General features: G+C 48.8%; 45 protein-coding genes (1 of these 45 running past the window's edge). 7 read left to right on the forward strand and 38 right to left on the reverse strand.

The window, feature by feature from the left end; genetic code table 11:
* The 24 genes from GIW82_RS08960 to rpsF form a co-directional block, all read right to left on the reverse strand.
* Positions 1-33: the beginning of a DUF1846 domain-containing protein gene (locus GIW82_RS08960; protein ID WP_154749486.1), read on the reverse strand. Its footprint begins 1,476 nt before the window's first position; only the first 33 of its 1,509 coding nucleotides appear in the window; the start codon lies at positions 31-33; its stop codon lies off the left edge, out of view.
* Between the two features lie 269 nt (positions 34-302).
* Entirely contained in the window at positions 303-2,558 is a 2,256-nt protein-coding gene (locus GIW82_RS08965; protein WP_154749487.1) for an ATP-binding cassette domain-containing protein, read from the reverse strand.
* 687 nt (positions 2,559-3,245) lie between these two features.
* Positions 3,246-3,851, reverse strand: a complete 606-nt coding sequence (locus GIW82_RS08970) for a response regulator transcription factor (protein WP_154749488.1) — start codon at positions 3,849-3,851, stop codon at positions 3,246-3,248.
* Positions 3,848-4,951: a sensor histidine kinase gene (locus GIW82_RS08975; RefSeq protein WP_195913993.1), complete on the reverse strand. Its 1,104-nt coding sequence runs from the start codon at positions 4,949-4,951 to the stop codon at positions 3,848-3,850. Before GIW82_RS08975 ends, GIW82_RS08970 begins: the two co-directional genes overlap by 4 nt.
* Before the next feature lie 11 nt (positions 4,952-4,962).
* Entirely contained in the window at positions 4,963-6,081 is a 1,119-nt protein-coding gene (locus tag GIW82_RS08980; RefSeq protein WP_154749490.1) for a DUF418 domain-containing protein, read from the reverse strand.
* A gap of 150 nt (positions 6,082-6,231) precedes the next feature.
* Complete coding sequence (locus GIW82_RS08985; RefSeq protein ID WP_154749491.1) at positions 6,232-7,653, reverse strand: polysaccharide deacetylase family protein; 1,422 nt, start codon at positions 7,651-7,653, stop codon at positions 6,232-6,234.
* 147 nt (positions 7,654-7,800) lie between these two features.
* Entirely contained in the window at positions 7,801-8,280 is a 480-nt protein-coding gene (gene rlmH / locus GIW82_RS08990; protein ID WP_370456151.1) for a 23S rRNA (pseudouridine(1915)-N(3))-methyltransferase RlmH, read from the reverse strand.
* A gap of 90 nt (positions 8,281-8,370) precedes the next feature.
* The gene (locus GIW82_RS08995) at positions 8,371-8,592 is read right to left on the reverse strand and encodes a CxxH/CxxC protein (RefSeq protein ID WP_370456181.1); all 222 of its coding nucleotides are present in this window, start codon (positions 8,590-8,592) and stop codon (positions 8,371-8,373) included.
* Positions 8,593-8,851: 259 nt separating this feature from the next.
* Entirely contained in the window at positions 8,852-9,355 is a 504-nt protein-coding gene (locus GIW82_RS09000) for a DinB family protein (protein ID WP_154749493.1), read from the reverse strand.
* Positions 9,356-9,420: 65 nt separating this feature from the next.
* On the reverse strand, positions 9,421-10,626 hold the full coding sequence (locus tag GIW82_RS09005) for a S1C family serine protease (protein ID WP_154749494.1): 1,206 nt from the start codon (positions 10,624-10,626) through the stop codon (positions 9,421-9,423).
* 118 nt (positions 10,627-10,744) lie between these two features.
* Positions 10,745-11,533 (reverse strand): MBL fold metallo-hydrolase, encoded by a 789-nt coding sequence (locus GIW82_RS09010; RefSeq protein ID WP_154749495.1) that lies wholly within the window; start codon positions 11,531-11,533, stop codon positions 10,745-10,747.
* Between the two features lie 12 nt (positions 11,534-11,545).
* Positions 11,546-12,352: a two-component system regulatory protein YycI gene (locus GIW82_RS09015; protein ID WP_154749496.1), complete on the reverse strand. Its 807-nt coding sequence runs from the start codon at positions 12,350-12,352 to the stop codon at positions 11,546-11,548.
* The gene (locus GIW82_RS09020) at positions 12,339-13,658 is read right to left on the reverse strand and encodes a YycH family regulatory protein (protein ID WP_154749497.1); all 1,320 of its coding nucleotides are present in this window, start codon (positions 13,656-13,658) and stop codon (positions 12,339-12,341) included. Before GIW82_RS09020 ends, GIW82_RS09015 begins: the two co-directional genes overlap by 14 nt.
* Positions 13,655-15,475 (reverse strand): cell wall metabolism sensor histidine kinase WalK, encoded by a 1,821-nt coding sequence (walK, locus tag GIW82_RS09025; RefSeq protein WP_154749498.1) that lies wholly within the window; start codon positions 15,473-15,475, stop codon positions 13,655-13,657. The genes GIW82_RS09020 and walK overlap by 4 nt, the downstream gene beginning before the upstream one ends.
* Before the next feature lie 5 nt (positions 15,476-15,480).
* Positions 15,481-16,188 (reverse strand): response regulator YycF, encoded by a 708-nt coding sequence (gene yycF / locus GIW82_RS09030; protein WP_154749499.1) that lies wholly within the window; start codon positions 16,186-16,188, stop codon positions 15,481-15,483.
* Positions 16,189-16,362: 174 nt separating this feature from the next.
* Positions 16,363-17,646 carry a M23 family metallopeptidase gene (locus tag GIW82_RS09035; protein WP_195913994.1) on the reverse strand — a complete coding sequence of 428 codons (1,284 nt, stop codon included), beginning with the start codon at positions 17,644-17,646 and terminating at the stop codon, positions 16,363-16,365.
* A 432-nt stretch (positions 17,647-18,078) separates the two neighbouring features.
* A complete protein-coding gene (locus GIW82_RS09040; protein WP_154749501.1) occupies positions 18,079-19,371 on the reverse strand; it encodes an adenylosuccinate synthase in 1,293 nt (430 codons plus the stop codon).
* Positions 19,372-19,492: 121 nt separating this feature from the next.
* Positions 19,493-20,848, reverse strand: coding sequence for a replicative DNA helicase (gene dnaB, locus GIW82_RS09045; RefSeq protein WP_154749502.1), 1,356 nt, complete (start codon positions 20,846-20,848; stop codon positions 19,493-19,495).
* A gap of 12 nt (positions 20,849-20,860) precedes the next feature.
* A complete protein-coding gene (gene rplI, locus GIW82_RS09050) occupies positions 20,861-21,310 on the reverse strand; it encodes a 50S ribosomal protein L9 (protein WP_154749503.1) in 450 nt (149 codons plus the stop codon).
* Complete coding sequence (locus tag GIW82_RS09055; RefSeq protein ID WP_154749504.1) at positions 21,307-23,283, reverse strand: DHH family phosphoesterase; 1,977 nt, start codon at positions 23,281-23,283, stop codon at positions 21,307-21,309. The genes rplI and GIW82_RS09055 overlap by 4 nt, the downstream gene beginning before the upstream one ends.
* A 13-nt stretch (positions 23,284-23,296) precedes the next feature.
* Positions 23,297-24,247, reverse strand: a complete 951-nt coding sequence (locus GIW82_RS09060; RefSeq protein WP_154749674.1) for a YybS family protein — start codon at positions 24,245-24,247, stop codon at positions 23,297-23,299.
* Positions 24,248-24,415: 168 nt separating this feature from the next.
* Positions 24,416-24,652 carry a 30S ribosomal protein S18 gene (gene rpsR / locus GIW82_RS09065; RefSeq protein WP_154749505.1) on the reverse strand — a complete coding sequence of 79 codons (237 nt, stop codon included), beginning with the start codon at positions 24,650-24,652 and terminating at the stop codon, positions 24,416-24,418.
* Positions 24,653-24,702: 50 nt separating this feature from the next.
* Positions 24,703-25,188 carry a single-stranded DNA-binding protein gene (gene ssb / locus GIW82_RS09070; RefSeq protein WP_154749506.1) on the reverse strand — a complete coding sequence of 162 codons (486 nt, stop codon included), beginning with the start codon at positions 25,186-25,188 and terminating at the stop codon, positions 24,703-24,705.
* Between the two features lie 45 nt (positions 25,189-25,233).
* Positions 25,234-25,521 (reverse strand): 30S ribosomal protein S6, encoded by a 288-nt coding sequence (gene rpsF / locus GIW82_RS09075; protein WP_154749675.1) that lies wholly within the window; start codon positions 25,519-25,521, stop codon positions 25,234-25,236.
* Between the two features lie 177 nt (positions 25,522-25,698).
* Between rpsF and GIW82_RS09080 the strand changes: the two genes are divergently transcribed.
* Entirely contained in the window at positions 25,699-26,262 is a 564-nt protein-coding gene (locus GIW82_RS09080) for a DUF3267 domain-containing protein (protein WP_154749507.1), read from the forward strand.
* Between the two features lie 197 nt (positions 26,263-26,459).
* Here the strand turns inward: GIW82_RS09080 and ychF are convergent, their stop codons facing one another.
* The 14 genes from ychF to rpmH form a co-directional block, all read right to left on the reverse strand.
* The gene (gene ychF / locus GIW82_RS09085; protein ID WP_154749508.1) at positions 26,460-27,560 is read right to left on the reverse strand and encodes a redox-regulated ATPase YchF; all 1,101 of its coding nucleotides are present in this window, start codon (positions 27,558-27,560) and stop codon (positions 26,460-26,462) included.
* Positions 27,561-27,640: 80 nt separating this feature from the next.
* Positions 27,641-27,841, reverse strand: coding sequence for a DUF951 domain-containing protein (locus GIW82_RS09090; protein ID WP_154749509.1), 201 nt, complete (start codon positions 27,839-27,841; stop codon positions 27,641-27,643).
* Between the two features lie 18 nt (positions 27,842-27,859).
* Positions 27,860-28,801 carry a mechanosensitive ion channel family protein gene (locus tag GIW82_RS09095; RefSeq protein WP_370456152.1) on the reverse strand — a complete coding sequence of 314 codons (942 nt, stop codon included), beginning with the start codon at positions 28,799-28,801 and terminating at the stop codon, positions 27,860-27,862.
* A gap of 12 nt (positions 28,802-28,813) precedes the next feature.
* The gene (locus tag GIW82_RS09100) at positions 28,814-29,527 is read right to left on the reverse strand and encodes a DUF554 domain-containing protein (RefSeq protein ID WP_154749510.1); all 714 of its coding nucleotides are present in this window, start codon (positions 29,525-29,527) and stop codon (positions 28,814-28,816) included.
* 452 nt (positions 29,528-29,979) lie between these two features.
* Positions 29,980-30,813, reverse strand: a complete 834-nt coding sequence (locus tag GIW82_RS09105) for a ParB/RepB/Spo0J family partition protein (protein ID WP_154749511.1) — start codon at positions 30,811-30,813, stop codon at positions 29,980-29,982.
* On the reverse strand, positions 30,806-31,567 hold the full coding sequence (locus GIW82_RS09110; RefSeq protein ID WP_154749512.1) for a ParA family protein: 762 nt from the start codon (positions 31,565-31,567) through the stop codon (positions 30,806-30,808). Before GIW82_RS09110 ends, GIW82_RS09105 begins: the two co-directional genes overlap by 8 nt.
* Before the next feature lie 193 nt (positions 31,568-31,760).
* Positions 31,761-32,630: a nucleoid occlusion protein gene (gene noc / locus GIW82_RS09115; RefSeq protein ID WP_370456154.1), complete on the reverse strand. Its 870-nt coding sequence runs from the start codon at positions 32,628-32,630 to the stop codon at positions 31,761-31,763.
* A 104-nt stretch (positions 32,631-32,734) separates the two neighbouring features.
* Positions 32,735-33,448, reverse strand: coding sequence for a 16S rRNA (guanine(527)-N(7))-methyltransferase RsmG (gene rsmG / locus GIW82_RS09120; protein WP_154749514.1), 714 nt, complete (start codon positions 33,446-33,448; stop codon positions 32,735-32,737).
* 92 nt (positions 33,449-33,540) lie between these two features.
* Positions 33,541-35,427, reverse strand: a complete 1,887-nt coding sequence (mnmG, locus tag GIW82_RS09125) for a tRNA uridine-5-carboxymethylaminomethyl(34) synthesis enzyme MnmG (protein WP_154749515.1) — start codon at positions 35,425-35,427, stop codon at positions 33,541-33,543.
* A gap of 23 nt (positions 35,428-35,450) precedes the next feature.
* Complete coding sequence (gene mnmE / locus GIW82_RS09130) at positions 35,451-36,836, reverse strand: tRNA uridine-5-carboxymethylaminomethyl(34) synthesis GTPase MnmE (RefSeq protein ID WP_154749516.1); 1,386 nt, start codon at positions 36,834-36,836, stop codon at positions 35,451-35,453.
* A 332-nt stretch (positions 36,837-37,168) separates the two neighbouring features.
* The gene (gene jag, locus GIW82_RS09135; protein WP_370456155.1) at positions 37,169-37,966 is read right to left on the reverse strand and encodes an RNA-binding cell elongation regulator Jag/EloR; all 798 of its coding nucleotides are present in this window, start codon (positions 37,964-37,966) and stop codon (positions 37,169-37,171) included.
* Positions 37,963-38,748: a membrane protein insertase YidC gene (gene yidC / locus GIW82_RS09140; RefSeq protein ID WP_154749517.1), complete on the reverse strand. Its 786-nt coding sequence runs from the start codon at positions 38,746-38,748 to the stop codon at positions 37,963-37,965. The genes jag and yidC overlap by 4 nt, the downstream gene beginning before the upstream one ends.
* A gap of 51 nt (positions 38,749-38,799) precedes the next feature.
* The gene (gene rnpA, locus GIW82_RS09145; protein WP_154749518.1) at positions 38,800-39,153 is read right to left on the reverse strand and encodes a ribonuclease P protein component; all 354 of its coding nucleotides are present in this window, start codon (positions 39,151-39,153) and stop codon (positions 38,800-38,802) included.
* 313 nt (positions 39,154-39,466) lie between these two features.
* Positions 39,467-39,604, reverse strand: a complete 138-nt coding sequence (gene rpmH / locus GIW82_RS09150) for a 50S ribosomal protein L34 (RefSeq protein ID WP_146497930.1) — start codon at positions 39,602-39,604, stop codon at positions 39,467-39,469.
* A 478-nt stretch (positions 39,605-40,082) separates the two neighbouring features.
* On the opposite strand from rpmH, the gene dnaA reads away from it, so the two are divergent.
* The 6 genes from dnaA to gyrA all read left to right on the forward strand — a co-directional run bounded on the left by dnaA (position 40,083) and on the right by gyrA (position 48,775).
* Positions 40,083-41,429, forward strand: a complete 1,347-nt coding sequence (dnaA, locus tag GIW82_RS09155) for a chromosomal replication initiator protein DnaA (RefSeq protein WP_154749519.1) — start codon at positions 40,083-40,085, stop codon at positions 41,427-41,429.
* A gap of 173 nt (positions 41,430-41,602) precedes the next feature.
* Positions 41,603-42,739 (forward strand): DNA polymerase III subunit beta, encoded by a 1,137-nt coding sequence (dnaN, locus tag GIW82_RS09160; protein ID WP_154749520.1) that lies wholly within the window; start codon positions 41,603-41,605, stop codon positions 42,737-42,739.
* 107 nt (positions 42,740-42,846) lie between these two features.
* Complete coding sequence (gene yaaA / locus GIW82_RS09165; RefSeq protein WP_154749521.1) at positions 42,847-43,089, forward strand: S4 domain-containing protein YaaA; 243 nt, start codon at positions 42,847-42,849, stop codon at positions 43,087-43,089.
* Positions 43,079-44,194, forward strand: coding sequence for a DNA replication/repair protein RecF (recF, locus tag GIW82_RS09170; RefSeq protein WP_154749522.1), 1,116 nt, complete (start codon positions 43,079-43,081; stop codon positions 44,192-44,194). Before yaaA ends, recF begins: the two co-directional genes overlap by 11 nt.
* A gap of 55 nt (positions 44,195-44,249) precedes the next feature.
* Positions 44,250-46,178, forward strand: coding sequence for a DNA topoisomerase (ATP-hydrolyzing) subunit B (gyrB, locus tag GIW82_RS09175; protein ID WP_154749523.1), 1,929 nt, complete (start codon positions 44,250-44,252; stop codon positions 46,176-46,178).
* A 29-nt stretch (positions 46,179-46,207) separates the two neighbouring features.
* Positions 46,208-48,775 (forward strand): DNA gyrase subunit A, encoded by a 2,568-nt coding sequence (gyrA, locus tag GIW82_RS09180; RefSeq protein WP_154749524.1) that lies wholly within the window; start codon positions 46,208-46,210, stop codon positions 48,773-48,775.
* Positions 48,776-49,207: the final 432 nt, after the last annotated feature.

The following is a 49,207-nucleotide window of genomic DNA, read 5'->3' on the forward strand; positions in this document are numbered from 1 at the left end:
ATATTTCTCCGAATCAAATCCAATTTTTTTCATTCAATTACCGTCCCGTCTTCTATACTTCAATCTCTCTCTTAACCTGATAGATAAAAGCACCTTAAGAGAAACTATCAATTATCATCCATCTTTACTCATTATAGAGCTTTTTTTAAAAAAGAAAAACCGGCCCAATTGGTTCATTGACCGGTTGTTCCCAAGAAGCATCGCTGACTTCCCATGGATGTGTTCAATTAAATGATGGAATTCAGAACAATGTGTTGGTCCATTCTTCATAATCCTGAAAGCCCCGCAAACCTGCTCCTTGCTCACTCCAACCACTTCGCTGTCGGTGTATCGGCATAGAGCATTTCCTTCGGTGTTCCTTCGAAAACGACTTCTCCGCCGTGTTTTCCTCCGCCCGGTCCAAGTTCAATGACCCAGTCACTTGCGGCAATAAAATCGAGGTTATGCTCAATAATCATGACCGAATTCCCCTGATCCACGAGGCGTTGGAACAAAGTTAACAGTTTGGCGTTGTCCTGGACGTGCAAACCGGATGACGGCTCGTCCAAAATATAGATCTGCCCTTCTTTTTGCAGATGGCTAGCCAATTTCAGGCGCTGCACTTCGCCGCCGCTCAATGAACTCGTCGTCTGTCCGAGAGTCAAATACTCAAGCCCCACATCTCTTAACGTATTGACACGGCTGATGATCTTCGGGCGATCAAAAAAGTCACCGGCTTCCTCAATCGTCAGCTGTAAAACCTTCACGATATTTTTTCTTTTGTACGTATACGAAAGAGCTTCATCCGAATACCTCGTCCCCCCGCACGCTTCACAAGTCACCGTTACCGGATCGGCAAAAGCAACATCCGGCTTTGTCACGCCTTTTCCGTCGCAAACCGGACAGGCGCCTGCCGAGTTGAAAGAGAACAATCCGGCAAGCTGTCCTGTTTCGCGGGCAAAAATCGCCCGGATGTCATCCATGATGCCCATATAGGTCGCAAGTGTCGAGCGGCTGGAGAGACCGATCGGCGACTGGCTCACCATGATCGCTTCAGGATATTTTTGTGGGAATGCTCCGAGCATTAACGAACTTTTTCCTGATCCCGACACGCCGCAAACAGACACGAGGACATTTTTCGGAATGGCCACTGCTATATTTTTCAGGTTATTCATCGACGCATGCCTGATGGAAAAAGATTCGGCGAATGGACGGGGATGCGGGTTGATCTCGCGTGTTTGCTGAAGGGCTGTTGCCGTTGACGAACGTTCCAACTCCCCTTGCTTCCCCTGAAAGATCACTTCCCCGCCGTGCACACCGGCACCCGGCCCCATTTCAATGATTTCATCGGCGATCTTCATGACCGATCGATCATGTTCGATCACGACGACCGTATTGTGCTGTTCCTTGATGCGCTTCAACATTTGAAGAAGCAGATCCACTTCCCCGGGATGCAGACTTGCGGTAGGTTCATCGAAAATATACGTCATATTGTTCAGGCTGCTGCCCAAATGACGCGCGATCTTCACACGCTGGGCTTCTCCCCCAGAGAGCGTCCCCATTTTCCGCGACAAACTTAAATAACTCAATCCGAGATCGATGAGCTGCCTGATCGAAGGAATGGCCTGGCCAGCAATGGTGGACCCGACCGAATCCTTTATTTTTTCAAGCTCTGCCATTAACTCCGTCAGCTCGAACGCCTCATAATCTGCAATATTGAAGCCGTTGATTCTGCATGCGAGCACCTGGGGATTCAGCCCGGAGCCCTGGCACGTCGGGCATGACGCACGGGAAGTCATCGCCAGGACCTCATCCAGAGAGGTTTGGGCAAGTTTTGAAACATCCCGGTTAATGTACAGCCGCGTAAACCTCGGCAATAATCCATCCCATTCATGGGGCTGTGGACCATTTTTCGTATGGAACGGTGCGAAGACCCGCTCGCCTTCGGGAGGACCATGAACGAACAATCGATAGTCTTCCTCCGAAAAGTCCTTCACCGGGATGTCCGGATCGAACAAGCCTCCCGTAATCATCCATCTGCCCTGCCAGCCGGACGGGGACAACGGTTTGAACTGAACCGCATAATCCCTCAATGATTTCTCCGCATCGATCAATTTATGGATGTCCGGGGCAACGATTTCCCCGAACCCATTGCACGTTGGACAATGCCTGAATGAACCGTTTCGCGAAAAGTCGGTTGCAGACGTGATCGGCGGGTCGCCGATACGTGAAAACAGCAGCCGGATCAACGGATCAATATCCATATACGTACCAACTGTCGAGCGGGAATTCCCACCGATCGGCCGTTGTTCGATCACGACGACCGGACTCAAATGCTTCATCAAGTCCGCTGGGGGGCGCTCGTACCGGGGCATTTGATTTCTGACATACATCGGATAATTCATCGTCATTTGCCGCCTGCTTTCCGCCGCAAGCGTATCAAAGACGACCGAGCTCTTCCCTGAACCCGAGACTCCTGCAAACACGGTGATTTGCTTTTTTTTAATGTTAAGATCAATATTTTTCAAGTTGTTTGCTTTAAGGCCGCGTAAAATGATTTCGTCCTCTGTGTTCGACATCCAATCATCCTTTCTCGTAGATCTCAGGCGCTGATTGCCTGCCAGCATATTGTCGTACTTCCCCGAGAGAGCATAAGCAGACATACAGGCTGTCCATTACAAAAAGAATTATGATCTTTGAGAAGCTTTGATAATCTGCGAAGAATTATATTTATATAAGTTGAACTTAAGATTCCGATATTCCGTAAAACAGCTCCGCGTCCAGTGCTTTTGCTCCTGCATCGCTTCGCTGCTTCGTCGCAGAAGAATCGGCTGAACTTCCTTCAGCCAATTCTTAGCTAACTTTGGCTCTTCGCCAAAGTGGATCTCGGCACTTCGCTTAGTCCACAGCAAAGCGATGCAACGGTTTTCATGCTTCGAAGCCAGTGAATCGATGCAGAAGCAGGAGCACATCTTTGCTCTTCTCCGCTGTTTTACTCCATATCTTTTCATAATTGTTGGGGATGAGTGATGTGTGGCACTACCGTGCTCTCTCTTTAGAAGAAAGAGCGGAAAGCGTCCGCCTGGAGCACTTTCTTCCACCTTTCTAAAAATCCAATTCTTTAGTTCAATTTATTATAGTTAAGTAAGGACTGCTGAACACCCTCCTCATGCTGCATTTGAAAATAATAAGCTGTAAGGAACGAGCGGTTTCTTCCATGACGGTCTGATTTACAAAGAATAAAGATGACGCACTTCTATCAAAAATCAAATCCACCCCTTCTCCACCGCCTTCTGCACAGCCTGCTGCCTCGTTTCGACCTCGAGTTTCTGGATGGATAACGACAGATAGTTGCGGATGGTGCCTTTGGTCAAAAATAAGCGCTTGCTGATTTCGTTCGTTGTGTAACCTTCCTTCACGAGCTTCAGCACATTGACCTCCCGCTCGTTCAGCGGGTTTTTTTCGTTCATGAACAAGGTTGCTGCAAGATCTTGGCTGATGACCCGTTCACTATTCATGATTTTGCGCACGGCCCCGATGACGTATTCGATCGGCTCATCTTTCAAAATATACGCTTCGATGTTCAGGTCCATCGCCTCCTGCAAATAACCGGCCCGGGCAAACGTCGTCATGATCATGATTTTGCACGGGAAATCGTGTGCGCGTATTTTCGCGGCCACGTCCAGCCCAGACAAGTGCGGCATCTCGATGTCCAGAATACAAACATCCGGCTGCTCCCGTTCAATCAAGGCCCACGCCTCCGCGCCATCTGCGGCCTCGCCGGCGATGATCAAATCCTCCTCAAGCTCCATGATGGAAACCAATGCCCCTCTCAGCAGCTGCTGATCCTCAGCAATACAAATCCTGATCATCTTTTATCCTCCTGTGTCGGGTTGAGTAGGATAGACAGGAGCACCGTCGTTCCTGCCGCAGTATCCTTCACTTCTGCATTCCCTTTTAATGACTGCATCCGCTCTTTCATCGTGAACAGCCCGTTGCCTTGCCGCTTGTCCGCTAATCCGACGCCATTATCGCTGATCGCCACTTCCACTTGGCCTTCTGTGTAGGACAGCACGATTTTGCATGCAGTGGCACGGCTATGCTTCACGACATTCGTCACCGCTTCCCGGACGCTGTAGGCAAGCATCGTTTCCTGCACGCTCGACAGCAGCACCCCCGTCAGCCGATTGTCCACTTTCGCATCAATACCGGCATGCTCGAGCAGCTGATTGCAACTCGAAAGTTCCTTCTGCAACGACAAAAAATTCATTTCCGAAATGATTTCACGTACTTGTTTATGCGCCGTTCGGACTGCCAGGATCACATCATTAAGCTCCTTCTGAATCCGCTCTTCCTCTTTTGGCACCAGCCGGGAGACGAGTTCGGTCTTCACTTTGATGACCGTCAAGGTGTGCCCTAACGTATCGTGCAAGTCCCGCGCAATGCGCTGGCGTTCCTGCTGCATCGCAATGTGAACCTCTGCATCATCCACCTCGCGCTGAAGCAGCTTCGTTTTCTCTATATAAAAACGCAGCCACGGCAGCAGCAAGATGAAGAGCATGATGGCCAGCGTGATCGCCTGTGCGTCCGAAAAGAGCACGTCCTGGAAGCGCCAGACCAGTGCGGTGAGAAGCAGGACGTTAACGAAGGTCGCAGTCCACAAAATTCGCCGGTTGACAGCCCGCCCCACAAGATCTGCGAAGGTGATCTGAAAGAGGACCCAGTGCGGCCCTCCCAAATAAGCCAAAAATACGGTCAACATCAATCCCGCGATGACAGCTGGAAGCAATGCGCCTTCCTGATGCCACAGCGCCGTGTAATACGCACCAAGATAAATTGCAATCAACACCAGCTTCAGCGCGAATGACGGCACCTGCTCCGTAATGATGACAGCATAACTGAACAGCAGGACGGTCAGGACGTCGACGATCAAATAATACCTTGCCTGGTTTTTCGGATACCATTCCAGCATGCGCCCCACTCCTACCTTTCCAGCTTCTGCAGCATTCCCTTCCGCAGCCATTCGACCGGACCGTATGGAAATTTCGCCAACCAGCCATTTGCGAATATAATTTGCGCTGCTACTATCATACAAAATACGCCTACAATTTCTATACTATTCAGTTTACCACCAAGCCCGAGACCCCACCCATAAAAAATCGCGGTGCCCGTCAAGTTTTGCAAAATATAGCAGCTCAGCGACATCCGCCCGGTCATCTCAAGCCACTTCCAGACCCGCCACGTGCTGTACGTCCGGACAACGAACGCGATCAGCCCGATATAACCGAAAGCAAGGACCGGCGCAAACAAATAACGGATCGGCAAGTCGAACGCACCGCCTGGTATGAAAATCAATGCATTCAATGGCAAGCCGAGTCCCAGCCCCCAAACGAGCAGCTTCCGCTGAATCGCGATTCCCTGTGCATCGAAGGAAAAAGCGCCGCTGCGCATCAGCTTGACTCCGACAATGAACAAACAGATGTTCAACGGAATGATAAAGATCGATTCCGTCCGGAAGAAAACAAAATTCATAAGACGGTTCCGGACTTGCTCAAGCCATGTACCTTCAGCATACAGCGCGATCAGCTGCGGTGAACTTGCGAGCGAAATCGCCGGCTCCAAAAGCATCGCCGCGAAAATCAGCGTAACCATGCCAACGTGCAATATCCCCGCAATCCATAACACCCGTGTCATCACTCGCTCTCCGCGCTTGATGATGGCCGCGATAATGGCCGCAGTGACGGCATAGCTCATCAGCACGTCGTATTCCATGACCAGTAAGTAGTGCAGGAAGCCCTCCATCATCAAAAAAAGGATGACCCATTTGTACATCCCGATCCACGGCTTGTTGCGGCGGATTGACTGCTGATACTTAATCTCCATCCCGACGCCGAACATGATCGTCAACATCCCGAGCAGCTTGCCGTTCACCATAAATAAGACAATCGTGCGGACGAAATCGTTCATGTTCGTCCAACTGCTGGCGCCTGCAGTCGTAATGTATAGAAGGTCCCCGAGATGCGCAAATATCCAAATATTCGTCCCAAGTGTCCCTAAAATCGCAATTCCTCTTAAAATATCGATCAACGCAATCCGCTTCATGTCGACGCCCTCCTTTTCTTACCTATATCGTAAGCTCAGGAGGCCCTGGAACATATCTACAGGCGTCAAGAAATGGTGATGACACGTGTCATTCAGTTGATCAAAAAAACCGGATGGAACACTCGAAATACAAGCGTCCCGTCCGGTTTTCTATTTTGTATTCAGTTCAGAAACAGTCACAAACTCATAACCTTCTTCATCCAAAGATTTCAAAATCAATTCCACTGCTGCAACGGTGGACTCATGAATATCGTGCATGAGAATTACAGACCCGTCTGTGACATTCTCTTCGACTATGCTTAAAACTTGATGGGGATCATGTGATTTCCAATCCAATGTGTCAATTGTCCATAAGGTCGGATCCATGTCGATAGCGTCCCGTACCTGATCATTTAGCGCACCATATGGAGGCCGGAAAGCAGTAGGCCGTTCCCCCGTTGCCTTCCGGATGGCCTCATTCGTTGTTTCGATTTCCTTTACGATTTCTTCTCTTCCAAGGGCAGGTAAACTCTTGTGGCTCCATGTATGATTTCCCAGTTCATGGCCTTTTTCGGCAATCTTTTTGGTAAGTTCAGGATAGAACTCGACCCTGTTGCCCAGCATAAAAAAGGTGGCTTTCGCATCATACGTATCCAACAACTGAAGAATCTCGATTGTGTTAGTGGGGTGCGGTCCATCATCGAATGTCAGAGCAACCTGCTTAGCACTTAACGGGGCGGTCCCCTCCGGACTGTCATCCGGATCACTTCCATCGCTCAGTGTCGGCTGTTCTGGTGATGCCGGTACTTGATCATCTTCGAGGCCCATTCTTTTTTTCCACTCATCTGTTATTAAATCCCGCATTTTTTCAAGTGGAATGGAGATTTCCGGTGATCCTGCAGCACCTGCTGTCACAACGTATTTATCGAATTTGAAGACTGCGGACTCGTCAGTGAGGAACATATTTGAAAACGCGTTGTTCTCATCTTCGATCCACTCCTCTAACTGATCTTTGAAAAAATACAAATTATATTCTGCAGATTGTTCAAACTCATTTAGCAATAATTGATAAATTTCATTCCTGTTCTGCTCATTATCGATTAAAATCTCTGCCTGCTGCAGGAATTCGTCATTATTTGTATTGGCCAAAAACACGCGCGAACTTTGGAGCCCATTTGCTCCCGAAACGAAACGTTCTTCATTGAAGACGATGGAATAAGTATCTTCGGCAAATTGATGGATATCAAACAAAATGTGCAGTGAAGCAGGAAGGTCCATGAGAATTTCCTTGTTTCGGCTTACTTCGCTCAGGAATTCCTTTTCGGATGCCGTTACATATTCAGTGATTTCTTCATTTAAAGTTGGCTCAGTGAATTCCGGGTAATGGATGGCCATATTGTGCGTCTTTTCCTCTGTTATTTCAGTGATGATGTCGACATTGGGGTACGCAGAACGTTCCATTTCGTTGCTGCTCTCTTCATTGTTATTTAGTGATTCCTCGGCCTCGCCTTTCGAAAGAAAGTTGGACATCAGAACGATGCCCACCACACCAAGAATCATCAGAATGGAAATAGTTAATTTTATGGGTCTCATAAAACTGCTCCTACTGGTTTTTTTGATTTAAACAAGATCAGCATCCCTGTCCACTGGATGCGTTATTGATCAGAATCACGGTTTATTTAGCAAACTCATCGCAATCCATTCACGAAGATAGATTGGTTCGTGAATGGATTGCGAATATTACTTATGATAAGGCTCATTCTTCATAATCCGGAACGCCCGGTAAACCTGCTCGACCAGCACCAACTTCATCAATTGATGCGGAAAAGTCAGCTTCGAAAACGACAGCTTTTCATTCGCTCGCTTCAGCACATCGTCGTGCAGACCAAGAGATCCGCCGATGACAAAGACGATTTTACTCTTGCCGTAAGTCATTAATGACTCCATGTCTTTTGCCAGCCCTTCGGACGTCTTCATCTTGCCGTCGATGGCCAGGGCGATCACGTAAGCATCCGGGGAAATCTTCGCCAGGATGCGGTCCCCTTCCTTCTTTTTGATGATTTCCATGTCAGCTTCGCTCAACTGCTCCGGTGCTTTCTCATCCGCCACCTCGATTTCGGCGAACTTAGCGTAGCTGCCGAGCCGTTTTGCATACTCGGCGATGCCTTCTTTTAAATATTTTTCCTTTAATTTGCCTACACTGATAATTGAGATATTCACAGCTTATCCTCTCTTTACAATTGTTTTACAAACAAGTTGTTCACAACTTCTATGCACATATCCACAAGCACTTCTATATCTTGTGTCTAATTATTTGTTTCCCACAAGATACATTGCGGGCTCTTCACAAAAATCACACTTTGTGGATAAGTTTTCATCATTTTCGATTTTCGTTAGGATAGGATAGCTTTCCGTTTTTGCAACATACTCGTCAAGTGCACGCTCCACGTGGGTTTGGCAACTTTTCATCTCCATGTTCATTCCCCTTTCTAATTTCCGAATATTCCCCTTAGTTATGCACATTTCGTTCATCTTATCCACAACTCATTGTAACAGAGTGATTAAATCCTTTCCAGACAGGCGTTGTTTCCAAGCACTTATGTGCACAGATTGAAAAAGGATCGAAAGTTATCCACACACTTTAAATGATCGAATTCCGAACAATTTTCAGTTTTATCTCAATAAACGTTACAAAATTTACAATACTATTACGAACTAATACAATATCTTTTCAAGACAAAGGAAAAGCTGTTCCGGAAAGGTGACGACCATTTGCCGGAACAGCTTCTATTCATACTTCAGGTGGCATCGAGCCACGCGTCAGCCAATCTTCCTTCGATGGACCATATAATCCTGGCACCATCAAGCCGGCTTGCCGCATCAACACCGTGATTTGTGCGCGGTGATGGATTTGGTGCGTGATGAGCACCCACAGCACATTGCCGATTGTCCAATCCTCTCCGTACATATCCCGCTCTTCAAACAATGTCGCATCGCTCCACTGTTCACGGATCGCTTTGACCATCGCTTCGTTCTCCCGCTGATACGCATCCGAGATTTCGGCAGCGGTGGACGGCACTTCTGAGCCGAGTGCCGCTCCGTCGAACTTCAGACCAGCATGTCCGGTCATTTCATCGAGCGTCGTGACGATATGCCATGCCAGGCGGCCAATCGACCGGTGTTCCGGTGTGATCGTCTGGTTCAGTGACTCATCCGTCAACGCATCGAAAATCAATTGAGTAGAGGCTGCTTCGTCTTGCCAAATATCAAGAAATGACTGTAAAGAATTGAACATAGAGATCATCCTTTCTTTCACTGCTTCTAACTTAATCTATTCGGAAAAATTCCTTTAATCCCTTCTTACATGGACGAACTATCGGTCAGCTCGAGCGTGAATTCCACAAGCTCTCCGTTCCGGTAAGCTTGCACAGTCAGCATGTCGCCGATCCGTTTTTCATTGTATAAGTGTTTCCGCAGTTCAATCAGATTCCCGACCGCTTCACCATCCATCGAGATGATGACGTCGTACCGCTGCATGCCTGCGCGGTCTGCCGCACTTCCTGGAATGACATCGTTCACGACGATGCCTTGTTCGACGTCATCCGGCAAGTGGAGCGTTTCCTGGCGGTATATTTGGGGCACTTGTGCCAGATCCAGTAACGTCACGCCCATTGAAGGCCGGATCATTTCACCTGTTTGTTCGATCGACTCGATGACCGGCAAGGCGGAATTGATCGGAATGGAAAATCCGATGCCTTCCACTGCGGATGTCGCGATCTTCATCGAATTGATGCCAATCACTTGGCCGCCAAGGTTGACGAGTGCACCACCGCTGTTGCCGGGGTTGATGGCAGCGTCCGTCTGCAGCACTTCCGCCTGCCAATCTTCGCTGCCATCACCGTCCAGGTCGACCGGTACGACGCGGTCCGTCCCAGAGACCACACCGGTCGTTACCGAGCCCGAGAACTCCAAGCCGAGCGGATTGCCGATCGCGATGACGGTTTCCCCTTGCTTCAGTGCGTCCGAATCGCCGAATTCAGCGACATCCGGAACTGTTGCACCATCCACTTGGATGACCGCCAGATCCGTCCAAATATCACTTCCAACGATGGTGGCTTCTGTTTTCGAGCCGTCCGCATACGTCACTTCCAGTCCGGAAGCTCCTTCGATCACATGATGATTCGTCACGATGTATGCGACGCCTCCGTCATTTTTATAGATGACGCCGGAGCCCGTCCCGACCGCTTGTGCCGTTCCCGGTGATTGCGACCAGAAGTCGTTGACCGTCTGCAAGTTCGTGATGCCGACGACTGCATCTCCTGCAGTCTCCACGGCCTCAGTCACACCGGTCGTGATGTCGAGTGAGACCACCTCGGTCGCCCCGCCCGTCTCCTCTACTTGCGAGTCACTCGTCCCGTCTGACCGGGTCTGTCCGTTCGGCAGCAGTTCCGGACGGCTGTAAAGCAGCAGCCATACAAGAAATGCCCCGATCACGATGCCGGCAAAACCGGCAAGAAAAACGCCGCCCCGCCGCTGCGGGGAATTCGGCGAATTGTAATAACCCATTACTTCACCTTCTCTCTCTTTGTCTATACCTATATTTTACTCATCCAAAACGGCACAGACAATGTTCCAAAGAAAATCGAGTCAAAAAAACGCCCCGCGCAAGACGCGGAGCGATTGTTCATACTGTAACGAGCGGTGTCGGGATTTCTGCATCCGTATCGAACAGATGGGTGTATTCCCCGACGATGATGCCCTTCGTCTGCAGCGTCTGTTCGACGCTCATCCGGGCAAGCTCTTTCATGTTGTTGTCTTTACTCAAGTGCGACAAGTAGATGCTCGTCGGCTTCTCTGCCATCACTTCACTCATCGCGACCGCGGCATCTTCATTCGATACGTGTCCCACATCGCTCAAGATCCGTCGTTTCACCGACCACGGATAACGTCCCATCTGCAGCATGCTGATGTCGTGGTTGCTTTCGAAGACGTAGGCATCCGATGCTTGGATGATGCCTTTCATCCGGTCGCTGACATAGCCTGTATCCGTGATGAGCGACAGTTTGCGGCCATTCTCATGGAACACATAGAACATCGGGTCCGCTGCGTCATGCGACACACCGAACGACTCGATATCCAAGCCCCCGAAGCTCTTGACCGCCTCCATGTCGAACTGGAAGCGCTGCTCGGTCGGAATCGCACCGACGAGGCCGTCCATCGCTATCCATGTCTTTTCATTGGCATAAATCGGCACTTTGTACTTGCGGGCAAGAATGCCAAGCCCTTTAATATGATCACTATGCTCATGCGTCACAAGAATACCGTCCAAGTTGGCGACGGACTTGCCGATGGAGGAAAACAACTGCTCCATCTTCCGTCCGCTCAGACCTGCATCCACAAGGAATGCATGCTCGTCATTTTCGATATAGATGGCATTGCCGCTTGAGCCGCTAGCCAAAACACTAAAACGCATAATCAAAACTCCTTAATCTGTGCTGTCTTCTTCCCTGTTCGGTTCGATTACACCGTCTTTCACTGCGTTGACGAAATACTGTCGCGTCTCCCCATCTTCAAGCGTCGCCTCGACACGCCATGTCGGTGTCAGCATCTGCGTACTCTCGGATACTTGCACGAAGATCGAATAGCCCAGTTCCATTTTTTCCACTACACTATTCGGCTGCAGCTGGCTCTGTTGATAAAGCGTATTGAGCACTTGCATCGGCTGGACGATGTCTTTCAGCTGCTCCGCAGGCTTGACGTTCTCATACATCGATTGCTCGTAATGCGTGATTTCCCCCGCATCGTTCCAATGGACGGTCAATTTCCCGTTGTCGCTGTAATAAACGGGGTGACCTTCGACTTGCTGAAAGAAAACCGCTTCCTGCTTATCTTCAGAGATGCTCCATAACGAGTAGGAGCCTCCTTCATGGACGACTTCTTCCGCAAAGTCCGTGAATGCTTCTTCCAGTTCCGCACCTTCAAGTGTGACAGGCGAATTGAACGTGACGGTCATATATTTATCTTCCCGGACCGTAACTTGGACGTTCTCCTGCGGTGCATCCTCCGGCGTGAATTGCTTCAGCTCCGCCTGGATATAAGGCAAGTCTTCCACTTCTTCCACGACTTCCTGATAGATGATATTATCCGCGCTGAGCTTCTCGTCGATCGACGAGTCTCCCAGCACTTCCACGTTTTTCGCTTCGCTGTAGCGGTCGAGGTAAAGCGTGTAGAGGACCACGTTCAGGATGGCGAAGACGATGATGAAAATGGTTTTCGTTTTACTCCAGTCCAAACGGTCCCCCTCCGATCTCTTCACCTGTCAGCTTGATCCAGATGCCATTAGACTGATAATACCATGCCGGCTGGAATTCCAGCAGCTGGTCTTTCCGGACAAGTTCATACGCTGCGATGATGTCGGTGATCTCCGTCAAGTCCCGGTCTTCCAGCCGCTTCATCGCGTTGACGACATCGAGTCCCGAAGGCATGTCCACAAGCTGTGTGCTGACTGTCGACTCGAGGACATAGACCGGTCGATCGTATTGGTAGATCTGCTCTTCTCCGTTGTCCGTTCCCCATGTGATATCGATCGATGTCGAGAGCATCGAGCCGAAGACCGGTCGGTTGTTCAGGAACAATTGATACGTGATCTCCTGGTTCAACGGGTTCATCCCAAAGTAGCGGTAGTCGTTCGTCCACCCTCCGTGTCCATTGACGAAATCGAGTGTGTTCAACAACAGCTCGGATGGCACCGACGGATCGGCACTTTCTGCCTGCGGCTGTACGTAACTGATGCTTTTCGTCTTATGGACGCGCATGATCGCTGCGGAATCATCCGTATACTCTTCATACATCGCCTCTCGTGTCGCCGAGACATTGTTCGGATTTTCGAACAATGCGTTGACGAAACGGTTCGGTGATACTTCATCAAGCAAATACGTATATTGCGTCATCTGTTTTTCCTCTGTCGGTACATAAATCGGGAGTTTCCCGATCGCTTCATTTATCGTATACGCATCGAAATCCATCGCTTCCACAAGCGTGCTCGCCTGGAACTCATCAAGGACCGAAGAGGTGATGAACGCTTTATAAATGCGTCCGGTCTCGCTGTTGATGAAATGCAGGACGAACTTATTACTCTCGATCGTTCCCCACTCGATGATCAGCCGGTCGAAGGAGGATTCCGGAATCGCGCTGTCCGTGATTTCCATCACCGTGTCATAGATCGAGAAAGGAACCCCGCCGTTATAATAAAGGACGACACGATTCGAGTCATGCAAGTAAGCAGACATCGTGGCGGATGAAGCTTCTTCTTCGGCCAATGCCAAGTCTTGCACTTTCCAGCCGTCGACCGATTGAAGAAGGCGATCAATGTCAGCACGCTCTGTCGTGCCGGTGACCGTATCGCTGTAATGAAACAACGCTTTATGCGGCCGCACAACCTCTTCGACACGACGGTTTTCACCGATCGCGACGTCGGTGGACGGCGGTTCGATCATTTCGAACGTCGGCTTGAACGTCCAGATGGTGAACGTCAGGACGACACTGAGCAGCACGAGCAATGCCAATGCGCCTGATTTGATATGCTCGATGTACTTCATTCCCACTCACCTCCGTCGGCCATTTCGTAAGGCAACGTGAAGTAGATGGTCGTGCCTCTCCCGTATTCACTCTCTGCCCAGATGGTCCCGCCATGTGCCTGCACCATCTCTTTGGAAATCGCAAGACCGAGACCTGTTCCACCCATTGCCCGTGAGCGTGCACGGTCGACACGGAAGAAACGGTCGAAAATGCGGTCCAGGTTCTCTTTCGGAATCCCCATCCCCTGGTCGCTAATGCAGATTAGGAGCAGTTCTTCCCGCGCTTCCCATTCAAAGCGGATCGTGCCGCCTTCCGGTGAATATTTCAGCGCATTCGAAATGATGTTATCGACGACTTGTGTCATCTTGTCCGCATCCATCTCGACGAAATACGTATCATCCGGGAAATTCCGCACGAACTGTACATTTTGCTTGCGCGACATTTCGAAGCGGTCGATGATGCGGTTGAAGAACTGGTTGAACTGGATGATCTCTTTATTGAGATCCGTCGCGTCCGAATCCATCTTCGAGAGCTTCAAGAGATCGTTGACAAGACGGATCATCCGCTCTGTCTCGGTCTGTGTGATGCTCAGGAAGTTCGGTGCAAGCTCCGGCTCCTGCCAAGCCCCTTCAGCAAGCGCTTCTAAATAGCTGCGCATCGTCGTCAAAGGCGTACGCAGTTCGTGTGAGACGTTCGCGACGAATTCCCGCCGCTCCATATCGATTTTCTCCTGCTCGGTATGGTCATGCAGGACGGCGATCAGCCCGTTTACGAAGCCGGTCTCTTTTTGGATGACCGAAAAGCTCGTGCGGAGTAACGTCGTCTGCTCATGCGTACTGAAATCGAGCGTCATCGACTCTTTCTCGTGGATCAAGTCTTCGAACGTATAATCCGATTCCAGTCCAAGGACCGAGACGATCGGCCGGTTGATGACCATATCATACGTAACGTCAAGGAGACGCAACGCCGTTTCGTTGATCAAGATGACCCGCCCGCGTCTGTCCGTGGATAGGACACCGTCCGTCATGTTCGACAGGACGGACGCCAGTTTGCGCCGCTCACTCTCGGTCGACTGCTGGGATTCCTGCAGACGGTTCGTCAAATGGTTGAACGCCCGCGCCAGCTGGCCGATCTCATCTTCCCCGTAAACGCGTACTTTACGCGAGAAGTTCCCTCTGGCCATCGCCTGTGCCTGCTTCCGCATATCCGAGATCGGCTTAGCGATCGTCTGTGCGACGAGCACCCCTAGTATCGCGGTAATGACAAGCGAGAGCGCCGTTCCACCGGCCAGGATGCCATTGATCTCATCCATCTGGTCGTAGACATTCTCGATTTCTGCTTCCACATACAGGGCACCTAGCACTTCACCGCCCGAAACGATCGGCTGGACCCGTACCCAGATCCTGTCTGTCTGTCCGTTGACGTACGTGTTCTCCAGCGCCGTCTGTCCCATGATCGAATCGCGTACTAAATTGAGCGTAGAGCGCTGGTTGACCAGCGACTGGTTCTCGATGGACGAAGATGCAAGGATCCGGAACCGTGAGTCGACGACGCGGATCTCATTGATGTCGTCCGACTTGAATCCATACAGCACGGAGCGCAAACTCTGCTCCAGTGATGCATCTTCATCGCCTCTGATCCGGATCATTTCTTCCCTGACACTGTACTCGACAATATTCATGCGATCTTCAATCGATCCATAGAAATTATCACTGAGCGTCTTCTCCAATTGCTGTGCAAAGTAAAGTCCGATGATTTGCATCGCCAGAAGAATCAGTAAAATATAGATCAAGACGAATTTCACATGAATCGATTTAAAAAAACTGACTTTTTGCATTGTCTTTACTCCTGTTCAGGATTGCGCAAATAATAACCAACGCCCCGTCGTGTCACGATCCATGCCGGGTGACTCGGGTTGTCTTCAATTTTCTCGCGGAGACGGCGGATCGTCACATCGACCGTCCGTACATCGCCGAAGTAGTCATAGCCCCAGACGGTCTGCAGCAAGTGCTCACGCGTCATGACCTGACCGATGTGCTTGCCGAGGTAATGGAGCAATTCGAACTCACGGTGTGTCAGTTCGATCGTCTCATCCCGCTTCAATACAAGGTATGCATCCGGTTGGATCGTCAAAGAGCCGATCTGGATGTCGTTCGAGTTGACCGTCTCTTCTTCCGCAGGCGCTGCATTGCGGCGGCGCAAGTTCGCTTTCACACGCGCAATCAATTCACGTGTCGAGAACGGCTTTGTTACGTAATCATCTGCACCAAGCTCAAGGCCGAGCACTTTGTCGATTTCCGAATCTTTTGCTGTCAGCATGATGATCGGGAAGTCGAATTTCTTCCGGATTTCGCGGCATACTTCCATGCCATCACGGTTCGGCAGCATAATATCGAGCAGCATCAAATCCGGTTGGATCTCTTCTGCAATCTTGATCGCTTCATCCCCGTCATATGCACAGACGACATTATAGCCTTCCTTCTTCAAGTTGAATTGTAAAATGTCTGCAATCGGTTTTTCATCGTCCACTACCAGGATCGTTTTGCTCATAATTGGTCCCCTCCGTCTTTCATCTATTCTTTCTTTTCCATGCTGCCGTTTTTCTTGTCTACCCTTTACTTTATCATTCTTTGGAGCGTTTAGCACCTTTGAGGAAAGGATGTTATTTCCCGGGAAATAGTTCTCCCAACAGAAAAAACCAGCCAAGTCGGCCGGTCTTCCCTCTTATTGACTAATATAATGGAGCGGATTTTTCAATACGCCATTTTTTGAGATTTCGAAATGAAGATGGATTCCTGTCGAACGGCCTGTTGTCCCCATAATGCCGAGCTTGCTTCCTTTTTGGACGACTTGCCCTGGCTGGACATCGATCGATGCGAGGTGTGCGTAAATCGTCTCATAGCCATTCTGGTGGTCGACGATGACACGGTTACCGAACGAGCCGTCAGCGCCCGCTGCACGGACGATTCCGTGATCTGCTGCTTTGATCGTAAAGTCGGACGGACGGGCGATATCGATGCCTTTATGCATCCGTCCCCAACGCATGCCTTGCTCGCTGGAAATGTATCCTCCGACTGCCGGCCAAGCGAAGACACCCGTCCCGACAGAAGGCAGGGGCTTCGTACCATTCAAGACGATCTCGTTGACCGCTTCCTGCGTCACGTCATTGCCGATTTCGGTACGTCCGGATTGCTTGCCGTTCGTCTCCGTAATGGCATACGTCAATTCCCGGTTGCCGTCTTTCCCTTGCTGGTTCACTTTCGATTCCCCGACATACAGGTCAGCGGAGGTTTGTGTGATCTTTTCATGTTTGATCGCCTTGTTGATCTTCCGCTGTTTCTTGACGATGACTTCCACTTGTTTTTCATCCAAGAGGTAATCGACCGCTTCGTCCACCGTCATGACTTTTTCCGGCGCAATGCGTTTTGTCAGACCGGACACTTTCGGAGCGATGTACAGCTCCAGAATGCGCGTTTCGCCCGGCTGTAGCTCAGGCAACTGCTCCATCTCGCGTTCTTTCTCCCAAACAGCCATCTCTTCTTCCGAAACGAATGTGGCTTTGATCCGGTGCAGCACTTCCTCGTAGTCTTCTTTATTGCTCAAATAAACCGTTTGTTCCTCGTCAAGCACGAGCGCGAAGGAGATTGCTTCAAGCTCCAAGTTCTCATCAAGTGCATCGATGATCGTTTGCTCTTCTTTTACTGTCGGCTCGAACACTTGCTCAGGCACGATTGTGAAGTCCTTGCTTGCACCGATCCGTAATTTTTCGAAATCTTGCTCTTTTGCTGCCACTTTTTCCTCAACGAGCGTTTGTACTGGTTCAGGGTTTGATACAGCTCCGAGGTACTCACCTGCGTTATAAACATGATAGATTGTCCCGAGACCATCCGCTTCGCTCTCTTTAGCGAAAACAGGGCTAGCCTGAATCACTGTAAATGATAAGACGAAAGCCACAGCGATTTTTATCGATTCAAACCCGCGATGCGGGATATGTGTATTCTTTTGCAACTTCTCATTTCCTCCTTGATTGGTCATTCTTACAGCGCTTCTTTTTCTCTCTATTTTGCTAGAAGCTGCTGTCTGCTCTTTTCCCGGTTATCAATGTATCATATTCTTCCTCCTCAACAACACCCATTTGATACTTGTAATAAAATTGCATTATTACTTCCTTTTATTCCTATTAAAAGGAAATTAATAGAAATAAATTACTTGAAAATCGCTTATTAGCTGTGATTCTTTCAAATTCTTCAAGACGACATCCCTTCCTCACACTGTTACATTTGTCATATAGACTAATAATAATCTATTTTAAATGTGTTCATTTTGTTACAATCACAAAAAATCACGATGAACTCGATATTTTTCTATGAAAATGGATGAAAAAAGACTATCCGGAAAGCCGATTACAGGCTTTTCGAATAGTCTTCCTTGATATGATTCTTAATTTTGTCTCCAAACGCTTGTGACGATGTTTGTCTGTGTGCGGTCTGGTCCGACCGAGAAGATCGAGATTTGGACGCCTGTCAATTGCGCAATTCGCTCCAAGTAATGGCGGGCATTCGCTGGAAGCTCATCAAGCGACTTGCAGCTTGTGATGTCTTCGCTCCAGCCTGGCATTTCTTCGTATACCGGCTCACAGTCTGCAAGCATGCGAAGGTTCGCTGGATATTCTGTAATCAGCTCACCTTTGTAACGATATGCTGTACAGATCTTAACCGTCTCAAGTCCGCTCAATACGTCGATCGAGTTGACTGTCAGGTCCGTCAATCCGCTGACGCGTCTCGCATGGCGGACAACAACACTGTCGAACCAACCGATGCGGCGTGGGCGACCAGTCGTCGTTCCGTATTCTTTTCCGACTTCACGGATACGATTGCCGACTGTATCGAACAATTCTGTCGGGAACGGGCCATCTCCGACACGTGACGTGTACGCTTTACATACACCGATGACGTGTGAGATTGCTGTCGGTCCGACACCAGCGCCGATTGTTACGCCCCCAGCAACTGGGTTCGATGATGTAACGAACGGGTAAGTTCCTTGGTCGATATCGAGCATGACACCTTGCGCTCCTTCGAACAAGACGCGGCGGCCTTCATCCAGTGCATCGTTCAACACCTTAGAAGTATCCGTCACATATTTCGCGATCTCCTGGCCGTACGCATAGTACTCTTCCAAAATCTCTTCGACGGAAAAACCTTCCGTATCGTAAAGCTTCTCGAACATCTCGTTTTTCTCGATCAAGTTTTGGCGAAGCTTCTCTTCGAATACCGTGCGGTCCAAGAGGTCAGCCATCCGGATACCGATGCGTGCTGCTTTATCCATGTAAGCGGGCCCGATCCCTTTACCTGTCGTACCGATCTTGTTGGCGCCACGACGCTCTTCTTGTACTTCATCTTGCTTGATGTGGTAAGGCAGAAGTACGTGTGCACGGTTGGAAATCCGTAGGTTGTCCGTAACGACACCGCGTTCCTGCAGACCTGTCAATTCTTTTACTAACGCTTTCGGGTCGACCACCATGCCATTCCCGATAACGGATGTTTTTTCTTTATAGAAGATTCCTGATGGGATTAAATGCAATTTATACGTTTCCCCACCGAATATGATTGTATGACCAGCATTGTTTCCGCCTTGGTAACGAGCGATCACTTCTGCGTGTTCTGACAAAAAGTCCGTGATCTTCCCTTTTCCTTCGTCTCCCCATTGCGTTCCTACTACTACGATTGATGTCATCGAAAGCACCTCCGTTGGGCTTATGCCCTATCTCAAACAGCATTCATTGTATCAAGGTTCCAGCAGTTCGTCAACAAAAATCCGAACATATACATCCATAAACCTATAAATCGTTCGCTTTTTAGAAAGAAGATGCGTCTTCATGCTGACTCCAGTCGATCGAAACGAACTTATTGTACTCTTTTACGAACGCCAATTTCACCGTTCCGGTCGGACCGTTCCGCTGCTTGGCAATAATGATTTCAATCATATTCTGGTCTTCCGTTTCTTTATCGTAGTAATCTTCCCGGTAGAGGAAGGATACGATGTCGGCATCTTGCTCAATACTTCCGGATTCCCGAAGGTCGGACATCATTGGCCGCTTATCTTGCCGCTGCTCAACGCCACGGGACAGCTGAGACAGTGCGATGACCGGCACTTCCAGTTCACGGGCAAGCCCTTTCAAAGAACGGGAAATATCAGATACTTCCTGCTGGCGGTTCTCGCCGGCGCGTCCCGGTCCTTGGATCAACTGAAGGTAATCGATCATAATCATGCCAAGTCCATGCTCTTGCTTGAGGCGGCGGCACTTCGCGCGGATGTCATTGACACGCACGCCTGGCGTATCGTCGATGAAGATGCCGGCATTCGACAAACTCCCCATCGCCATCGTCAGCTTGCGCCAGTCTTCCGCTTGCAGTGCCCCTGTCCGCAGTACCTGTGCATCGATATTGCCTTCCGCACAAAGCATCCGCATGACTAGCTGTTCGGCACCCATCTCGAGACTGAAAATCGCGACGTTCTCGTCTGTTTTCGTCGCCACGTTTTGTGCAACGTTGAGCGCGAATGCAGTCTTCCCGACTGAAGGACGTGCAGCGACGATGATGAGGTCGTTACGCTGGAATCCAGCTGTCACCTTGTCAAGATCTGTGAAACCTGTTGGGATGCCTGTAACATCCCCTTTACGCGTATGCAGCAATTCAATGTTATCGTATGTTTTGACGAGAACGTCCTTGATGTGGACAAAGTCACCGGCATTTTTCCGGTTCGAAATGTCGAGCATCTTCTTCTCTGCTTCCGCAAGCAGCGCTTCCACTTCGTCTTCACGGCTGAAGCCGTCTTCGACGATCGAGGTTGCTACACGAATCAGTCTGCGAAGTAAGGCTTTCTCTTCAACGATGCGGGCGTAGTGAAGAACGTTGGCTGCAGTCGGCACCGCGTTGGCAATTTCCGTCAAATACGACAAGCCGCCGACATCTTCCAGTTCCTTCTTAGCCGATAACTCTTCTGTTACAGTGACGACGTCGATCGCTTTGCCGTGATCGGCAAGAATGACCATCGTATCGAATATCTTCTGGTGGGCGATGCGGTAAAAATCTTCTGGAGACACAACTTCCGCAACTGATATAAGTGCTTGCGGCTCAAGGAAGATCGCACCGATCACCGATTGTTCTGCTTCGTGGTTATGCGGCGGGATACGGTCAATCGCTTCGCTCATGGACTTATCTCCTTATGCTTCTTCTGTCACGTGAACTTTCAGTACAGCCGTCACTTCATGGTGCAATTTCACTGGAATATTGGTATAGCCGAGTGCTTTGATCGCATCTTCCAATTCCATCTTCCGCTTATCCAGTTTGATGCCATGTGTCTTTTCAAGCTCTTTCGCTACTTGCTTCGTCGTAACGGAACCGAAAATACGGCCGCCTTCACCTGATTTCGCCGTCAGTTCTACTGTCAATTCCTCCAGTGTCGCTTTCAACTGCTTTGCTTCTTCAAGTTCCTGTGCAGCTTCTTTTTCCTCTTTTTTCTTCTGGCCGGAAAGCTGAGAAATCGCAGCTTGATCCGCTTCGATCGCCAAGTTGTTCTTCAGCAGGAAGTTGTGTGCATAGCCATCCGCTACATTTTTAATTTCGCCTTTTTTTCCTTTACCTTTAACGTCTTGTAAGAAAATCACTTTCATTCTTCGTTTCCTCCCTCATATTGATCCGTAATCACTTGCTGCAATTGTTCGAGAGCCTGATCTAGTGTGACACCATTCATTTGGGTAGCGGCGTTGGTCAAATGACCGCCTCCATCAAGCTGTTCCATGATCAATTGGACATTGACCTTGCCGAGGGAACGGGCACTGATCCCGATAACGCCTTCACTGCGCTCAGCGACGACAAATGATGCTTCCACATCTTTCATCGTCAAAAGGATATCTGCCGTCTGCGCGATCAGGACCGAGCTATAGATCCGGTCTTCTTCGCCGCGGGCAATTGCGACGCCAGGGACAGGGAATTCTACTGTCTCCACAAGTTTCGAACGCTCTACATACGTATCGAGATCTTCTTTCAGCAATTGCTGGACGAGTACCGTATCCGCTCCGTTCGAACGCAAATAGGAAGCCGCTTCGAACGTCCTGGCACCTGTACGGAGCGTAAAGCTCTTCGTATCGACGACGATGCCCGCAAGCATGGAAGTCGCTTCAAGTATTGATAATTTCTCGTGTTTCGGCTGATACTCGATCAACTCCGTGACAAGTTCAGCTGTCGATGATGCATACGGCTCCATATAGACGAGCATCGTATTGGTGATGAATTCCTCGCCGCGGCGATGGTGGTCGATCAAGACGACCCGGTCCATGCGCTGAAGCAGTCGTTCATCGATGACCATGGACGGCTTGTGCGTGTCGACGATGACCAGCAATGAATTATCGGTCATCGAAGCCATCGCCTCTTCCGGTGTTATAAACTGGCTGAACAGCTCAGGATCCCCTTGCAGTTCTTCCATCAAACGGCCGACACTGCGATCGTAAGCATCGAAATCGACGACGATCTTGCCGCTCACTTTATTCATTGCAGCCATTTTCGCGACACCGACCGCAGCTCCGATCGCATCCATATCCGGCATTTTATGCCCCATGACAAATACTTGATCACTGTCTTGGATCAAATCACGCAAAGCATGGGAGATGACGCGTGCACGTACGCGCGTGCGTTTCTCCACCGGGTTGGTCTTACCGCCGTAAAACTTCATCTTGCCACTCGGATGCTTGATGCCCACCTGGTCTCCTCCGCGTCCAAGGACGAGGTCGAGACTGGACTGGGCCATGCTGCCGAGCTCGATCAAAGACATCGCGCCTGCCCCGACACCGATGCTCAGCGTCAATGCGAGGTTGTCCTTCGCCTTGATCTCTCGGATATCATCCAAGATGGCGAATTTGCCTTGTTCCAACTCTGCCAAGATCGCTTCATTGAAAATCGCGATGAACCGGTCCGAAGACGTCCGCTTCACGAAGATGCCGTGATTCGCGGCCCAATCGTTGACGAGAGACGTGACCATACTATTGATGGCACTCCGTGATTGATCGTCCATCCCTTGCGTCAATTCATCGTAGTTGTCGATGAATAGCATACCGATGACGGTCCGGTCCGCTTCGTAAAGTGCTTCAATATCCAACTGTTCGGTGTTATCGAAGAAATACAGGAGCTTATCATCCGGCTGATAGGAAACTTTGTACTTGCGTCCATCCAGTAAGATGATCATTTCCGTGAGTTCCTCTGATTTGATCAATGTTTGGAAATCATCAGAGAGTGAAAAGAGCGCCTCCCCGATCAACGAATCCTGGCTGACTGCAGATGTGATATAAGGATTCGCCCATTCGATTTCGTAATTATCGCCGAGCAGTATGATCCCGATCGGCATCTCAAGAAGCGCTTCCTCCCCGACTTTCTTCATCCGGTAAGACAGCGTCTCGATATGCTTCTCCGTCATTTCGTAGTTTTTCTTTTCTGTCACCCATGTCCACGTAAATACACCTGCGTAAAGCAGAAGAAACACACCTGCCGCCACTTCCGACCATAACGAGATAAGGACGGTGGCAGTCGCGCCTAAAAGCGCTAACGTCAACAAAGGATACTTTAGCTTTCTGCTTCTAAAAAAAGCCGACATTCATTTCAGCTCCTCATTTTCCTTTGAACTCATGTGCCCGCTTCAACCAGCCCCGGATATTGAAGGCCAAATCGATGATACCGACGATCGTTGTGAACGATTGCAGCGGCACTGCCAGCACCGTCACAAGAACTGTGACCCATTTCGGCCATCCTTCTTGGTGGATATAGAAGTGATAGAACGAGATTCCTTGCAGGAAGAAAAGCATGTTCAATAATAGCGTGAGGTTCATCAGCGCCATGTAGAGCATCGTGCCCGGCTGCGGTTCGAACAGCAACGTAATGAGCATGATGATCAAAAAATACCATAAGACGCTCTTTGGCAACCGTAATTCCCGGAATGACGGGAACTTCGGAGATGCGACACCTAGCCGCTTCAAGAGCGGTAGCTGGACCGACAAGACACCCCAAGCGATGATAAAGCCCGCCATTACAAAGAGTGTAGGGAGCATCGTCTCCAAGGTGAAGAGCATTTGGCTGACGGTCGCATTGTATGCTTCCATGTCTGAGCCCATACGCTCTGCCCACACGCCTGCTTGTGCGTAGCTATCCTCTAGCTGCAATCTCATTTCCTCAATGGCGTTGATGCCGAGGAAAGCCACTGCTGCTACGTACTGCACCATGAGTGACGCAAGCAAGGACAAGCCTGCGCTAAGAAATAAATATAATTTGCTTTTCTTATAATAAAGCGACAATCCGATTGCAAGGCCGAACGGCAAATGGATGAGCGCTAGCGGCACTGCTAGGAAGCCGCCAAGCAACGCACTCAAAGCAAGAGAAACCAGTGCAAACACAAGGGAAGCTCTCCATCCGTACTTCGCACTGTACCAGGCTGCAGGCACCGCTAAAAACAGCGCGGTCAACAGACTGAAAATCGGCACATATACGGAAATGACCAGCATGACCGTAAACACGGCTGCCATCAATGCCCCATCGGTAAGACGCCGAACTTGCTGGTTCTGCATAGAAGTCAATTTTCCCTTCTTTTTGGTTATTTTCATCCTTGTAATTGTACCATGATTGCCTGCCATGAACAAAAATGCGGTCATCGGTGTAACACCATGTCCGGATAAAAAGAAAACTGCCTTTTCCCTGTCAGCAGACAGGGAAAAGGCAGTGGGATGTTCAATTAATTATCTTTCTTCCGCTACGAATGGAAGAAGTGCCATGATGCGTGCACGTTTGATAGCGATTGTCAGCTTACGCTGCCATTTAGCGCTAGTGCCTGTTACACGGCGTGGCAAGATTTTGCCTCGCTCAGAAATGAATTTCTTTAGCAAGTCCGTGTCTTTGTAGTCGATGTGCGTGATGTTGTTTGAAGTGAAATAACAAACCTTTTTACGCTTTTTACCTCCGCGACGTGGTGCCATAGTGGATTCCCTCCTTTATGAGTTGTTTTGGTTACGCTGGGTGGCGTCGATCAGAATGGCAAGTCGTCGTCCGATACGTCGATCGGTCCGCTTGTATTGCTCTTGAATGGATCGTCATCTACACGCGTATAGTTCTGCTGACTCGCAGGTGGTTGGTTCTGCTGATAAGAAGAAGGCTGCTGACTGTAATTGCGGTCAGAAGAGCCGGAGCCGGAATTGCGCGGTTCAAGGAACTGCACGCTGTCCGCCACCACTTCTGTCACATATACACGTTTGCCTTCATTGTTTTCATAATTGCGTGTCTGGATACGGCCTTCCACACCAGCCAAGCTTCCTTTTTTAAGGAAATTAGCTGTGTTTTCAGCTTGTTTACGCCATGTTACACAATTGATGAAATCCGCTTCCCGCTCCCCTTGAGCGTTCGCGAATGTACGGTTCACAGCAAGTGTGAAGTTACAGTTCGCTACACCATTCGGAGTATAGCGGAGTTCTGGATCTTTTGTTAGCCTGCCGACAAGCACTACTCGGTTAATCATCAGAATTCAACCTCCTTGAAGTCGTTGCTATCTGGTAGCCTACGCTTATTCGCCTTGGCGTACAGCGATGTGGCGGATAATGTTTTCGTTAATGTTCGCAAGACGGGTAAATTCGTTGATCGCTTCAGTCGTTGCATTGACTTTGACGATCTGGTAGAAGCCTTCACGCAAATCATTGATTTCGTAAGCTAGACGGCGTTTACCCCATTCTTTCGACTCGATGATTTCAGCACCGTTCGATGTCAGGATTTCGCTGAAACGCTCAACTAGAGCTTTCTTCGCTTCTTCCTCGATCGCAGGCTGAACGATATACATTAATTCGTATTCTCTCATCATTTGTCACCTCCTTATGGACTTTGGCCCTGCTGATTCCAGCGGGCAAGGAGCAAGCAATTCATAAAGTATTACTCACATCACCCTATTGTATCACCAATTCATCCGTGATGCAACTACCATTCGGATAGCTTTTGTCGTTATACTTTTAAGTGAAATCTACAAGGAGGGAAATCCATGAAAGCCGACCGTCTGATCGAACTTGACCTCGACGCGCTTACGCCAAAGATGCTTCAAGTGAACCTTTTTCTGCTTGTCGCTTTTGCGGCAGCCTATCATTTTTTCGTGTCACCGCTCGCCTATTCCTTCTCCTGGATCGGCATCCTATACTTCATCGCCGGCTACATCATCCTGATCGCCATCCACGAATTCTTCCACCTCTTCGGATTCGTGGTCTTCGGCAAGGTCCCAATCCGCTCCCTCCGCTTCGGCGTCAATCTCGCGCTCGGCATCGCCTATGCGACGACCGAACGACCGCTGCGGAATAGAGCAATCCGGAAGGCGCTATTGCTGCCGTTTTGGATGACTGCTGCACTTCCGACCGTTCTCGGCGTTTGGCTGCAGGATCAGGTCCTCGTCCTTCTCGGCGCGATGCTCGCTGCTGGGGCTTACGGAGATTTCGTTATGTGGCAGGCACTCCGAAAAGAGCCGGATGCCGTATGGGTTCTCGATGACCCGGAGCTTCCACGTCTGCATCTGTTCGACGAGCTTCCTGGAAAGTACAAGGAAGGCGGCCCGTAACCAGCGTTCGACGGCGGTTATGTGGTGTCTAGCTATATGTTTTGTTCGTCGGTGTTTAACTTGGACTCATCGCCGGTTAACTTGCGTTCAGATGCATTTAACTTGGATTCGCTCAAAAACCGGATGAGTCCACAAAAAAGGGCTGACCCTGAAAGTCATGTTCCATGACCTTTTAGGGGCAGCCCTTTTTCCTATTATTATACGTTGAAACGGAAGAGCATAACATCGCCATCTTTGACAAGGTACTCTTTTCCTTCTTGACGAACTTTCCCTGCTTCTTTTGCAGCGGTCATCGATCCCATTTCCACAAGATCTTCATAAGCGACTGTTTCAGCACGGATGAATCCACGTTCGAAGTCCGAGTGGATGATACCCGCACATTGCGGAGCTTTCATCCCTTTTTTGAATGTCCAAGCACGGACTTCTTGTACCCCTGCAGTGAAGTAAGTTGCAAGGCCAAGCAAGCTGTAAGATGCACGGATCAATTGATCGAGACCGGATTCCTCGATGCCAAGCTCTTCAAGGAACATTTCTTTCTCTTCGTCATCCAGCTCAGCCATTTCTTCTTCGATCTTCGCACAAACAACGATAACATCTGCATTGTCTTGTTTCGCAAAGTCACGGACGCGCTGAACGTATTCGTTGTTGTCCGCTTCTGCGATTTCATCTTCTGCTACGTTCGCCACGTACAGCATCGGCTTCAACGTCAGCAAGTTCAAGTTTTTCGCAATTGCTAGCTCGTCGTCCGTAAAGTCGATTGAACGTGCCAATTTGCCGTTTTCGAATGCTTCACGCAATTTCTGTAGCACAGGCTCTTCTGCGATTGCTTCTTTGTCTTTTTGTTTGACCAGTTTGGCAGCGCGAGCGATGCGCTTCTCGATACTCTCCATGTCTGCAAGCACCAGCTCCAAGTTGATCACTTCGATATCCGAGATCGGATCGACCGTTCCTGATACGTGCGTGATGTTCTCGTCTGCGAAACAACGGACGACTTGGCAAATTGCATCCACTTCACGAATGTGTGAAAGGAATTTGTTCCCAAGTCCTTCCCCTTTACTCGCACCTTGGACGATTCCAGCGATATCCGTAAATTCGAAAGCAGTTGGAATGGTTTTCTTCGGTACAACCAATTCCGTCAATTTGTTCAAACGTGCATCAGGAACTTCTACGATCCCGACGTTTGGATCTATCGTACAAAACGGGTAGTTTGCCGCTTCGGCACCCGCTTTTGTAATAGCATTGAATAATGTGGACTTTCCTACGTTCGGCAGTCCGACAATCCCAGCAGTTAATGCCATAGGATTCACGACCTTTCTTTTCGATGAAACTTATTTTTCAACTCTTCTATTATAGAAATGAAAGGGTTGATTGTCCATTCTCACTCAGTGTCGGCTTTTTTGAGCACTTTTTTCATCTTTTTTGCGAAATCTGCACGTGGCATCATGACGCTATGCTGACAGCCTTCACATTTGATCCGGATATCCGCTCCCATGCGGATGATCTTCCAAGAATTCGCTCCACATGGATGCCCTTTCTTCATCTCGACGGTATCATGCAAGTCGAATTGTTTCGTTTCCATCTGCACTATCTCCTCTTCCTATTTCTTCATATTCGGCGAATCCGGCTCAGCTGGTGAGCGCTGTACCATGACCATCCGCGGATAAGGGATTTCGACTCCTCGTTTGTCAAGAAATTCCTTCAGGTCTCGGCGAATACCGCGAGCCACTGCGAAATGTTGCATCGGTAATGTTTCTGCCGTGATTCTGACGACTATTTCGGTCGTCGTCATCGTCTGTACGCCGAGCAGATCCGGCGGGCTGATAATCTGTTCGTATCGTTCCTGCAACGTTTCCAGGAACTCACGGATCAATTCTTCAACATTGGCGATATCCGATTCATATGAAATATTCACATCCACGACTGCAATCGAGTTGTGAATCGAGAAATTCACTACTTCTGTCACATTGCCGTTCGGAAAAATGAATAATTCCCCTGTCCATGCTTTGACTTTTGTTGTCCGGAGCCCGATTTCTTCGACCGTCCCTTCAGCCTGATTGATGCGGACGTAATCCCCTACCGAAAACTGGTCTTCGAAAATAATGAAGAATCCGGTGATGATATCACGCACAAGGTTTTGGGCACCGAACCCGACAGCTAAACCAAGCACACCGGCCCCGGCGATAATCCCGGTAATATTAATATTGAACGCTGAAAGGACCGCTACAATCGCCATAAACCAGATCACATATGCAACAATGTTTTCGAGCAGCTTTTGTAAAGTCTGCTGTCTTCTCCCGTGCCCTTTCGTCTTGAACGGGCCCTTTACACGTACCGTGAATGTTCGGCGGATGAGAGCTTTCGCGATGCGTACAAGCAGCCAAGCCACTAATACGATTGCTATCACTTCCAACGCAAGTTGGCCAAGGTTGATCCATGTTTCTTGATTTAAAAGGGTTTCCTGTACTTCTTCCAAATCCGGAGGGGTCATTTCTTTCTCCGGTGTTTCCGTTGTATCCGGAGTTTGCGGAGTTACTGCCATCCTATCACCTTCTTAATACAAATTGAATTTATAAATCGCTGCGACAACAAAAGCAACAACGACCACACCCGGCAACAAATTCGCGACACGAATCTTTGTCACACCCATCAAATTCAAGCCGATCGCTGCGATCATAATCCCGCCAGTCGCTGTCATTTCAAGAATGAACAGATCCAGCGCTGCTTCCGGGACGATCAAACTGATCTGTGTCGCAAATAGTGCAATGATGCCTTGATATACAAAGACCGGAATTGCCGCCAGCAAGACTCCGATACCGAGCGTCGAGGCCAGAATGATCGACGTAAAGCCATCAATGATTCCTTTTGAAATCAGCACACCGTGTTCATTGCTCAGGCCACTCTCCAATGCCCCGATGACGCCCATCGCACCAATGACAAAAATCAGTGTCGCTGTGACGAATCCTTGCGCAATGCTTCCTTTACTTTCTTCGGCACCGATTTTCTTTTCCACCCAACGGCCGAACTGATTCAGCCTGCCGTCCAAATCCATCCATTCCCCTATTACCGCACCGATAACCAAACTAATGATCACGATGACGAATTGGGTACTTTCGAACCCCATCTGCAAGCCGAGAACCAATACTGCGAGGCCTATGACATACATGACAGTTTCCTTCATTTTCTCGGGGATGTTCCGGAGAGCTCTTCCCACTAATGTGCCAAATACGATTAATATTGCGTTGATGACTGTCCCCAAGAGAACCATAAGAAGGCTCCTTTCCATAAACTGGATTTGCCAAAAAAAGATCGAACTATTCATACATTATAGATTTTCCTCGCCGCTTTTTATAGTATGACGGCTTCGCCGATAGCCAACTTTTCGGGGCGGCTTATACCCGGCGGAGCTGAACGAGCCGCCTCCGCTTTTCTATTGTCCAGACACCGGCGGCTTACTCTTCGGGTCGTAAGACAGCCCAGCTGCGCGGCAAGTAACGCCGCTCCGCTGACCCGTCTTACGCCTGTCAGAGCTGAACGAGCCGCCTCCGCTTTTCTATTGTCCAGACGCCGGCGGCTTACTCTTCGGGTCGTAAGACAGCCCAGCTGCGCGGCAAGTAACGCCGCTCCGCTGACCCGTCTTACGCCTGTCAGAGCTGAACGAGCCGCCTCCGCTTTTCTATTAAATAAACCTATTCCCCAGGTCGGGAAATAGGTTTTTGTTCAGTTTAGCAGTTCGAGGATGCGCTCGAGATCTTCTTCAGAGAAAAATTCGATTTCAATTTTCCCTTTGTTTTTATTCTTTTTGATCAGCACATTCGTACCGAACCGGTCGCGGAGCTCGCTTTGTTTCTCTTCCACAAAGATATCCTTCTTCTCCGGAATTGTTTCACGTGGAACATTTTCGTTGAATCGTTGGACGAACGCTTCGAGTTGTCGGACGTTCAATTTTTCTTTGATCGTCTTCTGTGCGATTTCAGGAATCATCTTCTTCTTTTTGATTCCGAGCAATGCCCGGCCGTGTCCCATCGTCAGTTCCTGCGAAGAAATCATATTTCGCACTTCTTCCGGCAAGGACAATAAGCGAAGGTGGTTAGCGATATATGGACGGCTCTTGCCGAGTCTGAAAGCCAGTTGCTCTTGCGTCAGTTTCAGTGCTTCCATGAGTCGCTCGTATGCTTCGGCTTCTTCGATTGGCGTCAAATCTTCCCGCTGCAAGTTTTCAAGAATCGCCAGTTCCATCATCTGCTGGTCGGTCAATTCTTTGACAATCGCAGGAATCTCTTTGATTCCTGCAAGTTTCGCTGCGCGGAAACGCCGCTCTCCCACGACGATTTCGTAGTTCTTCCCGGCCTTCCTGACAACGATCGGCTGAAGAATGCCATGCTCCTTGATGGATTCAGACAGCTCCTGCAACGCCATTTCGTCAAAAATCTTTCGTGGCTGATATGGATTGACACGTAATTGGCTCATCTTAAGCCTCGTCACTTGCGTCGAATCTCTTAATGCCTCGCCAGGAAACAACGCGTTGATGCCTTTACCTAACCCTTTAGCCATTTTTGATCACTTCCTTCGCCAATTCTACATATACTTCTGCGCCTCTAGATTTCGGGTCATAAATGATGATCGGCTCTCCATGGCTAGGTGCTTCGCTCAAGCGGACGTTCCGTGGAATGATCGTGTGGTACACTTTCTCCTGGAAGTATTTCTTTACTTCTTCGATTACTTGGATGCCGAGGTTCGTCCGTGCATCAAGCATTGTCAGCAAGACACCTTCAATCATCAGATCGTGATTCAAGTGCTTCTGTACAAGACGGATGGTGCTCAGTAATTGGCTCAACCCTTCCAGTGCATAGTATTCGCATTGCACCGGGATAATGATGGAATCAGAAGCGGTCAATGAGTTCAGCGTCAATAGACCGAGGGACGGTGGACAGTCGATGATGACATAATCGTAGTCATTCTTCACTTCTGCCAAAGCGTTTTTGAGTCTGGCTTCCCTCGAGATTGTCGAGACCAGTTCGATTTCGGCGCCAGCTAATGAAATCGTCGCCGGCACAACGTGGAGGTTCTCCACCTTCGTCTCTCGGATGATCGTCTTCACGTCCACATCCTCTATGAGCACTTCATATATGCACTGATCGACATCCCCTTTATTGACCCCTACTCCACTTGTAGCGTTCCCTTGTGGATCGATATCTATCAACAATACTTTTTTGCCCAAATATGCGAGGCAGGCACTCAAATTCACTGATGAAGTGGTTTTCCCTACCCCGCCTTTTTGATTCGCAATCGCAATCGTTTTACCCAAGCTTGCACCAACTTTCTATTGTTCCTTCTCCCAAATCACTGGTGGACCGTTTGCAGGGGATCTAACTTCCCGCAACTTAAACCCCATTCCTCCGCTACGCTGGGCAATGGATTCTGTCACGGGATCCATTCATATCATCTATTATATCAGACAACTGCCAAACCAAAAAACCTTCTCCAAAAATGGGGAAGGTTCACTTCTTTTTCTTCGGGATTTTCACGGTGATCTGATAGTAATCGTCGTGTTCTTCCTCTTCGGTCGAAAGCGCGACCCCGCTTTTGGTCACCATATTTAGCGACTCTTTGATCGTATTCATGGCGATGCGGACATCACGGCTTACGGCTTTGCGTCGCGGCTTCGCTTTCACAGGGTTGTCATCGAGAAATTTGGCGACGCGTGCCTCCAATTGTTTGACGTTCAGCTGCTGTTCAATCACTTCCATATAGAGTTTCACTTGCAGCGCTTCGTCTTTCAAAGGAATCAAGGCTCGTGCATGACGCTCAGAAACTTCACGCTGCAAAAGGCCGTTCTTCACTTCTTCCGGCAGCTTCAGCAGACGTAGCTTGTTCGCTATCGACGATTGGCTCTTGCCGAGGCGCTGAGCCAACGCTTCCTGGGTGATTTCATGAAGCTCCAGTAAGTTTTGGTACGCTGCGGCTTCTTCGATCGACGTTAATTCCTCACGCTGAAGGTTCTCAATCAATGCAATCGACGCAGTTTCTTTATCGCCCAATTCCCTCACCAATGCAGGGACCGTTTCCCATCCAAGCGTCTTCATCGCGCGGAATCGGCGTTCTCCTGCAATGATTTCATAAAGGTCCTGCTCTTTTCCTGCCCGTAAAACGATCGGCTGGATTACACCATGTGTATGGATCGTCCGCGCCAGTTCTTCGATTTTTTCCTCATCAAATAATGTACGTGGCTGATATGGATTCGGGATGATCTGGCTGATCGGTAATTGAATGATTTTCTCAGCATTTCCCCGTAGTTCTTCATTGTTCCTCTCAGATAGGCCTTCTTGCTTGTCTCCGCCTCCAAAAAAACGTGAAAAAGGACTTTTCACTCTCAAGCACCACCTTCTAAAAAGCTCTCTTCTTTACATCTATTCACTTTTCACTCGATAATTCCCTTTTTTTCAGAATGTTTCACCAAAATTGAAGAAAATCCTCAATTAATAGGAGATTTATTCGGTGTCCCCGCTTTTCTCGGATATTTCTTTGGTGTTTTCTTGAACTTCCGGAAGACCTGGATATACCGTTCACTTTCTTCAACCGGCAATAGGAATGTATGTTCGTTTTCTAGTTCTACACCTAATATTTGTAACGCCTTTTCTGCATCTTTCAGCTCTTCTGGAGCAGAAGCTGCTTTCAGTGCTGCAAAACGACCGCCCTCTTTCACAAGTGGTACGCATAGTTCAGACAGAACAGACAAACGAGCAACTGCACGTGCCGTCACAAGGTCGAATGTTTCACGCTGTGCGGATTGTCCGAAGTCTTCTGCACGGCTATGGACGAATTGGACGTCCGCCAATCCAAGTTTTTCACTCAAGTGCGTCAAGAATTGGATGCGTTTATTCAACGAATCGACGATCGTGACGTGAAGATCCGGGAAACAAATTTTTAGTGGAATACTTGGGAAGCCGGCTCCGGCGCCAACGTCGCAAATCTTTAGCGCACCTGTGAAATCCAGGTGGAAAGCTGCTGAAATGGAGTCATAAAAATGCTTGAGATAAACGGATGGCTGATCAGTGATGGCCGTCAAATTCATTTTCTCATTCCATTCGACGAGTTCTTCGTAATAGATGCGGAATTGCTGAAGCTGCGCATCTGTCAGTTCGATACCGTGCTGTTGAAGGATTTGCTTGAATTGCTCTTCATTCATGGAAGTACTCCTCTTTTCCTTTTTGTCGTGGATGGAAATCAAATAAAAAGGGCTGGAAAACCAGCCCCCTCGTTGTCTATGTCACTCTGCTATTAGCTGGAGATTTTTGCGATTCTACCTTGTTCAATATACACCAACAAAATGGAAATGTCAGCAGGGTTTACACCTGAAATACGTGACGCTTGGGCGATTGAAAGTGGTCGAACTTGCTTCAATTTGCCGCGTGCTTCCGTGGCGATTCCTGAGATCGCATCGTAATCGATGGCATCCGGAATTTTTTTATCTTCCATCTTCTTCAGTTTTTCCACTTGCTGAAGCGATTTTTCGATATAGCCTTCGTATTTCACTTGAATTTCCACTTGTTCTGTCACTTCTTCCGACAATTCCGGTGCTTCTGTCAGTCGGGCGATCATTCCGTAATGCATTTCTGGACGTTTCAAGAGATCCGCACCGCGAATGCCGTCTTTTAATTCACTGCCAGCAGCTTCTTGGATCACTGCCTGTACCTCAGCAGTCGGTTTGATCATGAAGCTGCGCAGACGTGCGATTTCGTCGTCGATCTGCTGTTTTTTCTCAAGGAAACGCGCGTAGCGTTCTTCCGAAATCAAGCCGAGCGAGTGGGCAAGCTCTGTCAAACGGAGATCTGCGTTATCGTGGCGCAGCAACAAGCGGTATTCGGCACGTGATGTTAGGAGACGGTAAGGCTCACTTGTCCCTTTCGTCACCAAATCATCGATCAAGACGCCGATATAACCGTCCGAACGGCTCAGGATGACTTCTTCTTTGCCGAGCACTTTCGCTGCGGCATTGATGCCAGCCATAATCCCTTGACCAGCTGCTTCTTCGTAGCCGGAAGTCCCGTTTATTTGACCTGCAGTGTACAAGTTGACAATTTGCTTAGACTCGAGCGTCGGCCATAGTTGTGTCGGCACGATCGCATCATATTCGATGGCATAGCCGGCACGCATCATCTCCGCTTTTTCAAGCCCCGGCACAGATGCGATCAGTTGACGCTGCACGTGCTCAGGTAAACTTGTCGAAAGGCCTTGTACATAGACTTCGCTCGTATTGCGGCCTTCCGGTTCCAGGAAGATCTGGTGACGCGGCTTATCGCTGAAACGAACGATCTTGTCTTCGATCGAAGGGCAATAACGCGGCCCTGTCCCTTTTGCCATGCCTGAATACATCGGTGATAGGTGAAGGTTACGATCGATAATTTCATGCGTTTCAGAAGTCGTATAAGTTAACCAGCAAGGCAGTTGATCAAGAATGAATTCCGTCGTTTCAAAACTGAATGCACGGGGCTGGTCGTCTCCAGGCTGGATTTCTGTTTTGCTGTAATCGATGCTCTTGCTGTTGACGCGCGGAGGCGTTCCTGTTTTGAAACGGACCGTTTCGAAGCCGAGCTCTTCCAGGTTTTCAGCCAGTTTAATGGATGGCTGCTGGTTGTTTGGGCCACTTGAGTAACGGAGGTCCCCGATGATGATCTCACCGCGTAGGAACGTACCTGTCGTGATGATGACCGTCTTCGCACGGTAAATGCCACCAGCTTGTGTAATCAAGCCTTTGACAGTCCCCTCTTCGACGATCAATTTCTCAACGACCCCTTGGTGAAGCGATAAGTTATCCGCCTCTTCCAACAGCCGTTTCATTTCTTGCTGGTAAAGGACTTTATCAGCCTGTGCACGGAGCGCTCGTACTGCCGGCCCTTTTGCAGTATTCAACATTCTCATTTGGATGTGTGTTTTGTCGATGACGCGTCCCATGGCTCCGCCAAGTGCATCGATTTCACGGACGACGATTCCTTTCGCCGGCCCTCCAATTGATGGATTACATGGCATGAATGCAATCATGTCCAAGTTCATCGATAAGACTAACGTTTCGGCTCCCATGCGAGACGAAGCAAGTGCTGCTTCCACTCCAGCATGGCCTGCACCGACGACAATCACATCGAACGTGCCTGCTTCAAATTGTGGCATGTTCGTTCATTCCCTTCACTGTTTTATTTCCCGAGACAAAACTGAGAAAATAATTGGTTCAGCAATCCATCATCGGCTGTGTCACCGATAATTTCACCGAGTATTTCCCATGTTCGTGTAACATCTATTTGAATCATATCAACTGGCATGTCCGCTTCAGCGGCGCCGATCGCTTCTGTAATCGTTGCGTGTGCTTGGTGCAACAGCGCGATGTGGCGGGCATTGGATACATAGGTCAGATCATTTTGTGTGACTTGTCCGGCAAAGAACAGATCAGCGATTGCACTTTCAAGGGCATCGATGCCTCGTTCCTCAACAAGTGAAGTCGTCAGTACTCGGTGGTCCCCTGCAAGTTGCTGCACTTCTTCCAGGTCGATGCGCTGCTCCAAGTCGGTCTTATTGATGACACAAATGAAATCCATGTCTTTGACGACTTCGAATAGTTGGCGATCTTCGTCGGATAGCTGCTCTGCGTAGTTCAAGACGAACAAGATTAGATCCGCTTCTTTCAATACTTTACGTGAACGCTCGACACCGATCCGCTCCACGATGTCTTCCGTTTCCCGGATCCCTGCCGTATCGACAAGCCGGAGCGGCACGCCGCGGACATTGACATATTCTTCTATTATATCACGGGTCGTCCCCGCAATTTCCGTGACAATCGCTTTATTTTCCTGCACAAGGCTATTCAATAAGGAAGACTTCCCAACGTTCGGACGTCCGATAATGACGGTCGATAGCCCTTCACGCAAGATTTTCCCTTGTGAGGAAGTCTGAAGCAGTGCTTCAATTTCCTGCTGCACCCATTCCGCTTTCTCGAGCATCAACGGCCGGGTCATTTCTTCCACGTCGTCGTACTCCGGATAATCGATGTTCACTTCCATCTGGGCGATCGCTTCAAGCAATGCTTGGCGGAGTCCGCTGATAAGCTTCGATAACTTTCCTTCCATCTGGTTGAGTGCAACATCCATCGCACGGTCTGTTTTGGCACGGATCAGATCCATCACGGCTTCCGCCTGGGACAGGTCGATGCGGCCATTCAAAAAGGCGCGTTTCGTGAATTCGCCTGGTTCTGCCAGCCTTGCGCCTGCCAGGAGAACCAATTGGAGCACACGATTGACGGAAACGATGCCTCCGTGGCAGTTGATCTCAATGACGTCTTCTCGCGTGAATGTTTTCGGTGCCTTCATTAAAGACACCATCACTTCTTCCGCTACTTCACCGGTCGCTATATCTTCTAAATGGCCATAATGAATTGTATGGGTCGGCTGTTTCGCCAATCGCTTGGCTCCAGCCGCCCGGAACAGACGGTCTGCAATCGGAATCGCTTCCGGTCCGCTGATCCGCACAATTGCAATGGCGCCCTCGCCGCTCGGCGTAGAAATCGCCGCAATTGTATCGAACTCCATGAGTGTTTCCTCCTCTTATCGTCAAAATGGAGAAAGCTGCGGAACATTTCCTGCAGGTTTCGACCATCTTTCCTTTAAAAAAGTTGTCCACATGTGGACAACCTCTCAAAAATTAACATACCTATCTAAGTTAATACAATAGCATAATCGTGCCCAAAGCTAAAGGAAGAACGCTTGATTCCTATTGTAAAAACTAAAAAAGTGCCAGCAAAAATAGACACAAAAAAGCGGAAGGAAAATGAATTCCCTCCACTTGTCTTGTTTTAGACTCCAGCGGCTTGCTCCTCGGGTCGTAAGCTTACTGTCGGAGCAAGAAGAGCCGCCTTGGCTTTTCAGTCGTGAAGCGGTTCGATGACAAGATAACGGTTCGGATCGTTTCCTTCCGAATACGTATCGATGTCCATCCGCTGCGATAAGAATTGGTGAATGACTTTCCGCTCATAGGAAGGCATCGGCTCGAACTGGACTCGTCCGCCTGTGCGGATCGCTTTGTCAGCCATCCGGTCCGCCAGTTGTTCCAACGTTTCCTGACGCCGTTCCCGGTAGTTTTCTGCATCCAATTGAACAATCAGGAATTGGCGCGCATGCTTGTTTGCCACAAGCTGTGCTAATTGTTGCAGCGAATTGAGTGTATTGCCGCGTTTCCCGATCAACAGGGCGACTTTTTCACTTTCCAAATGGAAATTTGCTTGCTTCCCGACCACCTCGTGCGTAATCGTCAAGTCGGTGACGCCCATTTCGGAAGCAATCGTTTGAATATACGCTTTCGTTTCTTCGATGGCCGTCTGGAGGGATGCGGCTTTCGCTTCTCCCTCTTTTTCCTCGATTACTTGTGGCTGTTCTGGTGCCTTTGGTTCTGCTGGTGCTAATTCTTCAGTAAAAGCCGGTACATCCGCTTCCGGAGTTTCTTCAATGATGGTTTCCTGCTGTGCTAGTTCCGGTTCCGCCTTTTCGGACGTCTCCTTCAAAGTAACTTTTACTTGAGCTGCTTTGGCACCGAATCCGAGAAATCCTTTTTTCTCTTCTTGAATCACTTCGATCGTTACTTGGTCGCGTGTCGCTTGAAGCTCAATCAAAGCAAACTCGACCGCTTCTTCAACCGTTGCCCCCGTTTGCGTAATGTGCCTCACTTTTTAGCCCCTCCTGCTTTCGTTTTAACAGGCTGTTGTTCCAGTTCTTTCTTCTTCTCCCATGGGCGGTAGATGAACATGTTTTGGATGAGGGAGATGATGTTCCCGATGACCCAGTACAATGTCAGTGCCGATGGAAGGATGATCCCGAAACCGATGATCATGAATGGCATGAAATACATCATCATCTTCATCTGAGGATTGTCCATTGCCGGTCCGGTCATAAGGACTAGTAGCTGCATACCCCCTGCGATGAACGCTAGGATGATGCTCGGCTCCGCCAATGTGAAAATAAGGAACGAGCCAAGGTCGATATCCGGTGTGTTGTTCATCCGGCTGATCGCATGGTAGAAACCGATGAGGATCGGCATCTGGATGACGACCGGCAGACAGCCTGCCATCGGATTGACGCCTTCTTTTTGAAGGATGCCCATCATTTCCTGCTGGTACTTTTGCTGTGTGACCGCGTCTTTCGACTTGTACTTCTCTTTTAGTGCTGCAAGCTGCGGCTGGATTTGTTGCATCCGTTTCGAGCTGCGCGTTTGTTTGATCATTAATGGAAGGATCGCCAGACGGATGATGATTGTCACTGCGATGATCCCGAGGCCGTATGTGCCAAGAAGGCCTTTGAAATAAGTGATTACCGAGACTAGTGGCCAGACAATGAATTCATTCCAGAATCCTTCGCTATCACTGCTGATGGGCTGGTCGAATTCCATACACCCGGCCAAAAATCCGGTTGCCGCAATCAGCAAAGCGAACAATAATAAACGCTTCTTCAAACCTTTTCCCCCAAACTTCTCATTCAATTGTAGTAATCATACCATTCGTGTTCATTTATTTTCTACATTTTTCGGCAATGCGCGCGCAATTTTCAGCACGTGCATCAAACTTTTCTTGCTTTCATGAAAATCTAAATCGGCCGCCGGTTTCCTGGCGATAATTACATAGTCCGCATTCGGGAGTAAATCGTCTTTCAATTCCAGGAACGTCTGGCGGATGAATCGTTTTATCCGATTCCGCGTGACAGCGTTGCCGACTTTCTTCGAAACGGACAAGCCGAGACGAAATTCCGGTTGGTCGCTTTTCCGGACGTAGACGATGAACTGACGGTTTGCGAATGATTTTCCTTTTTTAAAAACATGCTGAAATTCAATATTCTTCTTGATCCGTTGGTGCTTATTCATTTTTTCACCTGCTTAGATGGCGCTTCCGCTTTTCTCATTGTCCAGACTCCAGCGCCCAGCTCTTCGGGTCATAAGCCAGCTCAGCTTCGCAGCCTTTGCCGCTGCGCTGATCCGGCTTATGCCTTTCAGAGCTTGACGGGCGTTTCCGCTTTTCTCATTGTCCAGACTCCAGCTGCCAGACCCTCGAGACACTTCGACTTTACGATCGATGGCTAAGAAGCGCCATCATTCGCAAAGTCTCCAGCGCTTGTCGGGTCTGAACGGCAGCTTCCGCTTTTCTCAAAAAAAAAGACCACTGATGCGGTCAGTGGACTTAAGCTGATAATACTTTTCTTCCTTTACGACGACGCGCTGCCAATACTCGGCGGCCGTTCTTTGTGCTCATACGTGCTCTGAAGCCGTGTACTTTGCTGTGTTTACGCTTATTTGGTTGGTAAGTACGCAATGACATTCTATGACACCTCCTGAATGAGAGTTAACTACTTCGATAAGACAGTCTTGACTATTATAAGGCGTGAGCTCTCCAAATGTCAACGTCTGTTTCTAGAACTCTCTTTTTTCCACTCCCCGGCTTATCCACAATCACGAAAAAACAGGAGGGAATAACTGCTCCTTCATTTCTTGGTCAAAAAAAATATCCACACCCCTTATCTACAGCTTCTACACATAGAAACCCCCTGTGGATAGAATCATTGTGCACAAAAAATGAGATGTGGATAAGTGAAACAAGTCCTTGAAACATCTTCTCATTTTTGGTAACATGAAATTGTTTTCACTTGTGAATAGATTATCACCCCAAAAACTTATCCACATTTTGTGAATAAGCTGTGGACAGTTATCCACCGGGCTGTTTGCAGGAATTATCCACAGCCTGTGGTTTTGTGTATGATATAATTAAAAAAGTATTTTTCATTAAAGGAGAAACGCTATTGGAACACTTAGACGAACTATGGTCAAGTGTGTTAGCCCAAGCTGAAACGAAAATCTCCAAACCTAGTTTTGAAACTTGGCTGAAATCAACAAAGCTCCTCACATATCAGGATGGTCAGATCACGATTTCCGCTCCGAATTCATTTGCGCGTGATTGGCTCGAAAACCATTACGTACCACTGATTACGGGAATCATCTCAGATCTTCTTGGTGAAGATCTGCTTATTAAATTTGTTGTGCCAAAAGACCAGAACATGGACGATTTTCAATTGCCAGCTCCCCGCATTAAGCCGGGAGAGACCGACCAACAGGAATTTCTGCCAGGAATGCTGAACCCGAAATACACGTTTGATACATTCGTGATCGGTTCCGGCAACCGTTTTGCACACGCAGCTTCACTGGCAGTCGCAGAAGCTCCCGCAAAAGCGTACAATCCGCTTTTCATCTACGGGGGCGTCGGCCTTGGAAAAACACATTTGATGCACGCCATCGGACATTACGTCCTCGAACATAATCCAAATGCGAAAGTGGTTTATTTGTCGTCTGAAAAATTCACTAACGAGTTCATTAACTCCATCCGTGATAACCAGACTGTCGATTTCCGCAATAAATACCGCAGCGTCGACATTCTTTTAATCGATGACATTCAGTTTTTAGCTGGAAAAGAGCAAACACAAGAAGAATTCTTCCATACATTCAATACATTGCATGAAGAATCGAAACAGATCATCATCTCCAGTGACCGGCCTCCAAAAGAGATCCCGACGCTGGAAGACCGTCTCCGTTCCCGTTTTGAATGGGGATTGATCACGGATATTACACCGCCAGACCTGGAGACGCGCATCGCCATCCTACGCAAAAAAGCGAAAGCTGACGGGCTCGATATTCCAAACGATGTCATGACTTATATCGCCAATTCGATCGATTCGAACATCCGTGAACTCGAAGGCGCTTTGATCCGTGTCGTCGCTTATTCCTCTTTGATCAACCGGGATATGAGTGCGGATCTTGCAGCAGAAGCGCTGAAAGACATCATGCCAAACTCCAAACCGAAAGTGATTACGATCCTTGATATCCAAAATGCAGTCGGAGAGCAGTTCAATGTGAAACTCGAAGACTTCAAAACGAAGCGGCGGACGAAGGATATTGCCTATCCGCGTCAAGTCGCGATGTATTTGTCACGGGAAATGACGGATTTCTCCCTCCCGAAAATCGGTGAGGAATTCGGTGGGCGTGACCATACAACCGTCATACATGCACACGAGAAGATTTCCAAAATGCTGAAAGACAACCAACAGCTCCAGCATGATGTGAAAGAAATCAAAACAGCACTCGGCCGTTCATAAACAGGGCTGTGGATAACCATATAATTTAAGGAGCAGTTTATACACAACTTATCTACATGTGAATAAACTGCTTCTCCGCGTTAAAATGGCACTTATCCACAAATCCACAGCCCCTATTACTATTATTACTAAAAAGACTTAAATAAAATATATATATTAAGCGAGGTATGAAAATGAAATTTGAAATAATTCGTGAGCGATTAGTAGAAGGATTGAACGATGTAATGAAAGCTGTCAGTTCAAAAACGACATTGCCGATTTTGACAGGAATTAAAATCGATGTAACAGGAGAAGGCGTGCGTTTGACTGGAAGCGATTCAGACATCACGATCCAAACATTCATTCCAGCTGAAGAAGACGGCAAACAAGTCATCAACATTTCAGAAGGAGGCAGCATTGTCCTGCCAGCGAAGTTCTTTGGCGAGATCGTCCGTAAACTTCCTACAAATGATGTTGAAATCGAAGTGACAGGGAACTTCCAGACACATATCCGTTCAGGAAAGTCCGAATTCCACTTGATCGGACTCGATGCGATCGAATATCCGCAATTGCCGGATGTAAAAGATGATCATATGTTCAGCATTCCCGCAGATCTATTGAAAACAATCAACAGGGAAACAGTTTTTGCAGTTTCAAGCTCAGAGACACGCCCAGTCCTTACAGGAGTACACTGGGAAATCAAAGAAGATGAACTTGTGTGTGTCGCAACAGACAGCCATCGTCTTGCACGCCGCAAAACAAAACTGGAATCATTGCCAAAAGACGAATACAGCGTCGTCATTCCAGGGAAGAGCTTGAATGAATTGAACAAAATCTTGGCAGACACGAAAGATCCTGTCGAAATCGTCATGACAAGCCAACAAGTCCTATTCAAATCGAAACATATCCTATTCTTCTCAAGACTTTTGGAAGGCAGCTATCCAGATACATCGAGACTGATCCCATCTGAACATAAAACGCAAGTGACGGTTAACGGCCGTTCACTTCTACAAGCAATCGACCGTGCTTCCTTACTTGCACGTGAAGAGCGCAACAACGTTGTCCGTTTCTCAACGATCGGCAACGGCGAAATCGAAGTATCTTCCAATTCACCGGAAGTCGGGAAAGTAGAAGAGCAATTGCCAGCAGAGAAAATCGATGGCGAAGAACTGAAAATCTCGTTCAGTGCAAAATTCATGATGGATGCCCTTAAAGCAATCGATGGACAAGACGTCGTCATCGAATTTACCGGAGCGATGCGTCCATTCGTCTTGAAATCAGCGCTGGATGATTCCGTTTTACAGCTGATTTTGCCTGTCCGGACCTATTAAAAATAATTAACACCCATGAGAGCTGCCATAAAGGCGGCTCTTTTTACTTTTATACTTAATTAGGGTAAAATAGAGGGATAGAATACAAATCGAAGGATGAGGCCATTTTGAGAGAAATCGGGATTGATAAAGAATTTATTACATTGGGTCAATTATTGAAAATTACAGATGTCATTAATTCAGGCGGCATGGCGAAATGGTTTTTGAGCGAGCATGAAGTATATGTCAACGGAGAGTTGGATGATCGACGCGGACGGAAATTACGTGCTGACGACAAAGTGACGATCCCAGCGATCGACGAAGAATTTCTGATGGTGGATGCGAGAGGTAGCCATTCAGATGAGGATTGACCGGCTGACGCTGGAGAATTATCGGAACTACGAATCACTTGAACTGTCATTCTCTCCCGAAATCAACGTCTTCATCGGAGAAAATGCGCAAGGAAAGACGAACATCATGGAATCCATCTATGTACTATCCATGGCCAAATCTCATCGCACTTCCAACGACAAGGAACTGATACGCTGGGATGCGGACTATGGTAAAATTAAAGCTGATGTCCAGCGGAAATACGGCAAATTACCGCTTGAAATCCTCCTTTCCAGAAAAGGCAAGAAAGCGAAAGCGAATCATTTGGAACAAAAGCGGCTGAGCGATTATATCGGGCAGCTGAATGTTGTTATGTTCGCACCTGAAGACTTAAATCTCGTCAAAGGGAGTCCGCAATTGCGCCGTCGTTTCATCGATATGGAAATCGGACAGATTTCACCAGTCTATTTGCACGATCTCGTCACGTATCAGCATTTGCTGAAACAGCGCAATCATCTCTTGAAGCAAAATTACGGCAAATCATCGATCAATGACGTGACATTTGATATTTATACAGAACAATTCATTGAAGCGGCAGTGAAGATCATCCAGAAGCGATTCCAGTTCATGGAGCTGCTGCAGCAATGGGCGGAACCGATCCATCACGGGATCTCCCGCGGACTCGAAAAACTTCAGATCCGTTATCAGCCGGTCAGCGGCCTGAAACCGGAATGGACGCCTGAAGAAATGGCGTCTTTTTTACAAAGTAAGCTGGGAGAAGTCAAAAAGAAGGAGATTGAGCGCGGCACGACATTAGTCGGGCCACACCGCGACAATCTTCAATTCCTCGTCAACGGCTATGACGTCCAAACTTATGGCTCGCAAGGGCAGCAGCGAACCACCGCATTGTCCTTGAAGCTGGCGGAAATCGAACTGATCAAGCAAGAAGTCGGGGAACCACCTGTACTGTTGCTCGATGACGTCCTTTCCGAGCTGGATGATTATCGCCAGTCCCATTTGTTGAACACCATTCAAGGATCCGTCCAGACCTTCGTTACGACCACAAGTGTCGACGGCATCCATCACGATACAATCCGCAACGCCCGCCTTTTCGATGTGATCGGCGGCAATGTCAAGATAGATTGAAACGGTCCTGTCTTTCGGCAGGGCCCAACGAAGCAAGAAAGAGCAGGTGAATGGCATGGCCATGGAAGAAAAGAATACAGAACAATCATATGGCGCAAGCGAAATTCAAGTACTCGAAGGTCTTGAAGCCGTAAGAAAACGTCCGGGGATGTATATCGGTTCGACCGGTCCACGCGGGCTGCACCATCTCGTATGGGAAATCGTAGATAATAGTATCGATGAAGCGCTAGCAGGTCACTGTGACCAGATCGCTGTCACGATTGAAAAAGATAACTGGATCCGTGTAGAAGATAACGGACGTGGTATTCCAGTCGATACTCAAGAGAAAATGGGACGTCCAGCTGTTGAAGTCATCATGACGGTTCTCCATGCTGGTGGTAAGTTTGGCGGAGGCGGCTATAAAGTTTCCGGCGGTCTTCACGGAGTGGGGGCTTCGGTCGTGAACGCATTGTCCGAAGTGACGGAAGTGACTGTCGACCGGGACGGCAAGAAACACCAGATCCGTTTCGAACGTGGAGCGGTCGCACAGGAACTTGGAGTCATCGGCGAGGCCGAGACGACAGGCACGACAATCCGTTTCAAGGCGGACTCTGAGATTTTTAAGGAAACGACTGTATATGAGTACGATTTGCTCGATCACCGCCTGCGCGAGCTTGCTTATTTAAACCGTGGGTTGAAAATCGTCATTCGTGACGAGCGCGAAGGCATTGAGCAAGAGAAGAACTATCATTTCGAAGGCGGAATCCAGTCGTACGTGGAGCACTTGAACACGTCGAAAGATCCGCTTCATGAGCCTGCAATTTTCGTGGAAGCGGAAAAAGACGGCATTACAGTCGAAGTAGCAATGCAATACAATGCTGGCTACGCGGCGAATATTTTCTCTTTCGCGAACAATATCAATACACATGAAGGCGGAACGCACGAATCCGGCTTCAAAACAGCATTGACGCGAGTCATCAACGATTATGCCCGCAAGAACAACATGTTGAAAGACCAAGACCCGAACTTGACGGGTGATGATGTACGTGAAGGGTTGACAGCAATTATTTCTGTTAAGCATCCGGATCCTCAATTCGAAGGGCAAACGAAAACGAAGCTCGGGAATACGGAAGTCAGCACCATCGTCAACAATGTATTTGCGTCAGGGTTTGAGCGTTTCCTAATGGAGAATCCTACTGTATCGAGAAAAATTGTGGACAAAGGAATCATGGCGTCGCATGCCCGTATGGCTGCGAAGAAAGCCCGTGAATTTACACGCCGTAAATCAGTCCTAGAAGTTTCAAGCTTGCCAGGTAAGCTTGCGGATTGTTCATCACGCGATCCGGCAATCAGTGAACTATACATCGTAGAGGGAGACTCTGCCGGTGGTTCTGCAAAAGCAGGACGTGACCGTCACTTCCAAGCGATCCTGCCACTCCGGGGGAAAATCCTGAACGTCGAAAAAGCACGTCTTGATCGCATTTTGACGAATGCAGAGATCCGTAATATCATCACAGCACTCGGTACGGGCATCGGAGAGGAATTCAACCTCGAGAAAGCCCGTTATCATAAAGTCGTCATCATGACCGATGCCGATGTAGACGGAGCGCATATCCGTACATTGCTCCTGACATTCTTCTTCCGTTTCATGCGCCCATTGATCGAAGCAGGCTACATCTACATCGCACAGCCGCCATTGTTCCAGATCAAACAAGCCAAACACGTGGAGTATGTCTATACGGATGCACAATTGAAAGAAGCACTGGAGCGGCTTCCAGCATCTCCAAAACCGAACATTCAGCGATACAAAGGGCTTGGTGAGATGAATGCCGTGCAACTTTGGGATACAACAATGAACCCGGACGTCCGGACGTTGTTACAAGTGGAATTGCAAGATGCAATCAAAGCGGATGAGACATTCCATATCTTGATGGGGGACGACGTGGAACCACGCCGGAACTTCATCGAAGAAAACGCACGTTACGTGAAAAACTTGGATATTTAAGCATCACAAGGTGAGAGGAGGCTGCACATATGGCTGAGCGGCCAGGCAGCGGAGTTGAAGGAATAAATATCAGTACAGAAATGCGGACGTCTTTCTTGGACTACGCAATGAGCGTCATTGTTTCACGTGCACTGCCCGATGTCCGGGATGGCTTGAAACCTGTGCATCGCCGTATTTTATACGCGATGTACGATTTAGGCATCACAGCGGATAAATCATACAAGAAATCTGCCCGTATCGTCGGTGACGTCATCGGTAAGTATCACCCGCATGGTGATAGCGCCGTATACGAAACGATGGTCCGGATGGCACAGGATTTCAGCTACCGTTATATGCTCGTCGATGGACACGGAAACTTCGGATCAGTCGATGGGGATTCAGCGGCGGCAATGCGTTACACGGAATCCAAAATGTCTAAGATCTCCATGGAATTACTGCGTGATCTGAATAAGAACACGATTGATTATAAAGAGAACTACGACGGCCAAGAAAAAGAGCCGGTTGTTTTACCGAGCCGCTTCCCAAACTTACTGGTGAACGGAACTTCCGGGATCGCAGTCGGAATGGCGACGAACATTCCACCGCACCATTTAGGCGAAACGATCGATGGCGTGTTGGCGCTGGCAGATAACCCTGCCATCACCACGGAGGAATTGATGGACATCATTCCAGGTCCGGACTTCCCGACTGGCGGAATCATTCTCGGCCGGAGCGGGATCCGCCGCGCTTACGAAACAGGGAAAGGCTCCATCCTGATCCGTGCTGTTGTCGATATCGAGACGAAGCCGAACGGACGCGAGACGATCCTTGTCCGCGAATTGCCTTTCCAAGTCAACAAAGCCCGGTTGATCGAGAAGATCGCCGAGCTGGTCCGTGACAAACGGATCGACGGGATTACCGACCTACGTGACGAATCCGACCGGAACGGGATGCGGATCGTCATTGAAGTGCGCCGGGATGCAAGTGCCAGCGTACTGTTGAATAACCTCTATAAACAAACAGCGATGCAGACGAGCTTCGGGATCAACATGTTGGCGCTCGTCGACGGGCACCCACGTGTGCTCAGCTTGAAAGAAGTGCTGTTCCATTATTTGGAGCACCAGAAAGAAGTCATTACACGCCGCACGCAGTTCGAGCTTGCGAAAGCACAAGACCGTGCGCACATTCTCGAAGGCCTGCGCATTGCGCTGGATCATATCGATGCCATCATCGCATTGATCCGCGGTTCCCAGACGACGGAAGAAGCAAGAAACGGGTTAATGAAGGACTTCTCACTAAGTGAGCGCCAGTCCCAAGCGATCCTGGACATGCGTCTTCAGCGCCTGACAGGACTTGAGCGCGATAAGATCGAAGAAGAGTACCAAGGCCTTGTCAACTTGATCAAGGAATTGGAAGCCATCTTGGCAGACGAGAGCTTGATCATCCAGATCATCCGTGAAGAGATCCTCGAAATCAAAGAACGCTTCAGTGATACACGCCGCACAGAAATTACTGCGGGTGGAGCGGAGATGTTCGAAGACGAAGATCTGATTCCACGTGAAGATTCGGTTCTGACATTGACGCATAACGGTTACATCAAACGTTTGCCGGCCAATACTTATCGCAGCCAAAAACGCGGTGGTCGCGGCGTACAAGGAATGGGGACAAACGAAGACGACTTCGTTGAACACCTACTATATAGTTCGACACACGATACGATCCTATTCTTTACGAATACCGGGAAAGTGTACCGGAAGAAGGGATATCAAATCCCTGAATTCGGCAGGACGTCCAAAGGATTACCTATTGTCAACCTTCTAGAGGTCAGCAAAGAAGAGAAAGTGACTGCCATGATCCGGGTATCCGAGTTCAAAGAAGATGCATTCTTCTTCTTTACAACACGCGGAGGGGTCAGTAAGCGGACACCGGTCTCGAACTATGCCAACATCCGTCAGAATGGCTTGATCGCAATCGGCTTGCGTGAAGACGACGAGCTGATTTCCGTGAAGCTGACTGATGGCGAGAAAGAAATCGTCATCGGGACGCGCAACGGTGCGTTGATCCGTTTCCCTGAAGAAGATATCCGCAGTATGAGCCGTGGAGCAACAGGGGTACGCGGCATCCGTCTGCGTGACGGTGACGAAGTGGTCGGCATGGAAGTATTGGAGCCGGGCGACAAAGTACTTGTCATCACGGAAAAAGGTTACGGGAAATTGACCGATGAAGAAGAGTACCGCGTCCAGTCAAGAGGCGGGATGGGGATCAAGACAGCCCAAATCACTGAGAAGAACGGACCGCTTGTCGCTGTGCGTACAGTCAACGGTTCGGAAGATATCATGTTGATCACGGTCAACGGCATCCTGATCCGGATGGATGTCAATGACATCTCTAAGACAGGCCGAAGCACACAAGGCGTCCGTCTGATCCGTCTCGGAGACGAGGAGCGGGTCGCCACTGTTGCGAAAGTGAAGAAAGATATCGATGATCTTCCAGACGAAGATCCAGAAGATGCTCTTATAGAAGAAAGTGCCGAAGCAGACGTCTACGATGAGGAAGAAGTCGTAGCAGATGCAACGGATGAAAGCCCGGAAGCAGATTGGGACGATCCAGAAGAATAAAGGATGAACTGCCTAGCATCGTCGACCTACTCGACTTTGCCGGGCATTTTTTCTTTTGGGGAGAATCTTTCAGAAATCGACGGAAACACGCAAGGAGTCAGGCGTAATAAGGGTTTGGGCTATGTATCGCTGTTTGGAATTACACTGTGGAAGTTGGTTTACAACGAATAAGTTGAGATAAACCAACTTATTTTCGAAAAGGTATTGCAATATAAGAAAATCCTTGGTAAGATAGTCCTTGTCGTGTTCGAGGCATTCAACGCATTCGAAACACGAAGAAAAAGAATTTCAAATTAGTTATTGACTTCCGGTTCGGAACTTGATACTATAGAGAAGTTGCCGCTGAAACAAACGGCGCTTTACGAAACAACATGAACCTTGAAAACTGAACAGCAAAACGTTGATGAAATAGTTACTGATCAGCCTCCGGGC

This window comes from Planomicrobium sp. YIM 101495 (assembly GCF_009707665.1).
Lineage (GTDB): Bacteria > Bacillota > Bacilli > Bacillales_A > Planococcaceae > Planococcus.

Bases quoted from the DNA above. Each gene is read 5' to 3' on its own strand.
- GIW82_RS08965 (WP_154749487.1), bottom strand. From the start codon at position 2,558: ATGTCGAACACAGAGGACGAAATCATTTTACGCGGCCTTAAAGCAAAC.
- GIW82_RS08970 (WP_154749488.1), bottom strand. From the start codon at position 3,851: ATGATCAGGATTTGTATTGCTGAGGATCAGCAGCTGCTGAGAGGGGCA.
- GIW82_RS08975 (WP_195913993.1), bottom strand. From the start codon at position 4,951: ATGCTGGAATGGTATCCGAAAAACCAGGCAAGGTATTATTTGATCGTC.
- GIW82_RS08980 (WP_154749490.1), bottom strand. From the start codon at position 6,081: ATGAAGCGGATTGCGTTGATCGATATTTTAAGAGGAATTGCGATTTTA.
- GIW82_RS08985 (WP_154749491.1), bottom strand. From the start codon at position 7,653: ATGAGACCCATAAAATTAACTATTTCCATTCTGATGATTCTTGGTGTG.
- GIW82_RS08995 (WP_370456181.1), bottom strand. From the start codon at position 8,592: ATGAACGAAATGTGCATAACTAAGGGGAATATTCGGAAATTAGAAAGG.
- GIW82_RS09000 (WP_154749493.1), bottom strand. From the start codon at position 9,355: ATGTTCAATTCTTTACAGTCATTTCTTGATATTTGGCAAGACGAAGCA.
- GIW82_RS09005 (WP_154749494.1), bottom strand. From the start codon at position 10,626: ATGGGTTATTACAATTCGCCGAATTCCCCGCAGCGGCGGGGCGGCGTT.
- GIW82_RS09010 (WP_154749495.1), bottom strand. From the start codon at position 11,533: ATGCGTTTTAGTGTTTTGGCTAGCGGCTCAAGCGGCAATGCCATCTAT.
- GIW82_RS09020 (WP_154749497.1), bottom strand. From the start codon at position 13,658: ATGAAGTACATCGAGCATATCAAATCAGGCGCATTGGCATTGCTCGTG.
- walK (WP_154749498.1), bottom strand. From the start codon at position 15,475: ATGCAAAAAGTCAGTTTTTTTAAATCGATTCATGTGAAATTCGTCTTG.
- yycF (WP_154749499.1), bottom strand. From the start codon at position 16,188: ATGAGCAAAACGATCCTGGTAGTGGACGATGAAAAACCGATTGCAGAC.
- GIW82_RS09040 (WP_154749501.1), bottom strand. From the start codon at position 19,371: ATGACATCAATCGTAGTAGTAGGAACGCAATGGGGAGACGAAGGAAAA.
- dnaB (WP_154749502.1), bottom strand. From the start codon at position 20,848: ATGAGCGAAGCGATTGACCGTATCCCGCCGCATAACCACGAAGCAGAA.
- rplI (WP_154749503.1), bottom strand. From the start codon at position 21,310: ATGAAAGTGATTTTCTTACAAGACGTTAAAGGTAAAGGAAAAAAAGGC.
- GIW82_RS09055 (WP_154749504.1), bottom strand. From the start codon at position 23,283: ATGTCGGCTTTTTTTAGAAGCAGAAAGCTAAAGTATCCTTTGTTGACG.
- GIW82_RS09060 (WP_154749674.1), bottom strand. From the start codon at position 24,247: ATGCAGAACCAGCAAGTTCGGCGTCTTACCGATGGGGCATTGATGGCA.
- rpsR (WP_154749505.1), bottom strand. From the start codon at position 24,652: ATGGCACCACGTCGCGGAGGTAAAAAGCGTAAAAAGGTTTGTTATTTC.
- ssb (WP_154749506.1), bottom strand. From the start codon at position 25,188: ATGATTAACCGAGTAGTGCTTGTCGGCAGGCTAACAAAAGATCCAGAA.
- rpsF (WP_154749675.1), bottom strand. From the start codon at position 25,521: ATGAGAGAATACGAATTAATGTATATCGTTCAGCCTGCGATCGAGGAA.
- GIW82_RS09080 (WP_154749507.1), top strand. From the start codon at position 25,699: ATGAAAGCCGACCGTCTGATCGAACTTGACCTCGACGCGCTTACGCCA.
- ychF (WP_154749508.1), bottom strand. From the start codon at position 27,560: ATGGCATTAACTGCTGGGATTGTCGGACTGCCGAACGTAGGAAAGTCC.
- GIW82_RS09090 (WP_154749509.1), bottom strand. From the start codon at position 27,841: ATGGAAACGAAACAATTCGACTTGCATGATACCGTCGAGATGAAGAAA.
- GIW82_RS09095 (WP_370456152.1), bottom strand. From the start codon at position 28,801: ATGGCAGTAACTCCGCAAACTCCGGATACAACGGAAACACCGGAGAAA.
- GIW82_RS09100 (WP_154749510.1), bottom strand. From the start codon at position 29,527: ATGGTTCTCTTGGGGACAGTCATCAACGCAATATTAATCGTATTTGGC.
- GIW82_RS09105 (WP_154749511.1), bottom strand. From the start codon at position 30,813: ATGGCTAAAGGGTTAGGTAAAGGCATCAACGCGTTGTTTCCTGGCGAG.
- rsmG (WP_154749514.1), bottom strand. From the start codon at position 33,448: ATGAATGAAGAGCAATTCAAGCAAATCCTTCAACAGCACGGTATCGAA.
- mnmG (WP_154749515.1), bottom strand. From the start codon at position 35,427: ATGCCACAATTTGAAGCAGGCACGTTCGATGTGATTGTCGTCGGTGCA.
- mnmE (WP_154749516.1), bottom strand. From the start codon at position 36,836: ATGGAGTTCGATACAATTGCGGCGATTTCTACGCCGAGCGGCGAGGGC.
- rnpA (WP_154749518.1), bottom strand. From the start codon at position 39,153: ATGAATAAGCACCAACGGATCAAGAAGAATATTGAATTTCAGCATGTT.
- rpmH (WP_146497930.1), bottom strand. From the start codon at position 39,604: ATGTCATTGCGTACTTACCAACCAAATAAGCGTAAACACAGCAAAGTA.
- dnaN (WP_154749520.1), top strand. From the start codon at position 41,603: ATGAAATTTGAAATAATTCGTGAGCGATTAGTAGAAGGATTGAACGAT.
- recF (WP_154749522.1), top strand. From the start codon at position 43,079: ATGAGGATTGACCGGCTGACGCTGGAGAATTATCGGAACTACGAATCA.
- gyrB (WP_154749523.1), top strand. From the start codon at position 44,250: ATGGCCATGGAAGAAAAGAATACAGAACAATCATATGGCGCAAGCGAA.
- gyrA (WP_154749524.1), top strand. From the start codon at position 46,208: ATGGCTGAGCGGCCAGGCAGCGGAGTTGAAGGAATAAATATCAGTACA.